Below are 57,124 nucleotides of genomic sequence, written 5' to 3' on the forward strand. Positions count from 1 at the left end.
CACTGATCTTGCGCACCAAGTGGTTCCAGGTATCGGCCACATAGGTGTTGCCTGCCGCATCCACTGCGACGGCATTTGGTTTGTCGAACCTCGCAGAAGATCCGTCGCCGTCGGCGTAATTCGGGGGTTGACGGCCGGGGGCCATGTCGACCCCACTGCCGGCCAGGGTGCTGAGTTGTTCGTGGTTGGCACTGAGTTTTCGGATTCGGTTGTTGCCGCTATCTGTAATGACCACTTCGCCTGCACTGGTCAGTGCCATTCCACCCAAATTGGTGCTCAAGCGCGCCGATGTACTGGTAGGTCCATCCTGATTGCCAGGCCCGTCGGTATTGCCAGCAAGGAGTGAGAGCGTGGTAGTTGGCGCCGGTGCGGGTGGAGGGGGCGCAGGTGTCTCAGCCGAGCCGCCAGAGCCACCTCCGCACGCGGTGACCATCGGTGCAACGAGTGCGGCCAGAAGGCTGATGCGTCGCAGTCGTTCATTGAATGCAGTGTTTGACATGAATCTCCCTCGGAACGGTGTTGGTTGTTGCGCATGGGTTGCGACGCAAAGAGTTTATGTAGGCGGCATGTACTTTTACTGAGTGGTAACTCACTGTTACCGTGCACAAAGACATACGCACCAACATGCTCTGCCTGCATCCCCACAGCCCGCGTGTCGGCGCATTTCGGTACGGTCTGGCAAGGCGGCGGGGTACCTGCCGCAGTGGGTTCACGAAGCGTCGCCGGGCACCATGCCCTGCACAAGCACTCCCAGCACTTCGCGCGCCTGCCGAGTGGCTGCTTCGTCTGGCCACTGTGCAACGGCATTGGTGGAGGCATCCGAATTGACGTCTGCACCGGGGTGCAGGCCCAGCAGGTGTCCGCCTTGCAGCAGCGCCAGGCCGTGGACCATGGCCCAGCATGCGTGGGCCAGTGCGCGGGGGTCGCCTGTGCGGAAGCTGCCGTGCTGCTGGCCCTCGGCCACCAGGGTCTGCAGGTCGTTGAACAGATCGGCCGCTACGGCGCGCAGGCGCGGTGGCGCGGTGGCCCGGGCTGCCGCGCCGAACATATGGGCCAGTTGCCGGGGGTGCTGGCGCCCGAATTGCACATAGGCCAGACCGCTGGCCAGCAGCCGGTCTGGGCTGCCCTGGGCAGCCGCTACCGCCTCGCGGCTGGCCTGGCGCAGGGCCTCAAAGCCTTGTTCGGCCATGGCGTCCAGCAGGGCCTGCTTGTCGGCAAAGTGGCGGTAGGCCGCTGTGTGCGAGACCCCCACCGCCTTGGCCATCTCACGCATCGACAGGCCGTCGAGCCCGGCGCCTTCCAGCTGCTCCAGCGCGTAGGCCAGCAGGGTGCTTTTGAGGTCGCCGTGGTGGTAGGGGCTTGTCATGAATAGGCGTTGGTGGACACAAAAAGTGCAGAAAAAGAAAACGACAAGAAAACACTGAATGTTGACGGTGGAAACTTTAACACCCTAGAATGTTTCCATTGTTAACATCAAGGTGTCTGCCATGAGCTTTCTGCTGTTGATCATGGGTGCCAGTGCGCTGGCGTGGGTGGTGTGTCGGCTGGCGGGGGGGCGCCCCGGCCTGCAGTGGGCCATGCGCTGGGGCATGGGCCTGGGTTTTGTGTTCACGGGGGTGGACCATTTTGTGAACGCGCAACTGCGCTATGTGCCCATGATTCCCGACCTGCTGGCGGCGCAGGCGCTGTTCTGGGTGTATCTGACGGGTGTGGCCGAACTGGCCGGGGGGTTAGGACTGCTGGCGCCCCAGCGTCTCCTGGATCGCCTGGGGATGCCGCGCCTGCACAAGTTGGCTGGACTGGGGCTGGCGGTGCTGCTGGTGTGTGTGGTGGTGGCCAACGTCCATGTGGCGCAGCAGGGCCAGCAGGTACATGGCCTGCCGTTTGGCGCCTGGTACTACTGGGTGCGGCCTTTGCTGCAGCCGGTGTTCGTCGTGTGGGCGCTGTATTGCTCTGGCGTCTGGGCGGGGTTTGCGCGGGAGGCTGTGGCCGCCAGTGGGGGAGGGGGACGTTAGGGCCGTTTCTCCACATCGGGCGAAGATGGATACGGGGCGGTGAACTTAGCCCTTGCGTGATTTTTACGCTATATATTTAATAGCTATCAATGAAATTTGGATGGGCGAAAAAGGCTGTTTTGGCTCCAATTTTTGTCACCATGCGCTTGTGCCCCCGGCCACCGGGCGACCCCACCTGCCTCCCCTAGGGTCGAACACATTGCCCAGCCTGTAACAGCTTCCTAGAATGGGTTGTAACCGAGCAACTGCTGGAGGGCGCCATGGCACATGTCAGCTGGGACAACAACCTGCCTACCACCTGGACTGCGATGGTGGACGGCAAGGCCATCTGCTCCATCAAGCGCAAGGACATCGGGGGGTGGACAGCTGCCTGGGCAGACGATCGCCTGTGGCCGGTGCCCGCCCATTTGCCCAAGGCGATGCCCCAACCCACGCGGTTTTTCAGCGGCCTGGAAGAAGCCCAGGCTGCTGTGGAGCAAGCCCTGTCGGCGTGATAGTTTTTCCATTCGCATGGGCTGGGCAGCCGCCCCTTACCTTCCCACCAAGGCGCAAAACTGCGCCAGGTCCACGTTGCCGCCACTGATGAGCACGCCCACGCGCTGACCCTTGAGGTCGCCCTGCATGGCCCGCGCTGCGGCAAAACCCAGGCAACCGGTGGGCTCCACCACCAGCTTCATGCGCTCGGCAAAAAAACGCATACCGTCCACCAGCTGTTCGTCTGTCACCGTGAGGATGTCATCCACGTCGCGCTGGATGATGGGGAAGGTGATGTTGCCCAGGTGCTGCGTCTGCGCGCCGTCGGCAATGGTGGTGGGGGTGTCGATGTGCACGATGGTGCCACTGCGAAACGACTGCTGACCGTCGTTGCCCGCTGCGGGCTCCACGCCGTAGAGCTTGGTCTGGGGTGAGAGAGCGCGCGTGGCCAGGGCCGAACCCGACAGCAGCCCGCCGCCGCCCAGGCACACAAAGAACGCATCGAGCGGGCCGACTTCCTCGAACAGCTCCTTGGCGGCCGTGCCCTGGCCCGCCAGCACATCGGCATGGTCATAGGGCGGGATCAGCGTGAGGCCATTCTGCTGCGCCAGGTCGCGGGTGATCTGCTCGCGGTCTTGTGTGTAGCGGTCGTAGAACACCACGGTGGCGCCATAGCCCTGCGTGGCCGCCACCTTGGCGGCGGGTGCGTCCTGCGGCATGACGATGGTGGCAGGGATACCCAGCTCACGCGCCGCCAGCGCGATACCTTGCGCGTGGTTGCCCGAGGAGAACGCGACCACCCCGGCCTTGCGCTGCGCAGGGCTGAATTTGGCGAGCGCGTTGTAGGCCCCGCGGAACTTGAATGCGCCCATGCGCTGCAGGTTTTCGCACTTGAAGAACACCTGGGCACCGAATTCTTCGTTGATGGTGCGCGAGGTGAGCACCGGTGTGCGATGCGCCACGCCCGCAATGCGACCAGCGGCGGCCACTACGTCGGCATAGGTGGGGAGGGCGGAGAGGGCTGGGTTCATGGTGAAGTCCGGGCGGGAAGTGGAAAGGTCCGATGTGTCGGGTGCGGAGGGCCGTGTTGTGGGGCCGTGTCATTTCACGTCGCCATACACCGTGGCACGCGACACTCCCAGGTGCTGCGCCACCACCTCCATGGCGCGGCGCACCTCCAGGCTGCCCGATGCCTTGAGCTCGCGCAGCAACGCGCGCCGCTCGGCCGCCTTGAGGGCGCGTGGCGCGGAAGACAGGCGTGCCGCGAACTGGTCGATGCGCTGGCGGATGGCTTCGGCCCCGGCGGGGTCTAGCGATTCCTTGAGCCCCGTGTTGCCGTCCGTGGCGGTGAACTGACCCACCACGCTCTGCAGGCTGCGAAACAGGGTGAGGTCCACGTTCAGGCACAGCGCGGCGATGTAGTGGCCCGATGCGTCCTTGATGCCCACCGAGGTGCTCTTGGCAGGGCGTCCGTCAGCGAACTGATTGGCGTAGTTGGCGACCACCTGCGGATAGTCCGGGTCCGCGATGCGTGTGAGCCCCATCTCGGTGGTGGGGTCGCCCACCATACGCCCTGACAGGTTGTTGTGGATGGTCAGGATGGAGTGCTTGGGGTCCAGCAGGTCGTGCACGACCACCTCGCAAAACGGCGCAAACGTGGCAGCCAGACCTTGGGCGACCTGCTCGATCTGGGTGAGCAGGGCCTTTTGCTCTGCGGTGCGCGTTGGAGTTTGTCGGCGAGTGCGGTGGCGGGCTGGCGCTGAGGCGTGTTCAGGCATGTCGGCAATTTATCCGGAGTTGGATAAATTGTCAAAATATAGATTTTTTGTCTTTTTTGTCATTTCATCCAACGCCCGGGCATGGGGGTTCCGGGGCGCTGCCTGAGATGAGTTTCGCTCGCCCTTTGTGGCAGAGCCCTATCAGCCCGCGTGGGGCGGGCGCTGGAAAAACGCATCCAGCACCGGCATCAGCCCCGGAAGCTCCTGTGCAAACCGCTCGCGGTTCACAAAGTAGGCCTCGCAGGCCACTGCAAAAAACTCGGACTGCGAGGTGGCGCCGTATGCGTCCAGCCAGGGGCGTTCGGCGCCAAAGCGCTCTGCGAGGATGATGCGTTCGCGGAACTGCTCGTAGGCGGGTTCCCATGCTGCCCACCACGCTTCGTATGCGGCGCGGCCGGTGCGTGTGCCCATGAAGCCTGCGGGCAAGGGCGGGCAGCCGTTGGGCTGGCCGTTTTTCATGTCGAGTTTGTGCACAAACTCGTGCACCACTACGTTATGGCCGCGTGCGGTGTTCTCAGTGGCGTTGGCGACATGTTGCCAGCTGAGCATGATGGGGCCGCGCTCCATGGCTTCGCCCAGCAGCACCTGGGCGTGTTCGTGCACCACGCCTGCCTCGTCCGTCGTTTGGCGGCGTGCTACGGCTTCGCCAGGGTGCAGCACGATGCCCACAAAATCGTCGTACCAGTCGAGCGCCTTGGCGGGGTCGCCCCAGTGCAGCAGGGGCAGGCAGGCCTGCGCGGCAATGTCGATGGCCATGGCGTCGGTCACCGTGAGGCCATGGGCGCCGTGGAATTCCTTGTGGTGCAAAAAGAGCGCGCTCAATACGCGCAGCTTGGCCTGGTCGTGCAGCGACAGCGCGGCCAGAAATGGGTAGCGCTGGATGGTCTGAAGCCACAAGGTGGCCGAGATATCGGGCACGGGGGCCACGGTAGCGCGCACACGGCGCCAGAGGCGGTTGAGCAAAGGGGGCATGGCGATCGGGCTGCGGGAGGTGGGCCCGCGCAGTTCATGACCGCTGGTACTTGGGGGCCAGGGGCGGCCGTTCCAAGCCCGCACTGGACAAACGCAGTGTTTCCAGCCGAGGGGGCAATGCGGCGGCGTCCCAGTCGCTCAGCACCACGCGCTGCAACCCTGGCGCCAGCGCATGGTCGGCGGGGCGGTGCGTGTGGCCGTGGATCAGGGTGTGGGCGCCTGCCGCACGCAACCAGGCAATGGCGGCGGGGCTGTCCACGTCGGCGTATGTGGCGCCCGACTGCTTGCGCGCTTCGCTCTCCTGGCGGATGCCACGTGCCTGCGCGCGGCGCGCTGCCAGCGGCTGTGCCAGAAACTGCTGCTGCCAGGCGGCACTGCGAGCTAGTATGCGAAAGCGCTGGTAGTCCACGTCGTCCAGGCACAGCAGATCGCCATGGCTCAGGACATAGCGCTGGCCGCCAAAGACCAGTACCGTGGGGTCTGCCAGCCCGGTGATGCCGCAGTCGGCCAGGAATACAGGGCCGGCCAGAAAATCGCGGTTGCCGTGCATGAAGTAAACCGGCATGCGCCGCGTGGCAGCCCGGATGAGGGCACAGCCCTGGGCCTCGAAGCTGCCAGGTTCGCCCATGGCATCGTCACCCACCCACACCTCGAACAGATCGCCCAGGATGAAGAGGGCGTCGGCCGTGGTGCTGTCCAGATACTGCTGGAATGCAGCCACCGTGGCCGGTTCGCTGGCCTGCAGGTGCAGGTCCGAAATGAATTCGACCGTGCGCCAGTGCGAGGGCGCTACAAGCTCCTCGAACGGGGGCACGGTCGTGGTCACGGGGCGGATGTCAGGTCAGAGGGCAACAGCCTTCTCGATGATCACGTCTTCCTTGGGCACGTCGTCGTGGAAGCCCTTGCGGCCCGTCTTCACGGCCTTGATCTTGTCGACCACGTCGGCGCCGCCAACCACCTTGCCGAACACGGCATAGCCCCAGCCCTGGGCCGAAGGCGCGGTGTGGTTCAGGAAACCGTTGTCGGCCACGTTGATGAAGAACTGGGCGGTGGCCGAGTGAGGGTCGCTGGTGCGGGCCATGGCCACGGTGTAGTTGGCGTTCTTCAGGCCGTTGTTGGCTTCGTTTTCGATGGGCGCATCGGTGCCCTTTTGGGTCATGCCGGGCTCAAAGCCGCCGCCTTGCACCATGAAGCCGGGGATCACGCGGTGGAAGATGGTGTTGTTGTAGTGGCCCTTGTTCACGTAGGCCAGGAAGTTCTCGACCGACTTGGGCGCTTTGGCGCTGTCGAGTTCGAGGGTGATGACACCGTAGCCGGTGATGTGCAGTTCGACTTGGGGGTTGCTCATGGCTGTCTTCTTTCAAAAAAATGGGCTGCTTCACTTCACCACGGTGGCGGAGTTGATGGTGATGGGGGTGGTGGGCACGTTCTGGTGGCCGCCCTTGTTGCCGGTGGCCACAGCCTTGATCTTGTCCACCACGGCGGTGCCTTCGACCACTTTGCCGAACACGGCGTAGCCGTGGCCATCAGGGTTGGGGGCATTGAGCATGGCGTTGTCCTTCACGTTGATGAAGAACTGCGAGGTGGCCGAGTCGGGGTTGCCGGTGCGGGCCATGGCGATGGTGTAGTTGTCGTTCTTGAGGCCGTTCTTGGCTTCGAGCGGGATGGGAGCCTTGGTGGGCTTTTGCTGCATGTCGGGGGTAAAGCCGCCGCCCTGGATCATGAAACCGTCGATCACGCGGTGGAACACGGTGCCGTCGTAGTGCTTGCTGTTCACGTAAGCCAGGAAGTTCTCGACCGTCTTGGGCGCCTTGGCGGCGTCAAGCTGCACGACGATGTCACCCATCGACGTGGCCAGCTTGACCTTGGGGGCATCCTGCGCCTGGGCGGTTGCTACTGAAAACATAGCTGTCAAGGCAATACTTGCCAGCGCTACAGCCGAATTTCTTCTGGAAATCATCCAATTACTCCTTCGAAAAAGATCTGCCATTGTTGGCCCCGGCGCGTCCAGTATTGGCGCTTGACAGGGCCCGTGCGGGCGCCTTCGGCGACTTCGCCGAACGTTACCACCATGGTGTCGGCCGAGTCCGTCCACCGCAGGTAAGACTTGTCCTTGAGCTGGAGTTCCCGGCCTTTGAGGGCGCGGGCCTCGGCTTGCAGCACCTGGGTCCATTCCTCCAGCGGCTTCTTGCGGTAGCTCTGGAAGTCGGGCGCATAAAAACCCAGTAGGCGCTTCATGTCGCCCTCGGTCTTGGCGGTGCGCCAGGCGTTGAGCACAGATTCGAACGACTTGCGGTCGGCCGCCACGCTGTGGGGTTGCACCCATTGCAACTGGCGCGCAATGACCACGGGGGTGGAGCGGGGCTCCACGGTGCGCAGGATGCGTTCGAGGTCGGGGTTGGCCAGCACCAGGCAACCGTCGGTGGCCAGTGGCGCGCGCGCGAACTGGTCGGGCGGGGTGCCATGCAGCCAGATGCCGCTGCCCGTCTTGCCTCGGCTCTGGTCCAGGGGGTTGGGGTAGTTGATGGGCAGGGCACCCGCGCCGTAGAAGTCCTTGAGCTTGGCCGGGTCCAGGCGGCTGGTGATGAAGTACACGCCCAGTGGGGTGCGCTGATCGCCCTCCACCTCTTTTTCGATGCCGAGCTTGCCCACGGAGGCGTAATAGTCGGCCACCAGCCGCAGGCCCTGGGACGTGTTTTCAAACAGGTACAGGCGCGAGCGTGAGGTGTCCACCGCAATCGCGTGGCGCGAGCGCGAGGACAGCTCCAGGAACTGCGCGGGGATGGCATTGGCAGGCGGGCGGCTGCGTTGCGCATCCACACGCTGGCGCGACTCGGTGCGCAATTCGGTCAGTGCCGCTGCTGCCTGGATGCTGCGGGCCGAGTCTGGCTCGGGGGCCACATCGCCCATATGCCGCAGCGGGCGGGTGCGCGACATGAGCAGGTCGCCCACGGCCAGTTGCGCCAGCTGGAAGTTGGGGTAATCGCGCGCCAGGCTTTCGGCTTGGGCCAGGGCCTCGCGGCCACGGCCTTCGGCCACCAGCTTGTAGACCGCCATGAGGCGCGCCTCTGCCTGGCCGTCGTGCAGCTCTGCGGGTGTGGATGCCACCGGGGGCGTGGTAGACGCAGCATGCGCGGCAGCCGCACGGCGTGCCTTGGCACCTTGCGGCATGGCCGGTGTGGCCAGTGACATGCCCGCCAGCAACAGCATCGCCGATGCTGCCCTGCGGCCTGTTGTGGTCAGGGGCACAAACATGCGAACCATCAATCAGCTGGACGTCAGGGCAAAAAAAAAGCCCGCGCGGAAGGCGCAGGCGCCGCATCGGGGGCCATGGTCAACCGCCTGTGGACTCGCGGACGATGGTCCAGCGGCCGTTGTTGTGGACGAGGTCCAGCGTCTTGCGGCTGCTCACATTGAGCGAGTCGGCGCTGTAGGCCTGGCGAAACCGGGCCGTGGCCTTGTCGCCCTGCACCGACACGGTCATGTCAGACAGTTTCACGTTGATCTTGGACTTGCCGACGATGCGCGCCTCGCGCTCTTTCTCCCAAGCCGCGCGGCCCTGGCGGCCAGGTGGGTCGAACGACTTGTCGTAGGCGCCCAGGTAACCCTTCATGTCTTTGGACGACCAGGCGGTAGCCCAGGCCTGCACGGCGGCGGTGACTGCTTGGGTGGATGCGTCGCTGGTAGCCGCGGGAGCCGGTGCAGCGGGAGCCGGGCTGGCCGCTGGGGCGGGGGCTGCGGCAGGTGCTGGCGCCGGAGCGGGGGCTGCAGGGGCCGGTGCTGGAGCTGGTGCCGGGCGCTGGGTCACCACCACGGCGGGCGCGGGCGCTGCGGCGGCAGGGCGACCGGTTTTGCTGCCGGGTTCGTTGGAGAACAGTTCGCGGATCAGCGCCAGCTTGGGCTTGACGGAGTTGGCGTTGTTGGCATCGAGCTGCAGAGCCTTGTTGTAGGCCTGGCTGGCCAGCTTGGCGTAGATGTCGCCCAGGTTCTCTTGCGCGGTGGCATAGCTGGGGTTGGTGCGGATCGCCATTTCCAGCGCAGTGCGGGCCTTGTCCAACTGGTTCTGGTTGGCGTACAGCACGGCGAGGTTGTTGTAGGGCTCGGGCAGCTCTGGGTACTCTTCGGTGAGCTTGGTGAAGGTGACGATGGCATCGGCCTGCTTGCCCGAATCCGTTTGGGCCACGCCGCGCAAAAAGCGCAGTTGCGGGTCACGCGGGTTGGCCGCCAGGCGCTGGTCGGCCTTGGTCAGCGCCTCGGCGGCCTTGCCAGCCTTGAGCAGTTGGGTGATGTCGGCATAGTCGTCCGCGTGGGCCACGCCCGTGCCCATCAGGGCGGTCAGTGCCAGCAGGCGCAGTAGGCGTGGGAGTGTGCGTCGGACTTGCTTCATGGGGGTACAAAGGAGTTGGGCGGCAGCCAGCCCGGGCGGGGGCTTATACTGCGGCGGATTGTAGCTGAGGGGGTTGTCATGACGGTACGCTGTTGCCGCTGGTGATTTTGCTGGACGCCCCTTGCCGGGCCGCCCCCTGCCAAGGGCTGAGGTCCGCTGCTGCCGGGTGAATCTTTATCTCTCACCCACCCCGTCAAGTCTCCCGTTACTGAAATCCCATGAGTTTGCGCATCTACAACACGCTGTCGCGTGCATTGGAGGACTTTTCCCCGCTCGAACCTGGCCATGTGCGCATGTATGTGTGCGGCATGACCATTTACGACCTGTGCCACATCGGCCACGCCCGCATGATGATGGCGTTTGATGTCGTGCAGCGCTGGCTCAAGGCCAGCGGCCTGCGCGTGACCTACGTGCGCAACATCACCGACATCGACGACAAGATCATCAAGCGCGCGCTGGAGCGGGGCATCACCATTCGCCAGCTCACCGACGAGATGATTGCCGCCATGCACCAGGACATCGGCCTGCTGGGCATCGAGCCGCCCTCGGCCGAACCCCGCGCTACCGAATATGTGCCCCAAATGCTGTCGCTCATCGGCCAGCTCGAAGGCAAGGGCCTGGCCTACCGCGCGAGCAACGGCGATGTGAACTACTCGGTGCGCAAGTTCGACGGCTACGGCAAGCTCTCTGGCAAGTCGCTGGACGAACTGCGCGCTGGCGAGCGTGTGGCTGTGCTGGACGGCAAGGACGACCCACTCGACTTTGTGCTGTGGAAGTCCGCCAAGCCCGAGGAGCCGCCAGAAGCAAAATGGGATAGCGCTTTTGGAGCAGGCCGCCCCGGCTGGCACATCGAGTGCTCGGCCATGAGCTGCGCCACGCTGGGTGAGACCTTTGACATCCATGGCGGCGGCGCGGACCTGCAGTTTCCCCACCACGAGAACGAAATTGCCCAGAGCGAAGGTGCCACGGGCAAGCCGCTGGCGAAGTTCTGGGTGCACAACGGCTTTGTGCGTGTGGACAACGAGAAGATGTCCAAAAGCCTGGGCAACTTTTTCACCATCCGCGACGTACTCAAGCAGTACGACGCCGAGACGGTGCGCTTTTTCATCGTGCGCGCCCATTACCGCAGCGCGCTGAACTACAGCGATGCCCACCTGGACGATGCGCGACAGGCGCTCAAGCGTCTGTACACCGCGCTGAGCCTGGTGACCCCGGCAGAAATGGCCTCCATCGATTGGACCAACCCCTATGCCGCCCGCTTCAAGGCCGCCATGGACGAGGACTTCGGTACGCCCGAGGCCGTGGCCGTGCTGTTCGACTTGGCGAGCGAGGTCAACAAGACCCGCTCGGCCGCGCTGGCAGGGCTGCTCAAGGCGCTGGGGGGATGCCTGGGCATTCTTCAGGGCGACCCCACGGCTTTCCTGCAGGCGGGTGCCGGTGTGAACGAGGCAGACATCGAGGCGCAAATTGCCGCCCGCGCTGCCGCCAAGGCTGCCAAGAACTTCGCTGAGGCCGACCGCATCCGCCAGGCGCTGCTCGCCCAGGGCATCGTGCTCAAGGATTCGGCCGCAGGTACGACATGGGAAGCCGCGCAGTGAAGCTGTTTTTTATGTCAAATATGCCTCTAGCGCAGGTGGGGTAAGCGGTGGCAGCTCTTAAAAAAATAGCAAGCGATGCCGCAACGCCGCCGCTGGTGCTGGCCACGCCCGACTACTGGGCCGAGGCCTGCAAGCATCTGGTAAAGAAGGATCGGGTGATGAAGCGCCTGATCCCGCAGTTTGGCGATGCCGCATTGCAGACACGTGGCGACGCGTTCACCACGTTGGCGCGCTCCATCGTGGGCCAGCAGATTTCGGTGAAGTCCGCGCAAACGGTGTGGGAGCGTTTTGTTGCGCTGCCCCGCAGCATGAAGCCCGCCAGCGTGCTCAAGCTCAAGATCGACGACATGCGGGCCGCAGGCCTGTCGGCGCGCAAGGTGGATTACCTGGTGGACCTGGCCATCCACTTTGAAGAGGGCAAGCTGCATGTGAAAGACTGGGCATCGATGGACGACGAGGCCATCATTGCCGAGCTGGTGGCCATCCGGGGCATTGGCCGCTGGACGGCCGAGATGTTCCTGATCTTCTACCTGATGCGCCCCAACGTATTGCCCCTGGACGACCCAGGGTTGATCGCCGGAATCAGTCACAACTATTTCTCGGGCGACCCCGTCAGCCGCAGCGACGCACGCGAGGTGGCCGAGGCCTGGAAGCCATGGTGCAGCGTGGCAACTTGGTATATTTGGCGATCGCTCGACCCCCTGCCGGTGGCTTACTGAAAACGGCTGACCCAGCCTGACGCGCTTTACAAAAATCGTTAACCGTCGGTTACAGTGCGTGCCATTCGTGGCGGCCGCAACCGGCGCGATCCCCTAGGAGAAAAACGTTGGCGAAAAAGACCTTTCTGGATTTCGAACAGCCCATCGCCGAACTCGAATCCAAAATTGAAGAACTGCGCTACGTGCAGACCGAGAGTGCCGTCGATATCTCGGAAGAGATCGACCAGCTGAGCAAGAAGAGTCAGCAGCTCACCAAGGACATCTACAGCGAACTGTCCCCCTGGCAGATCACCAAGATCGCCCGCCACCCAGAGCGCCCGTACACGCTCGACTACGTGCGCGACATTTTCACCGACTTTGTCGAGCTGCACGGCGACCGCCACTACTCTGACGACCTGTCCATCGTGGGCGGCCTGGCACGCTTCAATGGCCACGCCTGCATGGTGCTGGGCCACCAGAAGGGGCGAGACACCAAAGAGCGCGCCATGCGCAACTTCGGCATGAGCAAGCCCGAAGGCTATCGCAAGGCCCTGCGCCTGATGAAGACGGCCGAGAAGTTCAAGCTGCCCGTGTTCACCTTTGTGGACACGCCCGGCGCCTACCCCGGCATCGACGCTGAGGAGCGCGGCCAGTCTGAAGCCATCGGCCGCAACATCTTCGAGATGGCGCAGCTCGAAGTGCCCATCATCACCACCATCATTGGTGAAGGCGGCTCCGGCGGGGCCCTGGCCATCAGCGTGGGCGACCAGGTCGTCATGCTGCAGTACGCCATCTATTCGGTGATCAGCCCGGAAGGCTGCGCCTCCATCCTGTGGAAGACCAGCGACAAGGCCCAGGAGGCTGCCGACGCCCTGGGCATCACCGCCCACCGCCTGAAGGCTCTGGGCCTGGTGGACAAGATCGTGAGCGAGCCCGTGGGCGGCGCACACCGCGACCACAAGCAGATGGCAGCCTTCCTCAAGCGCGCTTTGGGCGACGCCTTCCGTCAGGTGGCAGACCTCAAGACCAAAGACTTGCTGGACCGCCGCTACGAGCGCCTGCAGAGCTACGGCCGCTTCAGCGACACCAAGGCGGACGCCCGCTGACCGGAGTCCTTGCTGAATCTTGTTGGCGCCGCATGCACTACATGCTTGGCGCCCCTCCAACGGCCCTTCGGGGCCGTTGTTGTTTTTCCGGCCGAATCGTTGCAGGGGCGCACAAACCCTCACTGGCGCACGGACTGCTACCGGATGTAACATGCCTGAACACCACCTGCGCAGGTGGTTCAAGGGGGCTCCATGTCGCTTCTGAAGACACTCAAGGGCCAGATCCTGGTCCTCTCTGCTACCTGCATGGTGGCTGCCCTGCTGGTGTTGACGCTGGTCAACTACTTTTCGGCGCGTGCACAGGCGCAGATATCGTTGGCCGAAGAGGGCCAGGCAACGGCCAAAAGCCATGCAGAAACCATCGAGGAGTGGGGCCGAGCCAAGGCGGCCATCATCGCGGCCTCCGTCACCGCCTTTGAAGACCCTGAACCTGCCAAGTCTTTGGCCATGTTGCGCGACGCGGGCAAATTCAGCACGGCGTACTTTGGCTACGCGGACAAGAAGTACGTTTTTTCAGAGACTCGCAGCCTGCCCGCCGACTATGACCCCACGGCGCGTCCCTGGTACAAGCAAGCGGCGCAAGCAGGCACGTCGGTGGTTACGCCGCCCTATATCTCGGCATCCGACCAAAAACTGGTGGTGACTTTTGCGACTCCGGTGGGCGCGGGCGCGGCCCTCAAAGGCGTGGCCGCTGGCGATGTCTACATGGAGTCGGTGGTTGCCAACGTGGCGTCCATCCAGCCCACGCCGCAGAGCTTTGGGTTTCTGGTGTCTGCCGACGGCAAGATCATTGCCCACCGCGACCAGGCGCTGACCCTCAAGCCCATTGCAGAGTTGTCCAAAGACCTTGCGATCGACAAACTGCTCGCGGCATCCAAGGACAAGAGCCTGCTGCAGGCGGACATCGCGTCGCGCAGCCGGTTGCTGAGTGTGGTGCCGATCGCGGGCACCTCGTGGATGCTGGTGGTGGCCCTGGACGAAAGCGAGGCCATGGCACCTATCCGGGCCATGCTGGCCACATCGCTGGTATCCAGCGTGGTGGTCCTGGTGGTGGCTGTGGCGCTGCTGGGCGTGGTCCTCACCCGGCGCCTGCGCCAGCTCACGCTGGTGCGTGACGCGATGCACGAAATCGGCGCGGGCGATGGCGACCTGTCGCGCCGCATCGACGCCCACGGCGAGGACGAACTGGCCCAGATCGCCGGCAGCTTCAACAGCTTTGCGGGCAAGCTCTCGGGCGTGCTTGCGCAGATCCGTGACGCCAGCAGCTCGGTGCGCGTGGCCGCCGAAGAGATCGCCACGGGCAACCACGACCTGAGCGGGCGTACCGAACTCACGGCATCCAGCCTGCAGCAGACTTCGGCCTCCATGCAGCAGCTGACCGAGACGGTGCGGCACAACGCAGACTCGGCACGCCAAGCCAACCAACTGGTGGCCCAGGCGTCCAACGTAGCCCAGCACGGCGGCCAGGTGGTGGGCAATGTGGTCACTACCATGGAGCAGATCAACGCGGCTTCGCGCAAGATCAACGACATCATTGGCGTCATCGACGGCATCGCCTTCCAGACCAACATCCTGGCGCTCAACGCTGCGGTAGAAGCAGCGCGTGCGGGCGAGCAGGGCCGGGGCTTTGCGGTGGTGGCGGGTGAGGTGCGCAGCCTGGCGCAGCGCAGTGCCGAGGCCGCGCGCGAGATCAAGACGCTGATCAATACCTCGGTGGAGCAGGTGGAAAACGGCTCGCGCCTGGTGCATGACGCGGGCACCACCATGACCGACATCGTGACCTCGGTGCAGCGTGTGACGGACATCATGGCCGAGATCACGGCGTCCACCAATGAGCAGAGCACGAGCATCAACGAGGTAGGGCAGGCTGTGGCCCAGCTCGACCAGATGACGCAGCAGAATGCAGCGCTGGTGGAGGAGAGTGCTGCAGCGGCGCAGAGTCTCAAGGACCAGTCCGTGCGGCTGTCGGAGGTGGTGGGCACCTTCCGCCTGTCGTCTACCGACTCTGCCCACGCTGCGCCACGGCTGTCTTCGCAGGTCGGCTGAGCCGTAGGGGGCGTGGCGCCAGGGTGCCCTCAAAGCGCCTCGCTGTTGAAGCCCGGGGCGCCGTGATAATCGGCGCCTATGTGCCGTCATATCCCCATTGTCTCTTGCGGCTTTCAGAAGCGTCGGGCGGTTGTGACCGAGCCGCATCGCGTGTTTGAAGGGCAGATTCCATGACCCAATCGATGGATGCTGCCCTGCAGGCCTTTGCGCCCGCGCTGCCCCTGGCGGTGGCTTTGAGTGGGGGGGCAGACTCGACTGCATTGCTGTTGGCCTGTGCACGCCGCTGGCCTGGACAGGTGCTGGCCATCCACGTGCACCATGGGTTGCAGGCGGCCGCCGATGGTTTTGAGCAGCATTGCGCGGCCTTGTGCAACCAACTGGGCGTGCCCTTGCGTGTGCATCGGCTGGACGCGCGCCCCGAGCATGGCCAGAGCCCCGAGGATGCCGCCCGGCAAGCCAGATACCAGGCTTTGACGGCTGTGGCGCTAGAGGATCATGCCTTGGGTGCTATTCAATCTATAGCAATTGCCCAGCATGCCGACGATCAGGCCGAAACCCTGTTGCTCGCCTTGTCGCGTGGAGCGGGCGTGGCCGGCCTGGCCGCCATGCCCGCCCGATGGGAACGTGCAGGCCTGGTCTGGCACCGCCCCCTGCTGCAGGTGGCAGCGGCAGACGTGCGCCACTGGTTGAAGGCGCAGGGCCAGGCCTGGGTGGAAGACCCCACCAACACCGACGAGCGCTTTACGCGCAACCGCATTCGGGCGCAATTGCTGCCTGCGCTGGATGCCGCGTTCCCGTCCTTTCGCGATACCTTTGCACGGTCGGCCGCCAATGCCGCCCAGGCCGCAGAACTGCTGCACGAGATGGCACAGCAAGACCTGTCCCTGGTGGGCGTCCCCCCGGTGATCAAGGCTTTGCAGGGGCTCACCCGCGCCCGCCAGGCCAACGTACTGCGCCACTGGCTGCGCCATACCCACCACACTACCCCGGCGGCGGCGCAGCTGGGTGAGCTGCTGGATCAGATCCGAGCATGCACCACGCGGGGCCACCACATTCGCATCAAGGTGGGGAGTGGCTTTGTGGTGCGGGTGGGCCCCGCGCTTGATTGGCTCAGACCCTGAATCTAGGCGCAGTTTTGTTCGCGTTTCGAGAAGACGAATATTGGAGTCAACCGCCGTATCCAACTTGGAAGCCAATCCAATCGCGAAGAGGCCAAGATCTCGGTGGTGATCGGTGAAAAGTATCTTGAGCGGGCCGGGCACAGCTTGCACAAGGCCTCGGGGCCAGACCCGCAAGCTGCCCAGGCTGCCGAAACTGCCCCTGAAATGAGGCATAATAGCGGGATTGGAAACGTGACCGAGTGGCCGAAGGTGCTCCCCTGCTAAGGGAGTATGGGGTGTAGAGCCTCATCGAGGGTTCGAATCCCTCCGTTTCCGCCAGCATAGAACCCCAAGTGATTGATTCACTTGGGGTTTTTTGTTTTCTTAATCAATCGGTATGCCATTTGGTATGCCATGGCATGTTGGCTTTCGTTGAACGTCGCTGGATAAGCGTGTAGCTAGACTGAGCGCTTTCGCGTCAAGTAGTCTCAAATTTCCAGGCGGGCTGTGTGGACGATTGTGAACAGGCGCTGCGCGTTGCGGGTGCATAGCTGGCTCGTAGCTCTTGAAGGCCTTGTAGGCCACCGCAGGTTCCTGGGGTTTGAGTACGTTGAGTTTGCCCGCTCCATGGCGGCGCAGGCACGGGTCCAGTCACGAGCGTGAGACATGAGGCGAATGAACTCGCGCGTAACAGCCAACAGGTCATTCAAGGGCAGTAGCAAGGTACGCCTCAGGTGAGCCACCACGGTCTCTTGCGCAGGCGTGAGTACCGTTTGCAGGTGGTAGGCCGTGTGCGAGCGGCCCCCAAAGACAGAGCGCTTTTTCCACTTGTAGACCGTCTGCTTGGTGGCGCCAAAGCGCTGGGCCAAGACCCTGACTGTCTCTTCGCTGGCCGTGATCTCTCCACACACGGCAGGCGTGGTGCGGGCGTTTTTGTGCAGGACAATCAACATGGCCTCGCTCCCTGGGCGGATTGCAAGGACTCTGTCAATTTCTTGCGGAACCGCTCTGGCCATGAAGAGTTGATAGCATTTTGGATCGATGCAATCATCCGGGATGCGACACTTAAAGGAGGAGCGGGGATGGTTTGTGGCAAGCTCAGAACCAAAAAGAGCGGGTGTGGAACCATAAGGAAATTCGCTACGCTCGCAGCTATGGTCAGCTACTTTATTGAAGAGTACCGACCTGGAGAGCTGGGTGAACTTCGAAGTTTCCAGACTGATGAAAAGGGGTTGACAAAGGCACTTCTTGAGCGTGCCGCATTGGCGCGGGACTCGCATGGAAAGCGCTATGCGCATCAACGACGACTGACGCGCGACAGCCTGATTAGTGCGCACGAAGCTCTGCGGGCGAAGCTGGGGCGCCTCCAGAAGGCGGGGTCTTTCGACGAAGTGTGGGATTTGGTGCGGGACGCTACGTCGGAGGTTGCCGGCATCGGTGAGCTGTACCACTACGACACCGCATTGCGGATAGCTGCTGCATGTCGTCATGCTCCCGAGGATGTTTGTCTTCATGCGGGAACAAGGATTGGGGCAAAGCGGCTGGGCATCCGCACGGATCGTGAACGTGTGCTGATGTCTGAGTTACCCACTGAACTGCACAGATTGCAGGCGCATGAGGTGGAGAGCTTCTTATGCATCTTCAAGAATCAGCTGGGGGCAGCTACCCAACGTCGAGCCTGACATTCCCCTTGGTTGCCAGACAGGTACAGATTGACCCTCAGTCACTTGCCTGTCAGCGAAGATTTCTCGACGGAGTAGGTCGCGGCATCCAGGGTTGCGGATGCGCAACCTACGAGGCCTCTTGGATCAGGTGAGAAGAATTTCTGCCGATTGAAGGTCAATTAATTTTGAAAATCAACAAAAATCTGTTGATTTTTTCATTTTATGATCTAATTTCGCATGCTTCATCACTACTCGTTCGCCAATTTTCAGTCTTACCGGGAATGGACCGAGGTGTCCATGCTGGTGGATGGCAAAGTGCCACAGTCGGTCTGGGCCCGGAACGTTCCTACTGGCGAGCGTGTCAGCAGTGTGATGTCGGTCATCGGTGCCAATGCCAGTGGCAAGACGGCGTTGCTCAAGCCGCTTTTGTTTGTAGACTGGTTCATCAGCCAGTCCTTCGCGATGGACCCTCAGGCTGCCATTCCCGTGCAACCTCATCTGTCATCGCCCAATGAACCGTCACAGTTTGAGGTAGAAGCCGACTTCGAAGGTCGCCTGTGGCGCTACTCTTTGCGATGCACCCCGGAGCGCGTGCTGCATGAGTCACTCTATGTCAAACACGACCGCATGCGTTACGTGTTCACGAGAGACTGGAATGAAGACGATCAGGTGTATGTGGTCAAGCAGAAGGATTTTGGCTTGTTGCCTGCGGAGGCGAAGAAGGTCCGGCCAAACGCCTCGCTGATTGCGACCGCCGCACAGTACGGAGTGCCGTTGGCCCAACGACTAGCGATAAGTACTGTGCGGACAAACATCCATCAGTATGGTCGGCAGCCCTATGACCCGAATCAGTTGCTAACGGCTGCCGCCCACTTTGTCCAAAGTGACACCCAGCGGTTGCAGTTGGTCTCGATGCTGCGTCGATGGGATCTCGGCCTCAAAGACGTGGATATCCGGCAGATGGAAAGCGTTCAGCCCGACGGCAGCAAACAGCCATTTTGGGTGCCCTTTGGCATACATTCGACGAGCGAAACAGCGGGCTTTGAGTTGCCCTTCATGCTCGAGTCCAACGGCACGCAGAGCTTGTTCGTGCTGCTGTCTCGCCTTCTTCCTGCTTTGGAAAGAGGTGGGGTGGTGGTGATCGATGAACTGGAAAACGATCTTCATCCGCACATGCTTGAACCGATCCTGGAGTTGTTTGCCAGTTCCAAGACCAACCCGGGAGGCGCCCAGCTGCTCTTTACCTGCCACGCAGTGGAGGTCCTCAATGTTCTTCATAAGTCGCAGGTCATGCTTGTCGAAAAAGATGAGCAGAACCAAAGTACCGCCTGGCGACTGGACAGCGTGGGCGGTGTGCGCAATGACGACAATTTATACGCCAAGTACATGGCCGGTGCGTATGGAGCGGTACCACAGCTATGAACCGCAGAAGATTGCCTCGGGTTGCTGCTCGCACTGTCCTGATCGTTGGCGAAGGTGACGCCGAGGAGGTGTTCTTGCGCTATCTGAAAGGGTTGTATGTGGAGCGGGGCTCAGGGGTGGCTGTCACGATCAAGAATGCCCGGGGCAAAGGTGCGGGCCATGTGGTGGACTATGCACGCCGCCAGGCAATGAATGCGCAATACGATGTGGTGGCTGCGCTCCTTGATACTGATACCGGCTGGACAGACGCTGCAAGAAAAATGGCTAAACAAGCAAGCATTCAGGTTTTGCCTTGTGATCCCTGTCTAGAAGCACTTCTGCTTGCTGTGAAGGACGAAGCCATTGATGGAAAGACCACTGACCAATTGAAGAGGGCGTTTGAGCGGCGCTTCGGATGCAGTGCCTCTGAAATGGATTGGACTCGGCACTTGGACATAGCGCTTGTAGACCGTAAGGCTGGCGAACACCCTGTGCTTGGGCAACTGATTCAGACGTTCATTCGCGTGGATGTCGCTCGCTAGATGTGGCTGCATTGCACGAGAGTGCAGGAGGTACACCCGAGACACCTTGCTCAGACAATCTTGCGTATGCGTCTTGACGTGCCCCTCGGGTGAAGGTAACTAGAGTTCGTTTTCAGCGGGTGAGCGGGGCGCGGCGGTCTGACTTGACTTTCAAGACCATAGGCGAATTTTGTGGGAGGGGAGGCTTGTGAAGATTGGAATCTGTCGACTTTGCCACCGAGAGGCCCAGCTTTCGAGGAGCCACATTGTTCCGAAGGCGGTGGTCAACCCTTTGAAAGCCGAAAAAGGGTTTTTGCTTCAGGTAAATGGTCGAGGTCCTTATGGCCTGAAGAAGCACCAAGATGGCTTCGTCGATTTCTTGCTATGTAGACAGTGCGAAGGGTTTTGTAGCAAGGAGTATGAAGAGCCCTTCGTTGAATCGTGGCGAACCAGAGCAGCAAGCTCGCCTTGGCCACGGAATCACGTAGTGAGCTTGCAGGTCGACTATCGGCAGTTCAAGCTATTCCATCTATTGAACTTGTTCAGGGCTAGTGTTTGCACGTTGCCATATTTTCGTCATGTCGATCTCAAGTCAAACGAAGAGATCATCCGGAAAATGTTGCTCAATGGTGACCCAGGCGGAATTGGAGAGTACTGCGTTGCCGCACGGGTCATTTACAGCAAGACCAATGGGATGATCTCGGAGGCTATTAGTACTCCCGAACCACGATCCGATGGCGGGAAGGGGGTGTTCTACAGCACCCTTTACTACGGCATTGAATGGACAGTTTTTATGACCCCCCGCGGATCGAAGAACTTGCGGAAAAATGCTCTCCAACCCGACGGCTCAATCACGATATCGGGCTCTCCGTGGGGAAAACACTGGTTTCTTCGTCAAGCGGCCATGAACCTGGCAGGGAAGCAGGATTGGGTATCGTCATAGCCCATTGCAGGCTAGTCAATTGTTGAGTCCGTTTTCCCATCTTGGTAAATTGTCCTTAGGTGCAGGTATCTTCGCTTCACGGAAGTTCAAAGTCGTCCAGCTCTGGGCCGCCTCAATGTCTAGGTTGAGACTCGCATACGCCTTCTTGAGCAGCTCAGGAGGCAGTGCCCAGTCCCATTTCTCTCGTTCCGGGAATTCTTGCCAATGTGGACGTTCCCGTACTAACCAGCGGTCGTACAACGCTGGCTTTTTATCCAGATCGCGTGCTTGCGTTTCAGGGAAAGTCCGTCGGCGCCATCAGCTATGCGAGTCTCAACATTGAAAGCTTCCCGTCTCGGTTCATTGAGCACGAATCAGTGCCTCGTGATGCGACAGTGGTTGACCATACTTGGCAGTTCGTAAACAAGAAGGGCGGGCCCGACCGGCGCTTCAAGAACAATCGACAGCTCCCTGTCTGCCGCTACAACAGGCTGCATCTCTCTTCCGGCCGCGGCCTCAATGTCCGCCTTTTGGGCTCCCTTGATGGCGGGTTTAACGAGTTTGCCCTGGCAGTTCAACAGTTCTCGCGGATGCACTGACACGACTATGGCAGGCATGACCTGATGGCAGTCCGAGGGCAAGTGATTTGTTAGGGAGTTAACTTTGAGGCACCAGAGACCACTTGGCTAAGTCCCGCATAAAACGCACTCGGTACACATGGATCGTCACTTCATTTTTCGTAACTACTGGTGGATCGCTCTGATTGCCGGAGGCGCGGCAGTTTTTCTGTCAATTCTTTTCGGAGGGAGTGAGCGAATGGGGCTGGTTGGCTCAGCTGTGGCAGGTACTCTGGGCTTTTGTTACTTCGTCCAGCAGCAAAAGCTGGCGGAGATGCTACTGTTCCACCAACTTTTCACCACCTTCAATGCGCGCTACGACGCTCTCAATGGCAAGCTCGCCTTGCTAAGCCCTATAACCCTGCTGCCGCCCCGAATAGTCCACAGGATTCGCTTACCATAGCGAAGATTCGATATTGAACCCTCCCCCCAAAAAATGAGCCTCGGGCGATCTAACCTACAAACTCAGCTGACGGCGTGGTTCATGCGCCGCACGCCGTCCGGCGGCGTGAGACGAGTGGTTCCCATCGCTGCTGCGCTCGCTACGGATGTGGGCGAAATTCGCCGGGAAAATCAGGATCGAGTAGCCATCGCACGCGGCCGGGATAGGCTGGGCAGGCCTTTCGCGATTGCGGCGCTGGCCGATGGAATTGGCGGGATGCAGCAAGGCGCCGAGTGCGCAGCATTAGCTCTCGGGAGTTTGTTCGCCACCATCGCAAGCGAAGCGAGGGCCTCAATCGATTCAAGGCAGTGGTTACTTCGCGGCATACATCAAGCCAACAACGACGTGCATGCGCGGGTGCATGGCGAAGGTGGGGCCACGATCTCGGTCGCGCTGATTTCGGGCAACGGCCCCATCCATTGGGCCAGCGTTGGCGACAGTCGCGTCTATGTTAGCGACGCCTCCTCGTTGAAACAGGTCTCTGTCGACGACACCATCGCGGGCCAATTGGGCCGCGTTGGCGAAGCGGGTTTCAATCAATCTAAGTTGATCCAGTTCATCGGCATCGGCGAACCGCTCGAAGCTAGCGTTTCAGACTTGGCCCCGCAGGAGAGCACGGCCATTTTCCTGACGACCGACGGAGTTCATTTTCTTGATTCAACGCCTTGGTTCGGCCAACTGGTAAAGCACGCTCCCGATCCTGGGGTTTGCGTTCGCCGCTTAGTTGAGCTTTCTCGTTGGTGTGGCGGTCCAGACAATGCGACGGCCGCTATGCTCTCGCTTGGAGCCGCCATTGATGACGGCATGCCGAATATCGATGGGTGTCTTGAAGTGTGGGACCCGTTTGGCGAGTTGCAGGTGATCGTTGCCCCTCTGAGGCCTTCAACATCTCCCTCGCAGCCCCTAGCCCCGGTAGCGGCGAAGCCCGCTCCCGCTCCTGATGTGCTGCCGCCAGAGGCCGTGGCCGAAGCATCTGTGGAGGTCGAGGCTCCGCAAGAAGCCACAGCGGCCGGCGCGACGAAGAAAGGACGATCGGTTCGCAAAGGGAAGTCTGCCGCGAAAGGTCAGCCAGCCGAAAAGAGCCAAGAAAGGACGACCGTGCCTCAGCTCCTGATCGAATTCCCCAACAAAACTAACTAATAGATGCCGTTGCCAGATCGCTATCAAATCTCTGGCGCAGCGCTTGCTGGTGGCATGGGATCAGTCCACCCATGCCAAGACGCCGTTCTCGAGCGCAAGGTCGCGATTAAAGTCATTCGAGACACGGCCAATCGTCGGCGCATGCTTGACGAATTAAAGGCTCTGCTCAAGATGCGCTCAAAGCATGTTGTCCAGGTCTACGACGTGCTTCAACTCAGCGGCTCCGACTTAGGTATCGTTCAAGAATTCATCGAAGGATCAGATCTCTTCGATGACGCATTGGCCCCGACGACGACCACAGCCTTCTACAAGCAGCTATGGCAAATCGCGTCAGGAATCAGCGACATCCACGCAGTCGGAGTCATCCACCGCGACATCAAGCTCAACAACATGAAGCTCGATCCAGAAGGGGTCGTGAAGATTTTCGACTTCGGCCTAGCGCGCGATGATGGGCCGGCGGCCTCCACTGTGGGTTTCGTGGGAACGCGCGGCTTTGCGGCACCCGAGCTCTACCTTGCAAACGCCAAGTTCACGGTTGCCGTAGACACTTATGCATTCGGTGCATCCGCGCTTTTCCTGGCGATGCGCGGTCTGCCTGGCGACCTCATGGCCCAGCCGCCGACTCCGACTGCCGCGAACTACTTCACGGGCCTCCCTTTCGCAGTCGCTCCGGAGATCATTCAAGTTCTTGACCAGTGCCTCGTGGCGAAGCCCCAAGATAGGCCGGCAATGTCTCATGTTCGAGACCTACTGGCTCGGCATGTGCTTTTCGACAGACATCAGGCTCTGCTTGTTTTTCAGGGGCGCGCGTTGCACTTGAACGCCGGAAGCCGCTCGGTGAATCTCAGCCTGCCGAACATGGGGCAAATTCAGATTCGCTACGACGGCTTGGATTTCCGTGTTCAAAGCCTCGGCGGCGATGTGCTCGTCAACAACCGCCAGCTCAATGTTGGCGATGGTCTTCCGGGCTCCTGCGTCATAGCCTTGGGAGCGCAAGATCAAGGCAACCGCCGCCGCTACATCACGTTCGACCTATCGCACCCGGAGATCGTCTTATGAGTGGTCCATTGTCGCCAGGTGACGTGATCGGCAGTCGTTATCAGGTCATTCGCTACGTCGACGCCGGCGGCATGCAATTCGTCTACGCCGCCAATGACAATTTGACCGATCGGATCGTGGCTTTGAAAACGCCAAAGAATTCTTCCGCCACCAAGCGGTTTAAGCGAAGTGCGATCGTGGCTGCGAAAGTGAACCACCCGAACGTCGCAAAGACGCTCGATTACGTCAAAGACGGCGACGCTCGTTTTCTGATCGAGGAGTTCATCGACGGCGCGGACATGGATAAAGCGTTATTACGCCAAACCAAGTTCCTTGATCCCTACCTCTGCGCTAAGGTTTTTCACCATCTGGCGAAGGGCGTTGCCGCCGCGCATCATGCTGGCGTGGTCCACCGCGACTTGAAGCCGACGAACGTAATGGTCATCGGCGGCTATTCGCTCACGGAGGTGAAGGTCACCGATTTCGGAATCGCCAAGATGGCAGGCGAAGAGCTGGAGGAGGCGGCCGCTGGTGGATCGGCCACTATGACCACCTCGCAAACGGCGGTCGGGGCTCTTCCCTATATGGCGCCCGAAGCAATCGACACTCCTACCGAGGTGGGCGCGAAGGCCGATGTGTGGTCGCTTGGCGCAATGATGTTCCATCTGATGTGCGGAGAGGCCCCCTATGGCGTCGGCTTACGAGCCGTCCGTGCAATTCTTGAGGCGGAAAGACCGGCTGTGCCGGCGTTCCTCAGTGCTAATCCCCAATTCGCGCCGCTCTCGAACCAAGTCATGGAGCTAGTTTTTTCCTGTTTGAAGCGCGATCCTGCGGAACGGCCAACCGCTGACGAGCTCGTCGCGCGCTGCGGTAACCTTTGCTACACGCCGGCGCCTCGAAGAGAAGGCCGGGTCAAACGAATAGATTACAACGCATACGGCTTCATTCGCACGGACAGCGGGGACGTTTTCTTCCACACCGAAAGCGTCTACGGACCCGAGAAACTGCAGGTGCATGACCAGGTCCTCTTTTCCAGCTTCAACGGCGGCGGGGCGGACCGAGCTCATCCGGTGATGAAGCTCACACAACGGGTTTAAGGCCAATCGTATTCACGTGCGTTCTCTCATTCCGCGCACTGAGCCGGCACGTTGAAGCCGTGACCGGCAGCTCAAGGCTGTTAGCGGTCGCCCACTGGGGCTCGACTTGGTGACGGCGATCAGCCTGAACAAGTCGGACATAACTTGGCGGCCAACAACAGCTCAGTACCGATGAACTTAGTCAAAGCGAACCGCCATCAGTCCACCATGCTGATGGTCATCGAGGATCTCACCTGCGCCGATCCTGCCAGTTGTTCACCAACCGGCTCCATGCCGCCATGCGATCACCTGCCGGCGTGCCGGCTGTCCCGGAGTTGCTGACCGCCAGCCGATCGATCATGGCCTCCTGCTCCTGGCTTAACTCCTGTGGAAACATCGGTACGACGGTGACAATGCAGTCCCCAGCCTCTGCCTCGTTCGCCCAGGGCAGGCCCGCGTTTTTGATGCGGTAGTTCAGATGGCCCCGGCGCAGCTTCATCTGTTGCAGCCCGCGGGGGGTTGGAACCTCAATCCAGCGATTGGCCATCCATGCAAACCCATCGACTGGCAGCTCGCACTTCAAGGTCCCATCGGCTTCAGCCGTGAAGAATTCGTGCGGCTGCAGCTCCACACGCACGCGCAGCGCCAGCTTGTGCTGGCGTCGATTGCCTTTCACTCGGGCGGTGACATCGAGCAGGTCGCCAGCGCGCGCGCCAGGCGCGACCGGCACCCGGCAGCGGTACTTGCTCGGCGGCGCCTTACCGCTCGCCGCGCAGGCCGTGCAGCTGTGGCGCGTCTTCCCCTGTCCCTGGCAGGCTGCGCATTTGTCCGTGGACGAGATCCAAACGAACCAGAGATGCTGCCGGATGTGGCCGGCGCCACCGCATTCACTGCACTCGGTAGCCTGCAGTTGCAGGCCACTGCCGATGCACTCGGCGCAGTCTTCGATCACCTCGCCTCGAACTTCCCTGACGCAACCGGTCACCACCTCCTCGAGCGTGAGGCTGATGGTGTGCTCGACGGTGGATTGTTCCGCACCGGGGGTGGGATCTTCGGTTTCAGCCTCTGGTTCGGCCCGGGCGTTGCGGATCATTTCCAGCGCCCGATTGATACGCTGAATCTTTCGCAGGGCATGCGGGCTGTTGTTGCGATCCGGGTGCCAGCGTGCGGACAGGCGGCGCCACGCAACCTTCACCTCGGCATCGCTGGAGCCTGGTGCCAAGCCAAGTTCGTGGTAAGGGTCGTCAAGGTCCATGATCTCATTGGCGCAAACTATGCTGCAGTGCAACATGGTAGCAGGCCAGCAGGATCCTCGGGCTGGGCGGGCCGGTCTGGCGTCCTCTGCGCACGGCCGACCTGTCCCGATCTCAGGGATATCTGCTTTCGGGTCTATTCTGTTGAAGAACTCGGAAGCTCCCGAAATGCCCAACGCCGGCAGAGAAATCGACTCGTCCTAGGATCGAAGAACTCACATGCTGGCAGGGGTGGAGGTACCCCTGAAAGCACGGCTTAAGGCAACGGTTGGGAGTTTTTGACAGAGTAGAGGCAACAACTGCCGACTGTTAGGTCTATCGCGAACGACTCGGTTCAGCCTCGCTCTGTCCTCGCTGTATCCACGGCAGGTCCGCAGCGCGAGCAGTCGGTCGCCTTCCCTGCTTGGGCGTCCGGTGCCGGCTAGATAGCAGTCATCAATCTGGCGCTAATTTCTCATTCTGAATTCGATTGTAGATATGGAGTCAATCTAGTGCTCGTTTCTATGCCCACGTTTGGCCTTGACTTCGCCGTCGCAGGCGGCCTTTGACCTAGCGCAGTGTCCGCTGTGACGCACGCGATTCAAGTCAGCAGCTCGACCTCCCACCCCTTCTCAACAAGGCGAGCGCAGGTCTCGTCGTCTACGCGTGCAGCGTTCGCCGCCAAGCATAGAAATTTTGTCGGCCTCGACATCGCCACGTAAAGGTTGCGCATCTGGCCCTCGTGTGTGACGCCGAGCTTGCCAAGGCCTTTGACACCGGCAATGGCAGGGAGGGCCATCGCTAGGTCGAACCGCTTGCTCTTGCCGCCATACGACTCCAGCACCAGTGACGCCAGGTGCGTCTCGCCCTTCATGATGGCGACGGTCCCCAGTGTGAATGACAGCTCGCGGCCGGCATGGACCACCGTGCAGATAGTAGGAGACTCCTGCGCGGCGACGCTGGCCGGGGCTTGGGCGAACACAGGCAACGCTGCGAACACCGCGGCGGTCATGCTGACTGGCAGCAATGTCTGCAGGCGCTGGTACAGGATGCCGGGCAATGCTTGCCGGGCACTTGCCGAGCCGGTGAGAGCCGCATCCAGGACCAGGTCCCGGATCAGCGCCTGCATCGACTCGTCACTGCCATGCAGCTCAGCGACGGCCCGCAAGAGGCCGCGTGCGTCACGCAGCTCGGTCACGACCGAAGCGCCTGCCTCGCGCAGCACGTGCAGGAGGGCCTTGCGCACTTCCCCGGCGCGCTCAGCGAGCGTTTCGGCGGTGGGGCGGCTGCTCGACTGATCGATGAGCGTCCAGAACGCGCCAGCCGTCGTTGCCGCTCCGCTGTTCATCTGCTGCGCATACGCCGGCCAGTAGTCGACGAGGTGCCGGCCCGCATCGACGGCGCCATCGACCGTCTTGCGCGTGCACATGGCTCGCACCGACCCATCCCGCAGGGCATCGGCATTGACCCGGTCCATCACCAGCTTCCCGAAATGACGCAACACCCGGCCAACATCTTCGGTCTTGTAGAGCAGCAGCACCGGCTTGACGTCATCGGGCGCTTCGCCCGTGACGGGCTGCTTGCTGATCCTCACGCTGGCGACCGCGGCGGCGATGCGCGGCCCGAAGCGCTTGCTGGTGCTGATGGTGCCGTGACCCGTTCGCGGAAAGGTAAGCAGCTTCGCATCGTCGTCGTCTAGGATGATCTTCTGGTCAACGTCGCCGAAGCGCTGCATCACCGCCTTGCCATCGAACAGGCGGTTCAGCACGTCCTCTTGCTCCCACGACGTATCCTGCATCTCGTCGACGAACACCATCGGGAAGCGGCGATGGATGACGTCGAGCAGGTCGGGATGGCTTTGAAGCGCAACCAGCGCGAAGGCGAACATGTCCCGGTGGCGGAAGATACCGGCCCGGCTCAGAGCGCGCTTGATGTCGTCGAGCTGCTTGCCGGACTTGGACTCAGGGCCGGGCAGGTCCCCGCCTCCAGACATCACCGTGAGATCGGCTCCCTTGAAGAAGAGCTGGCTGACCAGCGCATCGCCGTTAGCCTGTCGCGCGAGCCAGGCGCGGAGCGTGAAGTACTGGTTGCCCTTGAGCCGGGCCAGCGCCCGCGTCCCGAAGACATCGTCATCGATCACATCGACAGGCAGGTTCAGGGCGCGCAGCACTGGCATGGCCAGGAACTGGTTCACGAAGGCGTGGATGGTGCCGATGAAATGCGGGTACCCCAGCAGCATTGCGCCTTCATGCGTGCCGGCCAGACGCCGCACGATCTCGTCGCGGGCGACATTGGTGTGGCTCAGCACACAAATGCCCTTGGTCGCATGCGGCCACTTGCGCGCAAGCAGCAGGAGCTTGGCTGCCAACAGGGAGGTCTTGCCGCTGCCGGGTACGGCATTGAAATCCCGCGAGCCGCCCTCCAGCAGCGCGGCCCGCCGCTCCGCGTCCGAGAAACTAAGGTCCGAAGCCAGCCGCGCCAGCAGCGTGAGATCGGTCGCCTCAAGGCTGACCGCGGTCATGGCTTGGCTGCGCCACCCGGCGCCGGCGAAGGAACGGGTACCTTGATGGCCAGGGCCGATGTCGGCGCTGGCGTCACTGCCGATGGCGCCAGTGGCACGATCGCTGGGCCGGGCTTGGGCGGCATCACGGGCGCCGTCGTCAGGTGGATCAGTGCCCGCTGGAGGTAGGGTGGCAAGCGCTTGAAGAGATCATCGCCGGTGCCGTAGTCCCCGGTCGACAGCAGCTGCGCAGCGTACTGCGCCGTGATGGCCTTGGAGGCTTCGCTTTTGTACAGCGGCTGGTATATGAGTGCAGCGAGCTTGTCCGGTGGATGGCCGGCGGCCTCAAGCACCTTCCAGGTGCCCAGAGCGGCCTCAGTGGTCAACTTCTCGTCAGCGTCGCTGAGCCGCTCTCCCTTTTCTGCCGCGATGACGCCGAGCGCGATTGCGACATGCATCAGCTTGGCGCAGCCATACCGGGCCAAGTCGTACTCCAGCGTCCAGTGATCCGACACGCAGACGATCGTGTTGCCGCCCGCCGCACGAGCCACCTTGCGGTCGACGACTCCCTGCCTGCCCTTGGCGTCATAGTCCGACTCGAACCGCTTGCCCGTCTTGGGCTTGGACACATAGGTGGCGGCGACGTCCGGGACGATATCGCGGTCGGTCAAGCAGACGGCGGGCACCGGGTACTGTGGTCCGGCGCCTTCGCGCTGCAGGATGCGGGCATAGTGGTAGAGGCCCGTGTGCCCGACGTTGACGATGGAGACGCCGTGCTTCGAGAAGGAGCGTCCGCAGGCTTCCGCCAGCGTCGGTAGAAGGATAGCCTCAGCGGGGCCCTCGACCATCAACACGCCACGCGCGAAGAACAGGTTGGCCTTGGTGGCGTCGATGAAGCGTCTCAGGAACGAATAGTCGGTCTTCTTGAGCTTGGTCTGGCCGGCACGTAGTGGATAAGTCGACGCCTTATGCACCAGCGTCATAGTCTCGATATCAGCGCTGGAAACAAGAGATGGGCTGTGAGTTGTCATGATGACCTGCACGCGTCGCTCCTCCTTGCCGGTCGGCTTGGCATGGAGCTGGAGCAGATCCATCACGCGGTCCTGCAGTTGCGGATGCAGATGGGCCTCAGGCTCCTCCACCAGCAGCAGCGCCAAGTCATCGCCATCGCGCAGCAGGACCAGTTCGGTAGCCATGAAGAGCGCATTGTTATAGCCCAGCCCTCGCGCGCAGCGCTCGTCCGGGTGGACCGCGCCATGGGGCACCAGGCCGAGCTCGAATCGCTCAAGAATCGGCGTCAGCGATAGGTCGGGCGCGATTCGGATGCGCGACTCCAATGTGTCGCCGCTAAAGGCGAATTCGCTAAGGTAGTTGTCATTGATGTCCGCCTCGACGCCTTTGATGACCTTGTGCTCACCGAGGTGGTGCTGTGCGAAGGCCATCAGGCCCACCAGGTTCTTAGGCTTGGTGTCCGGCGCATCCTTGTTGAAATCGTTGACCTCCTGGCCGGCAATGCCATTGTGGGCGGCTAGGATCTGCGACAGGCGCGACTGCCGACCCGGCCGCAACTCTGCTTCGGCGTCCCGCAGCGGCCTCAGGTAGGTCGCTCGGATGAGTTCGCGCACCGCGTAACCAATCTCGGGACCGGCACCATCCTTGCCGGCCCGGACCTGCATGTCCACGCGGGCGCGCTTGGCTGCTTGGACGGGGAAGAACTTCGCCTGTACGTGGACGACCAGGGAGCATGTGCCGTCGGTTTCCAGTGTTAGCCACTCGAGAACCGAAGCCTGCTGTTCCTTTGACAGCTCGCATAAGGTTGCTTCAATCCATAGCGCCGTGGCGCGCTCAGTGCCGCGGATATGGAAGTCCTGCTCGAAGAGACGGATGCTCTCGTAGCTGGTCGTGAGCAGCACTTGGCGGACTGCATCAATGATGCCGGTCTTTCCCGCGTCGTTCTCGCCGACCAGGATGTTCAAGCCCGGGTTAAGTTCCAGGTCCAGTTCAGGCGCGATCGTGCTGTCCCCGAAGGCGCGGAAATTCCGCGCTCGGATTCGCTTCAGGTACATGGTCTCTCCCTCGCAGCTGTGCTCGTTACCGCATGGATGCGGACGGTGCTTCCCCAGCGACTTTTATTGTTGGTTATGGTAGCGTGGGTCTGATGCCCAAGCACTGCGCAAGTGCACTGGAACGCCTGTCGACACGGCGGCGGCAAATCCACCACCGTGCCGTGCGCCCGCTGGCCGACGCAGTGGCCAGCGTGGCCACCCTTGCTGCCTTATCCTAGCAACTACTGTATTAGTGGCGAATACCCCGAAACCTGCTCGGCCTTTTTGAACCAATCATTCCTGGAGGACGGCACAGTTGGCGGTTGAGCGATCTTGCTGCTTGAATTCGTTCGGGGTCTAGTACGCAGTCGTCGAGCTGCCAACGGTCCTTTGCTGAATTAAGCTCGACATCACAACAAAACACTGTTCCCGGCAATTGAGCACACGACTGTTGCGGAAGCGATTGACCAAGTTCCGTTTCTCAATTTGCAGTGGCTCTTCTTGAACGTCGCAGACCTCCAGCAGCGCGCGGATGCGATGAAGCCGATCGTTCCTCTCGGTCAATCGCCCTTCCAGCAAATCCGACACATACTGGATACTTTGAACCGACACAGCGTTTCCTTCGTTTATGGCCAGGTTCTTTCCAGCACTCGATCACGCGGAACTCCGCAGTAAAGGCGAATTCACCCTCTTTCAGGAATTGGCAGCCCTAGACGATGGGTTCATCGTCATCCACTCGCTGCCTTGGCTGCGAGGCAGAACCAAGCGGGTGTACTCGCAGGAACTGCAGGAGTACCTGCGGGTTCCCTTGGCTAGAAAGCACCTGTCAGGTGAGGTGGACTTCGTGATCCTGCATGCGGAGCTGGGCATGCTCTGCATCGAGACGAAATCAGGGCTGTATACGCCTTCGGGGGTTCGCTTCATTCACGAACGTGAGGGATACGAAATCGATCCCCTGAATCAGGTCAAGGACAACACCTTCGTCCTCGTTGAGATGTTGCAGTCGTGGCAGATGGCATGCCCGGTTGGCTACGCGGTGCATTTCCCAGACTTCGATCTTGATAGCTCGCAGATCGCCAGCGCGTACATGCCACTTCACTCGCCACTCTCCGACGGCGTCCTGATCCTACAGAAACATAGTCGGGATATGCCTTCACGCATCACTCAGCTGATGGCGCACTGGAAAGTCGCGCTGAACTACGGCAACCAGAACGACTTCAGCCGTGAGATCAATCGATTCCTCAATGCCGTCTGGCCTCGGGAAGCTCGGCGCGAGCATCTGGGACGCAAGATCGTCGCGGACGGCAAGTTGTGGCTTCGACTCGACGAGAAGCAGGCGAATCAGGTGGCCTTGTGCCTTGACTCCGATCGGAGGCTGGTCGCGGGGTTTTCCGGCAGCGGCAAGACACTCATTGCACGCTCCCTCGCCGAGCAATTCGTGAACAGAGGCCTCAAGGTGATCTTCCTTCTGAAGAATCGCCAGATCACACAGAAGGTGGCCGCTCAATTGAGCCATCTCGGCCGGGCGGTCATGGTTCAGACCTTCCATTCCTACTGCGAATCCGTGGGAGCGCGGAACAGGGACGGCAACTCTGGCGAGCCCAACTATGACAAACACTACCTAACGTTGCTTGGTAAGAAGGACCACCGGTACAAGGTGCTGATCGTCGACGAAGCCCAAGCGCTCAACGAGGCAGATCACCTGGCGTTGCGTGACCATTTCGCCAACGCGCGAAAGTTTGTCTTTGCTGACGAGCTTCAGGTGCTTCCCGGTATCGAGAAGGGCAGTTCCTATCGGTTCCTGGAGGACACCTACGGCGAGCGATTCTTCTATCTTGCCACGGTCTACCGGAATCCTGGAGGCATCACCCAGACGATGATGGAAATGCGACCGCCAAGACATGAAGTCAATTGCCCTCGACCGATCTCCCAGGGGGACTTGTCCAAAAGCATCACTAGGGATGTTTCCTTGAGTATCCAAGCCTTGATGGCGGAGCTCTCGGAGGCCGGCGTCACAGCGAAGGACATAATCGTGCTCAGCCAGTTCTCCTGGTTGGTTGGAGGGCTTGATGTCTCGCGATCCACGGTCTCGGCATATCGAGGCATGGAGAAACCTGTAGTCATCATCGTGGCGGGCTTCGACATGGACGACACGACCTTGGCTTGCGCACTCGGGCGGGCCACTACGCGAGCTCACATCATCGTACCTATCGAGTTGCTTGTCGGTCTGAGCAGCGTGAAGTCGGACTTCCTGCGCAAAGGCTTGGAAAAAATTGATCGCACACAGGTGCTCAATCAGGATGCCTGCAATCCGGACCCGCGATTCATCGCTAACAAGGTGCCGAAATTTGCGGGTCCAATTGGAAGGCACGAAATCCTTGGCGAAGGGTTCTTCTACGCAAGTCGGTGGAGACGATGGGTCTACGAAGGCGGACCGAGGTGGAGCAACCGCGGAGCTCAGCTCTGGGGCTGGTGGCTTTCGCTCTCGACGAGCCTTCCCATATCCGGGATTGATCCCGTACGCAACGAACTGACTAACTGCTATTTGCTCCCTTGCACCACATGCGGCACCACGACACCGCATGACGCGCGCGATTCATGTCTTACTTGCCTAGTCTCTCCATTAGACGAGTCCGAGATTTCCGCAATCGCCATGAAGGCGGCAGAATTTGGCGTTCTACGATCGAAAACGCGAGGGCAATCGCTGATCAAAGTGGCAGCATTGGTCGGCGATTTCCAATTCCCGCAACCTAGTGACCCTGTGCGGGAGATTATCGAAGTGCCTGCTTTGACCCTCGCTACCACAATCGTCGAGTTTCGGATGCGTTGCGGGGCGAAAGTTGCTACCAAATCCCAGATGGGGCAATGGCTGAGAGAGGTGTTGGTGGCGAGCGATTTGGATGACTCCATTGAGGGTCTTGCAGGCCGCACGATCAGTAGCCTTTGCGCGCAGAAGCTACTGGTGAAGATCGGCACTGGTCGATACCGACTGACGGATTTTGAATAGCCCCGACTGAATCGCCCCTGTTTTGAACTGACCCCCAGAAGTTGGACAAACTTCAAGGGGTTTCATGAAGAAGTATCAGACAGAGTTCAAGCTCAAAGTGGTCAAGAGTTTTATGGCTGGGGACGGTGGGGCGAAGCTGCTGGTGCGCCAATGGTCTGTGCCTGAGGAGAAGATCCGCACTTGGGTGAGCCACTACCGCCTGCACGGCATAGACGGGTTGCGCCCCAAGCGCTGCACGTACAGTGCACAGTTCAAACTGCAGGTACTGTCCCATCAGGATCGCGAACAGCTCTCCAGCCGCCAGGTCGCTGCGATCTATGACATCCGCAATCCCAACCAAGTCGTGGTCTGGCGACGCAATCTCGATCAAGGTCGCCTGCAGGCTATCGAGAACGAGAAAGAAGAGCGTCCCAAGATGAAGCTGGAAAGCCGCTGCGCAGTGCCGTCGAAAAACGTTGCCGCCGACGCAGCGCAAACCCTACGAGAAGAGAACGAACGACTGCGCGCCGAGGTCGCGTACCTAAAAAAATTGCAGGCCATGATTCGGTCGAAGAGATCAGCTGCGCCGACAAAGCGCGTCTGATTGCCGGGTTGAGGCATCGTCATAAATTGGCATACCTGTTGCAGGTCGCAGACCTGCCACGCAGCACGTTCTACTACCAATGCCAAGCGAGCCAGCGCGCCGACCAGCAAAGCGCCTTGGAGGCCAGGATTCGTACTGTCTATGACGAGCATAAAGGACGCTACGGCTACAGACGGATCACGGCCGCGCTATGCAATGCTGTGGTGGAACCGATCAACCACAAGTGCGTGCAGCGTCTGATGCGCAAGATGGGGCTGCGCGCGTTGATTCGGGTTAAGAAGCGATCCCGGCATGTTCTAGGCGTCAGCGATGCGCACGTGCCGAACGTTCTACAGCGCGACTTCCGTGCGACCGCACCAAACCAGAAGTGGGCAACCGATGTCACCGAATTCAATGTGAATGGCCACAAGCTCTACCTGTCAGCTTGCATGGACCTCTACAACGGCGAGATCGTCGCGTACCGCATGGCAAGGCGTCCGGTCTTCGAGATGGTTTCCAGCATGCTCGAGGCAGCGCTGGCACGGACCGCTTGCACGGGGGAACTGATCGTCCACTCGGACCAAGGTTGGCACTACAAGATGCAGCCCTATCGAGCGATGCTTGTGCAACGGGGAGTCAAGCAAAGCATGAGCCGAAAGGGCAACTGCTTTGACAATGCGGCAATTGAGAGCTTCTTCGGCACCCTCAAGGCCGAGTACTTCCGGCTTGCTGCGCCCGACAGCCTTGATACGCTCGAAGCGGGCGTGCATGAATACATTCACTACTACAACCATGAGCGCATCAAGCTCAGATTGAGCGGACTCAGCCCGGTGGGATACCGACTGTGAAACAGCGACTGATTGGCGGCAAGGTAACCGTCCAACTTCTGGGGGGCAGTTCAAAACCGGGGCGATTCACTGCGCCGACGCGGCGTTTGAGGCAACTCGTTCCCATGTGGCCTTGCCGCGGACAAGTCCGAAAAACATGTAGCCTAGAAGTTGTGCCTTTCCGTCAACTAACTCTATCTCGCACTGGGCAACGGTTCCTTGACCGATTCCGGGGCGTAGATCGACAACTTCCCCGCCAACCCACCTTTCATCGTGACGCCTCAATTTTCGAATGAACCTATAGCCAATGAGTGACTTGTTCTTGAGGTCGCCGCTGCACTTCTCGCATATTGGGTTCAACTGACGCCCGGTAGCATCGGTAATTGAAACGATTCTGCCGTTTAGCGTTGCCTCATCGAGATAAAGTTCAATGATTGATATAAGCTTGTTTCCATCGTCAACCGCGCGCCAAAATCCTATTAATGATTCTGTGGCAAGGCAATTTCCGGTGAAAAGAAGGGCAAAGGCACTGACTACCATCTTCGCAATCACAGGAGACATGTCTTGCTCCGTAGGAAGTCATACTTGTAGAAAATTACTGTCAGTATTCCGACTAACATCGTGTACTGTCCGAATAGTCCGCACCACAGCATTGACTTGGTCACTCTAAACCTAGAGTATAGGTCTTCTGCATGTCCGTTGTTTCGGAGTGATTTGATGGTGGCCTTGCTGCGATCGAAGATGTTTTTGAACAGGTGGTAGAGTCCCCCGAAGCCTATCAAAGTAAAGGATAGTGCGACGTATACCAAGTACTGTGAGTAGCAAAGCATGCTGAGTGGGTTGTCTTTGCCAGCAAACCATCCCAACACAATGAGAAGAATACCGGCGATTCTCAGATTCCCATCGACAAGTTCCTTGTATGCGTCCTTCAGGGCTTCAAGGTGGACCTCAAACACCTTCTTGGCATCCAGTGCTGGGGGCTGTGGCGTTGGCGACGGGCGGGGTTTGAATACGCGTGGCATGAGTCGGTTATGTTTGGTGACACCTAACGAATGGAATGGACTTCCACGTCCCAAGTGAACCGCACCGTTGCGGCATAAGGCATGCAGGCGCAACGAGGGGAGGTTCGATCTCTCATCAACTCACTCGTTTGTCGGAAGGGGAATTCCATGACTGCCATTGTCACCATCGGAATCGATCTGGCAAAGAATGTCTTTGCGCTACATGGCGTTGATGCCACAGGCAAGCCGGTACTTTGACGTCCTAGCGTGGCGCGTGCCAAGCTGCTCGAATTCATCGCTGCGCTGCCGCCGTGTCTCATCGGCATGGAAGCCTGCCCCGGCGCTCACCACTGTGTTAAACCGGTGCAAAACTGACCAGCTGAGGGGTCAAGATTGGGGCAGCCCTAACACGCGGTGGTGTGCTATTGGATCGCGCACGATCTCGATCCTTTGCTTGTGCGCACCACCGGCAAACAGGCTCAGCTCTAACAGGCTGCTGAAATACTTCCGGAAGAAGAATGTTGTTTCAAGAGGGTATACCTCTCACCCAATGCAAAAATGATCGCTTGTAGCCCGTTCTGAGCGGTCGATGTTTTGGGTGGCAGAGACGCAAATCAGTATTTCAGCAGCCTGCTAAGGCGCTGCGCTCTCGGGGCTTGTTCGTTAAGTAATTTTCGCTTGTGAGAGCTGTGCCGGGCAGGTATCTCACAACCCTAGACAAGAATGGTCGGTGAGGGGCGCTGAAAGAGGTCGCTCAACATCTTAAATTGCCGGCGCTGCGCGGCTAAATCGCACAGCGTCCGGTGGATTTATGAGCTGTGCCTATTTCCCAGTAGTGTGCGCGGCTGTCGTAGAAGCGTTGGCAACGGTAGGCAGTGAAGGGTTGTTTTGAGATGCGCCAAAATAGAAGCCAATAATGAGCGTCACAAGTGGTGGAATTACTTTAACGCACGCATCGAAAATAGTCTTTCCGGATGATTCAGTTGATGGCTGACTCGGTTCAGGTCCGAGTGCATAAAAGATCATCGCCAATAAAAAAATGAAAGCAAGGAATGCAAGTACTGAAGCAGCAAAGTACATCTTGCTCTTCTCGAATTCCGACATCGTACCTACCGCAAACATGCCATAGGCAACGCCACCGGCTAAAACCGAAACCACTAATAGGGTGATGACGAAGAGCATATTGCGTGACATTAATTTCTCCTTAGGAAATAAAAAACCAAAAAACGCCGACGATGCGATGACGCCCTATGCCAAACGTAAGGGGCCGACCGCAGGTCAGTTCTCTAAACGGGGCATAGACCACGGCCTCACGGTTGCCGACAGATTGCTACTCTTACATGCTTGGCTTAGGACTCTCTCGAGCCCCCGTGTCGAGGACGGCGATCTTGGGACGCGCCCATACATTCGATTGCATCGCATAGGGCTGACCGCCTCTACTCTGATACTTACGACCAATGTCTGCGTTCGGTGTGAACCATCTTTCGCTGACGACAGAGTTATATGAATGGGTTTTGGCTTGGATTCAAACGAAAATTCCTCCATCTCATAATAGTTTTCAATGTAACCTATGAGATTAAAACAGAGAGACTTTAAGCTGCGGATGGAGTCCCATTCGTCCGAAGAATATTGATTGATATCCTTGAAAAGACCTGCGTAGTTCGATTTGAAAGGAAATATATCTCCCATGATTGGTATCTAGATTTGGAAACTCCTAAGCATCTGGCACCTAATTTGAGATCAAAAAAATCCGGGGCGGTTCATGGCGGCGGTCTTCTTCAATCTGTGCGAGGGTCGCCCGATAGGTAATGACCAAACACGAGCCTATACGCGTCCGAGGTGCGCGGTCCAAGCTTGCCATCCTCTCTCAGAAAAATGCCAGGGAACGTGTTCAGGAATGCCTGCAGCGCAATCCCTCCGGGGGTCACCACATCGGGCGCGTAGCGCAACGCGCCAGATTCAGCGTCTGCAAGCGCACCCGCCAAGTCAGGCTCTGTTGTGTCGAACTCCACCCCGTCTAACTCTCCCAACTCCGCCAACCGACGCAGCACGCAGGCGGCGCCAACCTGTTTGGAAACGGCATCCGGATCCCAGATGCCATCTTTCACATACTTGCCCCGGCTATATTGATTTGTGAAGCTCCACAGATAGGGACTTTTCACTTCTGGATGGAAATTACGGTAGCCCCACCCGTTGTAGCGCTCCCATTTGAAGAGCATGCCTGGAATAGACCAGTCGGCCCAGGAGTCATAGCCCTGTAGAGTTAGCGCATCCACAGCACTGACTTCCCATGTGAATGGTGGACTGCCCTTGTGAGGTCTGCCCGCGGGCACCTGCACGGTGCGTGCAGACAAGGGATCGCCATTGTGAAGGTGAGTAGCGAAATTTAGACTTCCCTCCATGTTGTGGATGACGCCAACCACGTACCAGGGCACGTTAAGCTCCTCGGCAACGTTGACGTATCGAGCGCGAGCACTGATGATTCCGTCAACTGCCTTCTGAACGATGGCACGCTTTTCGGGTCGGATCTGGCAAGTATCAAAGAGTGATTGATACTCATTGCGTAGGGCAGGAGTAAGGGTAGGCTTAGCGACAGGCATAGACGATCCTTTCGACTGGTTCACGGGTTGAACAAACTTATCGCCCCTGACGGCATGCTGCCGTCCACGGAGGCATAGCGCGCTGGATCAAACAGTTCCCAGGCCGGAATGACCCATGCTGTGCATGCTTCTATGTTTCCAGCGATGTGCATACCTACGAAGACGTAGCCGTCATTGACAGGCACAACCACCGGGCTACCGCTATCGCCGCCCAATGTGGCATGACCAAGTTCTAGCTGCAGTTCCAATACGGAGTGCAGAACCAGCTTCGACTTGCCTGGCGATTCGAAAACGTAGGTGAGGGGGCAGTTTTCGCAGTAGGTCGAGACGTCCGCAAATAACACGACAGGTTCCGCATCGCTCAAGCGGTCTTTGTGGTTCGACGGCACCATGATTTCCAGCAGTACACCGTTCTGCATCAACGCAAAGAGGTCCGGCAGGTCGACGGCAAACGGATGTTGAACCGACCAACGAATGCCGGAGAACGCCTCACTAACGCGTTGCAAGTCGGTCACTTTGGCGAACTGCACATCAAAGCTGGTAGCAGGGTAAGGCGCCAAACGGCCACCGTGGACGGTGCCTTCTAGACAGGGAACTGTGTCGGTAGGAATCTCCGCTCGGACTACGCGAAACTGCTTCGCGTTCTCTTCCGCAATGCCCCGGCCATTCAGCGGTGGATAGGGACTAAGCACATGTGCGGGCGCGATAGCAAAAGCGTCCCCATCATCTCCCTGCACCACGCAAGCCAATGCTCCCCAGTCAGCTACACCTTTGGTAGACACGCTGTGTATCGCCGTCGCGGCCTGCGCACGTGCATCCAAGAATCGAGATTCTTGCTGTACATCCGTAGGCACGGCGCAAATCAGCAACCGACCACCCACCATCGCTGGTGTGAGCAGTTCACGCGGCAGGCACTGCGATGGTCCAAGATCCTCTTCAGCTTGTTTGCGCCGTACCACGAAAACGACGCAAGGCTCGCTTCGCTGCAACCGATCGCCATCGGCCATTGTCCGCCTACGCACACCACCCACCACGTGCACTACCGAGCGGTAGCGCTGCGTCATCTCCGCGCGGCGACACGCTGCGAGCTGAAGCGCTAGCGCGAATTGCTCGCCTGAGTCGAGTTGCTGGTAGTGGGTCCGGGCATCGTCGATAAGTGTCTGATCCCGTGCGGCTGAGCGCCTCTCAAGCAGCTTGGATGCGGCGCTGCGTGCCATTGCTCGCTTACGCCGCGCAAGCGGCGACACCCTTGGGGCTGATGCGCTGCTGTAGGCGCATTTCAGTGCTAGTGACAAGCGCCGAATTGGCTTCGGCGAACGCAACTATCGCTTTCTGTATTGCAGCGCGCGTGTCCTTCGGACCAGTGCCGGGTACGCAGGTCATCGTCACGTTTAGCGTGGCGCCAATGACCTGAGCCGAAATGAATCGGAACTTGTGAGTGCTGTTGACTGGGGCGAAGTCTTGGTCTTTCGGCAGTTTGGCGAGAGCTGTTGCCATCTTGCTAAGCTCCGCCGCCAGAGCAACTGCATCGGCCTTAGCCTTCTCGGCTGCAACCTTGGCCGACTCATCCGAGGAGGGTTGATCCGCCTTCTTCTGCGTTGGCGCTTCTACACGGACCTTGACGATCTTGCTCTGTCCGCCAGATGAGGCATCCATAACCAGCACCGAGAGGTCGAATGATGCAGCGATATTCTTGGACGCGCGAATCTCGACAGTGCTATCGCCCGGCAGAGGCGAAATAACTTCCAACCCGCGAGTGGGGGATTCCAAGAACCTCGCCACATAAGGCTTGGCTCCACCCTGAACGCGGATAACGCGAGACTGCACCTCATCGATGCCCGTAGAAAAAATCACTTCTTCGGGCTCAACTCGAATTGCAATGACTGCGTCACTGACACCGCAGGCCTTGAGCGTTTCGGTGCTGGTGTGTCCCTTGAAGGGCGCGAGCCGGGCCGCGAGGGGTAGGTAGCTTGCTTGCAACTCGGCTCTGGCGATCGATAGGTCATTCAACGCCATAGACAGAGCCGTAGAAACGCCCACAGACCCGGTCGCGGTGGATTGGGCGCTCCCTCTCGCTGCTAGACGTGTAGACACAAGCTTGTCTACTCCCAGCCCCGGTGCGAACTTTCCAGCGATCTGCGCCAAGTCTGCGATTGCGCGTGTTGTCGCAGCGGGATCCGCAACTGTGCTGCTTACAAGACGGTTCACCTGAGCGTCTATGGTTTCCAGAGTCCCTTTCAATTGGCCAGCTGCTAGTGCCACCTGCGAGGGCAGCAAAGCAGCATCAGAAAGGGCTGCTAGGGCCGCAGCGTAAGCATCACTGGCCGATTGCAGCTGATCGCGCACCTCATTACTCAGCGCTTCGGATAACACGGCTTCCACTGCGTAAACCCGCTTGGCCGCAGCCAGCTTTGAGGCCAAAGTAGGCAATGTGCGTTCGACATTGCGTGCGGCGGCGATGATCTCACGTAACTCGGCGCTACCGACCTGCAAGGGAAGAACAGCTTGCACAGCGCAGTTCACCGCACCAATGCCCGACTGATATGCGTCCAACCTTGACTTAGGCACGTTTTGCACGCTGTACAAATAGCCCGTTCCACCAGCCAACGCCAGACCTGTGTAGACGTCACGGTGGGCACTGCTGACGCCAGCCACCACTGCGAGTGCACCCAGGCCCAGCAGCGCATCGTTCAACGCCACCTGGGTGCCCACTTGCTCGCGCGCTTTCTCATGTAAAGCGCGCTTGAGTGTGTCAGCACGGGCGCGCGCCACTTCCATGCTGTCCAAGTTACCGGCCGGTTCAGGTAGTCGGTCCCAGGTGACTATGGGATTTACGCCACACGCTGCGACGGTCAGCAGAGCGAACGCCGCACACGGTGCTCGCCAAAGGTGCGCTTTGTTCATTTGCATCCCTCGCCATGTCTTCTTGGAAATGAGGCCACACACCATGAGTCGGTGAGTTCGTTGGCCTGTGATGGATGCTAGTTGGCGGCCATGACGTGTCAAGCATTGAATGCGCGGAGGAGTTACTCAACGAACTGTTGGCCGATTCTGAGGGCAATGGCGGGAGCAGGAACGTCTGTGGAAAGGAAAACTAAGACTTGCAGTTGTTTCTGCAAGATAGAGGCGCACTGTGCGCTCTTGTTGAACAGCAAATCTTATTGATTCGTATCTTTTATCTGTTCCTTGTGCTCTTCGGCTATTCGATAGGCGCCCATCAAGTGGGCTCGAGTTTCTTTATAGGCACTCCAATCGAACTTGGTTAAAAAATCGAGAGCCGCTTCAGCCCCAAGTACGAACAGATCAGTCATCTCTTTCTCGGCCATTTCGAACTTGAGCCAATGATGCTCTTTGGTGTCGATGTAGCCGACCAGTTGCTGGAAATCAGGATTCTTGCGTATGAATTCGTAGTCGAGACAATGTCTGGAAGCATTAAACGTTTGTCCGATCAGCTCCAGTACGTTGTTGATTTCATGGCTGCGCTCGTCATATTCGAGCTTTACGCCAAACGTAGGTCGTGACGGGACCTTGTGGGTGGAGTGGAAGACATCGATCGGAAAATTGGACATCACCCCGCCATCCACGAAACACGCTTGTTTTGGAGGAAATCTGGGATTCTTTGCAGAATCCAACCCCGCGTGCTCTTTCCAGTGGTCTTTGTTGGGAGCCGGTAGCGGCACACGATAGGGACTGAAAAAAACGGGAATCGACATAGACGCCCGAACATAATCGGCTGGGTGTACGGCGTCTGGATTTTGCCAATATAACTCGGCCATCCGTGGGAATTCCACCTTGGTTTCGGTAGAAATATCGGCCGCCACCAAGCAAAGATGGTGTTTTAGAGGATCAAGTGGTGGTAGCGATACGTTGCGATCAAGCTGTGAGGTTTGGTGCGGGTTGGGGCGCAGGGTCCAGCCCACAGGTGTGGTGGCCATTCGGGCCCGTAACGCTGCAGTGCTCGTGATGCCCTGTTTTTCCAACACGGATTTGAGCCATTGGTGGAATTTCTCGCCTCTATTGAGGCCTTTGATTTCCTTTAGGTTATCGACGACTTGTAGGCCCTTGGCCATGCCCTTCAAAAAGCTTGGCTCGGACAGCATGGTGTTGACGAAGTCCGCCGCGTCCTCATCATCGTCGTCCTTGCCATCCATGAAGCTGGCCATGGGGACGTTCGCCAGTATCTCCATAAGGCGACCGCTTTTACTTTGCGATGGGGGCCCTGAAGCACCTAATATCAACGCTGCGATTGACCCTGCCGACGCGCCTCCGATACCGACAAAACGCAACTGGACCTGTTCAAGAATGTAGACATAGCCTGCCAGCGCTATGCCTAGAACTCCGCCACCCTCCATCACCAGGTCGACGTATTGATTTCCTGCAGCGTCAATGACATCGCTGTAAATCTTGTCTTTGAGCCCTTGCGGCTCCAGCATATTCACCACATGGCTTGCGGCCGAGTAGAAATCACCTGCTGTCAGCGTCATGCTCCCTCCCTTTCATAGATTGATGAACCCTGGGCACTCTAGTTTTCAGTAGTGGCGGGTGCAAGCGGCCGCCCCAGGCCAGGCCATGTGGGCAGTGGCAGCTCGCGCGCCTTCTGTATACGGCACACCCCTGCTGGGCTCGGGTAACGCGGTTTTAACCCTTGAAGCTTGTTTAGGGCAAGCCCGGAATGCGCAATAGGTCGCAGCTTTCATCTCAGTGCCCTGGCAGCAGATATGCAGCAGAAAAAAGCGAAGCGCTATCAAAAATCTGGGCAATTTTCTGTCGCAACTCCACACCAATGTGCGCGCAGTTCCTCCTGGTGGACGTCGAGCAGAGGTTGCGCTGGCTTCTAGTGATCAATGCGGGACGGCATGCGAACACGAACATCGGGGTCTGCATTCGCATTGCCTCTTCATAGGAGAGGGAAGCAAATTTCGAGCGGGTTAGCAGGATGTTTGAAGGATCATGAGCAGGCGGCTTGGAGCGGCGTGAATGCAGCACCAAAAATCGCTCCCTGTCAAGGACAGCTCTTGCTGGCGCGGTCTGATCCCAAGCAGGTTAGTTCTTTCCAACAACTGTTTTCTCTTTAATTGCGGTTCTGACAAACCAATACGGAGAAAACCCTTGGCCCTCAAAGCAATTCCCATTCAACCCGATGGCGCAGTTACAGATGCGCCTCTCAAGCTGATTCGCCGCGCGGAGTTGGCCAATATGCTGGGTATCTCGCGCTCCATGACCTACCTGAAGGGGAAACCTGATTCTCGTTATTTCGACCCGCTGTTCCCGGTGCCAATCCGGATCGGCGTGCGCATGCGCTGTTTTTTCTTGTCTGATGTTAAGAAGTATCTGGACGCTCTGGCCCAGCAGCGTCTTGCTACTTAAGAGGGGGTATTAAATATCTTTTGAATAACAAAGGGTCTTGCTATCGCTGAAGTTTCTTCTCCCAAGGAGATTCTGGGAGATGCTTGATGAGTTTTTCATATTGTTGATCTGGTCTAAAACTAGGTATTTAGATACTACATATAGGAGTGAGTGTATAGGTGTAGATGGATGTGATTCAGTAGTCGATGTAGAACATGTGCATGCTCAATCAGTTGAGCATGTCTATAGAGCCTAGGATGACCACTAGTTCATCCTGGCGAACTTCTAGCAGTGTGAATTTGATTGAAGGGTGTATATGGATAAAGAGCAATACTACTTTGCCAAGAAGTATGTTGATGTGCAGCAGTTTCTTGAACCGGAAGAATGCCATTCCAGTAAGTTGATGATCGGATGCGAAGAACGTGTGTGGTTTGAGCACAAGCAGGCTGCCCGTATGTGCCAGGACTTGATTGCGCACAATTACAAACCACCTTTCTGGGCAGGGTTCAATGCGGACGTTTTGATTCCTAAGAATAGTGTGGGACGGCGAATGTTGCGCTTTTTGGGCTTGCTGTGGAATGAGTTGGAGGCACGATATCACTCTGAGGTGCCGGCGTATGAATACCGCGTCTTTTGTCCTGAGGTTGATTTGATTCGTCGAGCGGCGACTGCGGCATTGACTGTCGGTGGTGGTGAAGTAGATGGCGTAGGCTACGTCTCCCCCCTTTCCTTTGAACCATGGGAGTTCAGTTTGTTGACAGGGAGTAAATTCATAGAAGCAAGCAGCGAGTTGAATGCGCTGGCGGATCTGATTCGACGTGGGCTCCTTACGAAAGATTTGCGCAATGCCATCAAGGGCTTCCGTCGAAATGCTACTGAGCGCTACAAGCACTTGATGCACGTTGCACAGGCTGGATGGCTCAAGAACGCGCGCAATCTGCTGATCAGGCTGGATTGGGGTTACCGAACTACCAGTCCTTCTGTGCCTGTGGAGTTCAAAAGCCAGCAGGAATTTTTGAAGGGTTGTGAGGAGATCAATCAGTACCGAGAAAAGATGCTGGAGATTTTGCGAAAGATGTTTGGGAGCGAATTGACATTTTTCGCTTGGAAGATTGAATGTTCTGATTTCCGTGGCTTACACGTACACTGGCTTATTGCGGTTGACGGTGCTAAGCACCAGGATCGTATTAACCTGCCACGTCAGATCGCAGCGGCTTGGGACGCTGAGATTGATAGAGATAAAGGGTATACATTCAATGTCAATGCCCTGCCTAAAACAGAAAAAACCGGCCTCCGTGTGTTGAGCTACAGCGATCCGGACCTCCTCGATGTATTGGGATTTTATTGTGACTATCTGACCAAGGTGGATTACACCCTGAAACTTCGGATGCCAAAGCACATGCGCTCTTTTGGTTGTTCGAAGCTGAAAAAAATCAAAACCAAAAAACCTGGCCCGGCACGCTCGTACCAGATGCAGGTGAAGGATATTCATGCCGTTCGGGGCCCGAAAGGAAACCGCTTTTTTAAAGCGAGAACACGCCGTGTTTGATCCTTATCGTCAAATCTATAGCTATCCTGTCGAAGCATTGCCCAAAAGAATGGGGGATGCCCTTTATGCCGTCACGGGCAGCACCAAGGCCTCTGAAGCCTTGGTGGTCCCGATCATTCTGTCGGCCGCAGCTGCTGCTGTGCAGGGCGTGGCGGATGTGCAAAAGCCGTACTCTTGTCACGAAGACCGCATGCCTACAAGCATGTTCTTTGCCGGGATTGCGAGCTCCGGATGCCGCAAGTCTTCTGCCCTGAAGCAGGTTCAGGGGCCCTTTGAAGAGTTTGAGCAGGGGTTGTTGCAAGCCCCCCTGGACGATGCGTGCGAAGCTGCCGAAGCCTCCCACCATTTTTTGCTGGAAGAGGCGACGGAGCAGGGTGTGGTGGATCTGTTTCGCAGTGGTGCCAAGTCGCTTTTCTATGCTTTGGACGAAGGAGCGCTGCTGTTCGATAAGCGCCTCGATGTGGCTGCCCTGTGTAAGCGTTTTGATGGTGCCACCATTCGCCATACCAGCCGTAAAGAGGGCGCAATCTTCGTGACAGACACCCGGGCCTCAATGTGCATGCTGACCCAAGGCGTGACGTTCGATCGAGTCATGAAGAAGAAGGGTGACGTGTTGGTGGAGGCGGGGCTGTTGCCTCGAATGCTCATGTCCTTCTGTTCAGACGCTTCTGCTCCTGCAGGACGGTTTTTTACACCAGCTGCGGTGCCCGGCCAGTACGAGGCACTGATCGCGCCGTTCCATGAGCGTCTTCGCTCACTACTACGTCAATATGCCCGGAGCCTGGCGACTCCTTCCGGCAAGCGGCAGCTTCTGATCTTGAGCCCGCAGGCGGCGAATCTGTGGACCGCATTTGCGAGAGAGATGGAGTACGAGTACGCGAGTAGTTCTCTGTGGCGGGATGTGGAGGTGTTCGTGAGACGTGCACCAGAGCACGCTTTGCGTCTTGCCGCCGTGCTTCATTATTTTTCTTCTGGCGATACACAGGTCTCGGAGACTGCTGTGCAAGCTGCTTGTCGTGTCGTTATGTGGCACCTTGGCCAGGCCAAGAGAGCCTTTGGTGAGCCCCCCGTTGAGATTCGGGCGCAGCAGTTGGCGGGCATGCTCTACGACTACCTTGTTCGAGCATTGCCTGTCGCTGGTCCAAGCCGCATCAGTCGTAGTCAAGTGTTGCGTTGCGGCCCCCCAGAACTGCGCAAAGCTGCACATCTCAATTTAGCCCTTCACTCCCTGCGCAATGCAGGACAAATCTCGGTTGTTTACCAGAAAGGGAAGGAGGAGATTGTCTTGATCAATCCCCCCCCTTCGATGCTCTCGTACGGCATACCCGGAGCGCAGAGGCTGTGGCCCTGATGAGCTCAAAGCGGCTGCTTAAGCCTTCAGCTTGCACAGCTTGGCCAGACGTGCGCGGAGTTGAGGGTTTTCTTTGGCCCAGCGGGGAAGTTTTTTTATGATGCCTTCCACCGTCAGGTCCCGGGCATATTGGGAGACTGTCTCTCCCTTCCCCTGACGTTGCCTAAGTTCGTCTTTGTGCGTTTCCAGGGTTGCTTCTATTTCCACGGAGTACTCATTGCCCAAGGCGGTAAGGCTGCGGTGCATCTTCCCCTCGCTTGCGGACTCAAGGCACTGGATGATGACTTCCTGAACGGCTTCCATGCCACGATTAGCGCCCTGACCACCCTTGGAGGAACGGTCTTGGCGGGCTGCTGGTAGCAGGGGAACACCCTTGGGTACCTCAAGGTGCGTTCGCAGGAAGGCAGCCTCCAACTGCAGGGCGAAGAATGGTGAGACAACCTGGTCCAGGAAGGCTTTTTCCTTGAGGTTGTCTGCGGCAAGCAGCCGTTTCATCAACGCCTCATCGGGCTTCTCGTTGTGCAGTGGGGTGGTCAGAGGATGCAAATCGTAGAACGCATCATGGATTCGCTGGACCAGAGTCAATGTGCGAAAGTACGCGTATTCGAGGACTTGATTGGCTTCAACGCTCAGCGACTCTTTACCTTTTGCCAGCGCAGCACGCTTCAGCACAGAAAATTCATCGCCTGCCAGGCTTGTTTCTCCCCAGATTTTTTGCAGTCGGGGAGCGTGTTTTTCTTCAGTGCGCTTCAGCTGGTCAACAGCCTCATCCCAAATTGCCCTCAATGTTGGGAGCAGTGCGGGAGGAGGACTCGTAAACGCCATGGAGGTTTGTACTGCCTTGAGGTCGAAAGGAGGTTTTTGGTTGGTATCTGCACTCATGGTGAGGTAAAAATTCGGTTGATGTCTATGCCTGCATACGCGGGCGGCCAGCGATCATGAGAACCTGATGGCACGAATGCCATCAGACTCTTGAGCATTCCCAAGGATTGCTCGGTTGTGATTGCCGGAGACTCCCAGTGAGCGACGACAGCATCTCTGGGTTCAACCGGCGTCGAGGGTTGGCGTAAACAGCCTACTCGAGCGGGTGTGCACCGTTTTCTTAGCTACGCAGCCTCGGGCTGCCGTAGTAGGTAGTGCTGTATGTTCAATGGAGCTGCGAAGCGTGTCGCAATTCCACCCCCAAGTGTGCATTCTTGGAGTTAAGGCCAGTTTTGCCTTGAGGAAACCCCGTCCATGTTTTTAATGGACACATGGCTTGCGTTGGGGCCACTTTGCCGTTGCAAGGCGACCGTAGGCTCCAACTATTTTGACCATGTTTGTACTTGAAGGTACGGAGAATAGCAGTGTTGAAGAAAGGCGTCTGGATCGGGAAAATGATCAGCGCTACACAAACGGGACATAGACCTCGTGCCCGCGTACCTGTGCTGGGGCGCTGTTGGCCACCATTACAATGCATGCAGGCGCCCGCCCTACCTGCACGCGAGTAGAAACAGGCATTCTTTTCAAGTCATCGATTTCCCACCTGGGCCTTGCCGTCGGGGATTTAAACGCGTGCATCTGACCCGATCCGGCATGGTTGACCCGAAGGAAAATCCATGACTTTGAAAGAATTGGCATACGCAGCACATGCCGCCCTCCAAGACCGCGCCGGTTGCGTCATCAAACGCAGTCATGTTCACGAGCTTTTAGCTGCCACCTTTGGCAGTCGTTCATGGGCATCGTTTCACGCCAGATTTCTGCTTGCGGATGCTGGGGTGGGTAACGTCCCCGTCGATGCATTGCCCAAAGTGACGGGGCGTGCGCTTCAGCTCGGATACGACCAGCGCACAGCGATTTCTGTCGTCCACACACTCCTGGAATTTGTTGAAACCCATCGACTGTCTTGTGTTTCTCGGGCCGAGTTGCAGGCTGTGTTGCTGCCACCAGCGCAGTATGCGAAAGACGATCAGGAGGATGAGGACGAGGATGCTGATTGGCATGAGGATCCACCCAGTGCGGATTTCGCTGCAGCCCGGCTGACGAGAGAACTGATCGAAAAATCGCCCCTCTTGATCCACGGATTGAAGCAGTATGCTGATGAATCCGATCCACAAGGTCATTTCTTGTTGGCGGCACTGTATCGCTGCAAGCGCCCCAATCCGTACCTCCATGAGGAATCGCTCAAAGGACGCGTGCTCAACGCGGTGGAGCAGGGCTGGGTGGCGGAGTACCTGCGTCAAGTGCCGAGACACCGGCTGTACGAGTTCCATCTCAAAGAAGCTGCATTGGGCGGTGTAAGGGCTGCAGCACTTGAGTACGGTATGAGCTTCGACAGTAGTGAGTTTCTCGCTTTGGCTGAGCGGCTGGAAGGCGCCGTGGATGCACGCCAGATGGCCCAGATCGCCTCGACGCCCAATGCAAGGGGGCAGTGGCTTCGCGAGGCTGCACAGAAGGGCGACGAAGCGGCGTTGGAGGATCTGGCGGCCCAAGGAGATGATTGGGCAGAGGAGCAGTTGGCCCAACGCGGGGACGTCTACTGGATACGCCGAGCCGCCGAGCGTGCAATCGAAAACCGTGAAGCGGGACGTGCGTGGATGTGGCAGCACCTCGCATTGAAATTCGGAGCTGATTTAACGAAGTCGACCATGAGGGCCTACCACGATGGCGGAAGTCACAATGGAGAGTTCTACGACAGTGACTTTGGCGGCCCACTGTTTGTCGATGGCGACGAAGGCCTTCTATTGCCACCCCTCAGTCGGGCAGATCAGTCCGCAGCAAAGGGCAAAGCGCAGACGATCTTCGCAATGGCGAAGCAGCGTGGTTGATCCAACTGCCGATCCGGACGGGAGGTACTTTCGACGGGATGAACGCCTCGTGCGACCGCACGGCGAAGTGATTTTCCCTGCGGGACTGGATAGGGCCTGAAAGCTCTGAGGGGGCGAAAAAAACAAGCACGGATAGATCGATCCACACGCCTTCGGGGCGTGGGATCGATCATCTGGCCGGTCGTCTTGGTTTGTTCCCCGTAGAGCCAATCGCGATGTGAATTGATATCGCAGCCGCAAGGTGGCCTACAGATTCCCGGCCACTCTCCATCCGTTGTCCGTCTTGATCATCTGCCGCTCGCCTTCGATGGAAGTCTCCACCCCGGCGTAGTAGTCATCGGACGAGCCTTTGCCATCCATCACCGCCCTGTAGAGGATCCCTAGGGGCTTTCGAGTGTCCCGATAGCCAAAACATGCCAGCGGGACCTCCGGTTTGGAGGGCTGGGCATACGTCTGGACCTTGCCCGAGCTGGTCGCGTACAGCAGGTTCGTGGCCCGGTTTTTGTACTTGTCAAAGACTCCGTTGGATGCTGAAAGCCACTCCTTGCCGAGAGCCTCTTTCTGGCTGTACAACTCGCGCATTTCCGCACTGTGCTTTTGCCTGTCGCCTATGAGGTAGCCCCGCTCATCCTCCTGTGCCAAGTACTTGTCCTGTGCAGCTTTGCGCACCGCATCGACGGCGTCTATCTGCTCTTTGTAGCTGCGATCGAGCTCCACCATTTCCTTCTCGTATTCAGAAAACAGTGCTGAAGCAGTGCGGAACTTCTGCAAATCCTGAGCCAACTTGCCCTCAATCTTCACCTTGACGGTGGCGGTGAATTTCACGTTGGCAATATTCTTGTTGTCCGAGTTCGGAAAAAACGTGTTCGTGATCGTCGCGCTGTCCACGCTGGCGTATTCGCAGGACTTTTGCAGCTCACTGGTCATCGAGCTTGCAAGCTCAGACCCCGATGGGCTGTTGGAGCATGCCGCCAGCAAGCAGGCCAGACCACAGAGAGATAGTTTTGTTTTCATGGTGATTGGATGGGGTAAAAGTGAAGTGGGCGGTTTTATGAATGAAAGGGAAGGGCGGGGCAGGCATCACAGCCCGTTTTCCTTGATGCACTGAATCACAGCGGCTGCGAACGCCACCTGGATCTTTCGGTGCTGCTCCGTACCCAGGATTTCTCCAAAATCGATGCCATCGATCTTGTGGGTCGCGTTCACCTTTTTGTAGGCACAAGAGCAGTTCTCGCGGCTGGCGCCCATGCTCACGCAGCCCCCCACAAACGCCCGCTCGTTCTTGGAGCTGCAGGCTGACAGCGATGCCGCGAGCAGGACTGCCACGGCGGTGGTCCTGGCCATTGCTTCAAATCTCATAAGACACTTTCTTAAAGAGTGGGCAGGGCAGGGGAAGGCTTGCAGGGCCACTCCGTCCTTCCCCTGCACCTACGGTGCGATCTACCCCTTGCCGCTGGCCAGGCGCACCACAATCCACAGCACCAGGAAACCGACCATTTCCCAGGAGCTGAAGATCAAGAAAAACAGATAGATCCCGAACAGCGTCAGGATCACGCGGGCGATGAAAGCCATTGGCAGTCTTCGGTAGGCTGGCAAGTACGCCAGGCACTACGAGCTCATCAGCACCGCCACAAAGATCAAAACCACGATCCCCGCGATCACAGGGCCCAGACTCGGAAACAAGGCAACCGGCCACAACACGCCTTGCCCCAGATGGAACGCAAAGCTGCGAAACGGCTCCGGACCCCAGAAATGCGCATAGACCGCGTACAGCAGTCCGATTAAGAAATACCCCGCGATCAAGATACGACCGAGCTTCATTGCAACAACTCCCTCAAAGTGGAACGCCGCGCGTCCCGTGGTTAAAAACAAAAACACCCACAGAGTCGTTTGCAATTGAGAAGCAAACTCCGTAGATGCAAATAAAGCAGAACCGCATCCTTGCGCGGTGCCTGCCAAACCCACCCCACCCACACGGCTGCCTGATCCGACCAACCTGCGCGAAGTCCTCGCTTACTGGGTGCGGCTCTTGCGTGTGCAGAAAGAGTGGTCCCAGGAGCGCCTGGCCCACGAGTGCGACCTCGACCGCACCTATGTGTCGGCCATCGAGCGCTGCAAGTGGAACGTCTCGCTGTCCAACATCGAGCGCCTGGCCCATGTTCTGGGTGTCGCTCCGTGGGCTCTGCTTAAGCCGCCCGAGGTGCCAGCACCGACCAAGCGCCGGGCGAGCCAGGCACAGTAAAAGCCTGGATCCAGTAGCTCCTCGCTGCCCAGCCGCCCTAAGGCTCAAATCGCCATCTATCCTCCTGTTAGGTTTGTGACATTATGTGATGCAAACTCATCAGATCAACGCAGCCACAGGGCAGCGGTTGACGTCACTGTGGCAAAGTTGGCAGGAGTGCAGCGCAGTTGCAGTGATGCCCTTCGGTGAGCCGAGTGGTCACCAGATTGCTACCATCGTGCTACCCACCGACAACACCCCGCGACAAGCCCTTTCCGAGACATGCCCACGAATCCACCTGCCACTGTCAACCGCTGCGGCTACTGCGGCGCCAGCAGCTACCACCGGGTGGTCGCGCGCGACGAGGCGGGCGCCATGCGCTACACCTCGACCCTCCAGTGCACAGGCTGCGGCCGTGAATTCACCGATCTGCAGGACTGGCGGCAGGGCGGACAGGCGGCACAATCCGCTGCTGCGGCCCCATAGCAGTGCCTGGGCCGGAGCATTGAGGCTGACCACCACACCCCTCTGACTCGTTGCCATCGTCGCAGTCTTCTTCTTCTTCTTCTTCTTCTTCTTCTTCTTCTTCTTCTTCTTCTTCTTCTTCGTTCCCCCGCAATTCCATGCCCAGCTACTCCGAACTCCTGGCCCAGAAAAAATCCCTCGACGCGCAAATTGCCCAAGCCCACAAGGCGGAATCCGTGCAGGCGCTGGCCACTGTCCATGAACTGATCGCGGAGTTCGGCTTCACTGCCCAGCAGGTGTTCCCTTGGAAGCCGCAGCCCAAGAAAGTCGCCGCCAAATACCGCGATCCCGATACCGGCGCGACCTGGTCCGGCCGGGGCAAGCCGCCCCAGTGGATTGCGGGCAAGGACCGCGCGCCCTTTGTGATTGCCTGAGCTGCACTGAAAAAGAGCCAGACAGCGTGGATGCACTGTCTGAGCGCCCGCCAGATCACGTGGCGCCCTGGGCCTTGCCGGTAGACAGTGTGATCGCCGAGAGGACCAGCCCACAGTCCAGTCCCCCCTCCACCGTACGCGCCGACCACACCGCCCGAAACTCCGCCACTCGTACGGCTGCCTCATGGTGTGGATAGGCCCCAGGGACCAGACGCTGGTTGTGCCCCAACCCCCATCCAGGATGCACTTGTGTATCCAGGACCAGGAGTCCTGAAGCCTCTTTGCACACGGCGTTGCCTGATCCATCCCCCACCGGTCTCCAAGGCCCCTCCACCCCGACCACCAGCATCCATTGAGGCGCAGGGCTGGGTCGTCTGGTAGCTCCCCGCACCTCCCTGGCTATCGAATGCCAGAGCAGCAGCACCAGACCTCCGTGGTGAATTGCGTCGTGGCACAGCGCCAGCAAGTCCGAAGGTGCTTGCTCCCAGACCCGCTGAGCATGGAATCCAGGAAGTAAGCGCTGCGCATGGTGCAACACCCCGGCCGCACTGGTCACTGAGGGCACTGCCACCCGCTCGCCAGTGAGCAAGGTCACTGCCTGCTGAAGTGCCACCGCCCCCGTGCGATGTGGCGGCGCTCGATGCCTCACCAGAATCCCCGGAAGCACCTTGGCACCAGGTTCTGAATCCGGACCACATCTGTAGCACGGCACCGTCTCCATCACCAGGCCCACGGCATAGCGCCGAACCAGCCCTTCAGGCCCCCGCATGGGAAGCCCCCGGATCACCTGTTGCAGTGACTCGCACTCCCAGCGCCTCCTTCTTGCGATGCAGCTTGCCCCGTAGCGAAATCGGAGGAGATGGCGCTCTGGCCCTGTGTGTACCCAGGTCGTCCCCATCCCCCGGATGCGCGCCCTCAGTTCCAGGCTCCGGATAGAACTCCTCGACAACCTCCACACCTTCCTCTTCCGATTCCTCGAACTCCCCCAGCGCCAAGCCTTGCCGTGCTGCTTCATCCAGCGCCGCCTGATCCAGCCCCAGCGCAGCCTGCTGCACTCGCTCCTGCCGTGCCAACGCCACGACCTGGCCCAGACTACTACCGGCTCTGAGAGTCAGATCCACGTAGTAGATCGGCGTGCGGTGCGACAGCGTGGTGGACTTCCCCCGCAGCCGAAGCTCCAGTGGCAATCCAGCCAGCAACCCACCCGACACCGCAAAAAGATACCGCAGGCGTGCCGACAACGTCCGAATGCTGTTGAACCCCGTGGTTCGGAACACAAAGCTGCCCAACTCATCACCAGCCGTGCCCGTTTCGGTACTGCCATCCGCCTCCACCCGCACGTACAGCCTTCCATACGGCTTGCAGTTCCCGTCCTGCGCGAGCGCACAGACAGCGGGCGAAGGGCAGGGCAGGGACTGCATCCCCGACAGGGTCACCCGCTTGCAGCTCTCCCCGTCCCCCACACACAGGGGTCTCCCCGTGGCCCGGTCAAACATCGTGTAGTTCGCCCTGAGGCTCAGATCCGGGTCATCAAACAGCAGCCGCACCGGAATGCTGCGCAGCTTGGCCCCCGGCTCCTTGCGCAACTGCGCATCCACCGGATGCGGAACCCACCCTTCCTTGTTCTGTACCTGGCTGGTCAGGGTGAACTCATCGTCCTTCTCCGGAAGACGGCGTCCTGCCTTCTCCACCACCCGCCCAATCGCAATGCGCCCGATCACGGGCGGTGTCAAAGCCAAACCTTTGAGCATGTGAATCTCCTCGTTGAATGTGAAAACACCCCCCCAAAAACACAACGGGCCTCACCGTCACCGATGAAGCCCGCTGCTGGGGAATGCGTTGAATAAAGATGAACCCGCCTCAGGTCTGCACCAGGAACCTCCTGCTCCCAGGTTTGGGCACCGTGTAGGCCTTGACGATCTCCGGCTGCTCCTTGGCCAGCCGCGCTGTATCGAGCTGTGTCCCATCCCGGCTGCGCTTGAAGCTGACCTCACCGTTCTCAAACACAGCCCGGCTGGAATCCCCCATGCGCTGCTGAATGGCTTGTTTGAACTGGGCTTCCAGCGCTGTGTTGGTTGCCAAAACTTCCCGCACTGCCAGAAGGTCAGAGAACACCGCCCCCATGACCAGGTCATGTTTGAGGTTGAGGGTGAAACCCGTGTCCCGGGGATACAGCGCCCGCAAAGCCCGGTCTGCCGAATCCGACCCGTCGGCCGGCGGCGCCTGGCCCCGCTCCACATAGCCCCAGAACTCCCGCTCCAGGGTGATGAGCTGGGCGATCAACTCATCATCCCGCTCGATCCGGAAGATCTGCAGCTCCTGGCCCCCGAGCAGCACCGCCACATCGGCTGCAGCCTTGCCCGTCACAGCCAGCTGGTGTTGCACCTGCAACTGCACATACTCCGGCACCCCATCACGCCAGAGCCAAGCCCCTTGAATACCGGCTGTCTTACATTCCAGCAGCTGTACATCCGAAGCCCCCATGACCTCCCGGTCGATGTTGGCCAGCATCCAGGGAAACTCGGGATGCTGCAGCACCGCATTGATGCGTCGCACCCGGTTGCCCGTACGGCGCGTGTAGTGCGCTGCCACGATGGGCTCCAGCAGCGAACCCCAGTACATCGGACTCAGATCGTCCGCACCCCCATCGCCCGGTGGGGCGGTGGGGGCACGCCCGGTCTTCTCCATCCACAACTCCAGCTGCGACTGGTAGGGATTGAGCCCGACCGCCGCAGCCGCATCCGAACTGCCAATGCCACCCTTGCGCACCTGCAACCACTGATCGCGATCCAGGTCCTGGGTCTTGACCAGCCGAAGGGCAGGGCGGGGACGCGGTGACGCCTCAGACCCTGGTGAAACAACAGGACGAACCATGCTGACTCCTTGAAGTGAAAACAACAAAAGCAACAACAACGACAACCACGACGCCACACCGCCCCCCAAAGCAAAAGACCCCGGTCCACTGAAGGAGCCGGGGTCTATGCCGTGAAGGGCGATGAAGGCGGATGGATAAAACGCAAAGAACGGCAGACGCCGTCATGACGCCAACTGCAAAGCCTGCTCCAGTGCCCGCTGCTTGAGCGCAGCGCCCTGGCCAAACCACGCACTGTCCAGGCGGTACTCCTGACTGCGCGCCCGGCGCTCGTGGTCCACGAACTCGGTGACGGCGCACAGCAGGCCCCAGGCTGTGCCCTTGGCGGCAGCCAACTCGGCACCTCGGCCCTGGCCCTCGTACATGGCCTGCACCTTCTTGAGCGCACGCTCATTGGTGAGGCCTGCAGACGCATCCGCATGACCATCCGTCTGGCAGAGCACCTTGAGGAAGTAGTTCATGGACTCATGGCTCTTGACCTTGCGCTCGGACAGGGTCTTCATCCTGTACATGAAACCGTCCCATTGCGAGACGGCAATGCCCAACTGCTTCTTGACTGCTTGCGCATCAAAGCTGGTGCTGTGGGGCACTTTGATCGCACTCGATGTTCCGGACAGGGCAATGGAGAGGGTGTTGTTGCAGACCACCCGCACGGTGGTCGGGGTGGCCGTAGTCGCCAGTGTCCCGTCACAGGAAGTAGCCAACAGCAGATAGCCGTTAACCACATCGTTGCCCTTGAGGGCCGAGGACTTGCCGGTACGGGCCAGGGCCCAGAACTTGCGCCCGGCTTTGAGGATCCCTGCAGTCTCCAGCTCATATCCAGAAACTTCGGTGAGGTCCCGGTAGAACTCCAGCACCTGCTTGGGCTGCACGACCTGGTAGCGGGCGCTGACCACCGACAGAGGGGCCTTGGTATCACTGCGGTATAGCACCTTCTGGTCGGGAAACTCCATGGGTTCGGCATACAGCGCGGAGACGGAAGAGGCGGCGCTACTGCCCGTGCCAGGCTCCGTCGCCATGTAGCGCACGGGCGCCTCGCGGATGGTCCAGTCCATGCCCGCTTCACGGGCCCAGACATCGATGGGTTGCTTGGCGGGCAGTTGCTGACCCAGGTTGTGCCAGGGGGTCTCGCCGACATAGGCCATGGTTTGAACGAGATGTGCCATTGGAATGCTCCTAGATAAATGAATGAAAAGAGAACGAGGGGAGGGAAGTAAGACGCGTTAAAAGGGCGAGCTCTCAGGCGTACGGATCGCGAAAGCGGTGCCCGCATTCCAGGCAGTGGTGGTTCTTGAGGCAGTTTTGATCGA

The 57,124-nt window shown here is 59.3% G+C and carries 53 protein-coding genes, 1 tRNA gene and 2 pseudogenes (2 of these 56 cut by a window edge); 26 read left to right on the top strand and 30 right to left on the bottom strand.

Features of this window, described 5'->3' with window-relative positions; all coding sequences use genetic code 11:
* Positions 1-259: the beginning of an NHL repeat-containing protein gene (locus OIN59_RS21070; RefSeq protein ID WP_274113553.1), read on the bottom strand. Its footprint begins 1,742 nt before the window's first position; 259 of the gene's 2,001 nt are visible here — the first part of the coding sequence; it begins with the start codon at positions 257-259; the stop codon falls past the left edge of the window.
* A 450-nt stretch (positions 260-709) separates the two neighbouring features.
* The gene (locus OIN59_RS21075; RefSeq protein ID WP_274113555.1) at positions 710-1,366 is read right to left on the bottom strand and encodes a TetR/AcrR family transcriptional regulator; all 657 of its coding nucleotides are present in this window, start codon (positions 1,364-1,366) and stop codon (positions 710-712) included.
* Positions 1,367-1,487: 121 nt separating this feature from the next.
* Between OIN59_RS21075 and OIN59_RS21080 the strand changes: the two genes are divergently transcribed.
* Together OIN59_RS21080 and OIN59_RS21085 are read left to right on the top strand one after the other, a co-directional pair.
* The gene (locus tag OIN59_RS21080) at positions 1,488-2,015 is read left to right on the top strand and encodes a DoxX family protein (protein WP_274113557.1); all 528 of its coding nucleotides are present in this window, start codon (positions 1,488-1,490) and stop codon (positions 2,013-2,015) included.
* Between the two features lie 260 nt (positions 2,016-2,275).
* Positions 2,276-2,509 carry a hypothetical protein gene (locus tag OIN59_RS21085; RefSeq protein ID WP_274113559.1) on the top strand — a complete coding sequence of 78 codons (234 nt, stop codon included), beginning with the start codon at positions 2,276-2,278 and terminating at the stop codon, positions 2,507-2,509.
* Between the two features lie 36 nt (positions 2,510-2,545).
* Here OIN59_RS21085 and OIN59_RS21090 read toward each other — a convergent pair whose 3' ends face one another.
* From OIN59_RS21090 to OIN59_RS21125, 8 genes are all read right to left on the bottom strand, one after another.
* A complete protein-coding gene (locus OIN59_RS21090; RefSeq protein WP_274113561.1) occupies positions 2,546-3,520 on the bottom strand; it encodes a threo-3-hydroxy-L-aspartate ammonia-lyase in 975 nt (324 codons plus the stop codon).
* A gap of 69 nt (positions 3,521-3,589) precedes the next feature.
* Complete coding sequence (locus OIN59_RS21095; RefSeq protein ID WP_274113563.1) at positions 3,590-4,267, bottom strand: helix-turn-helix transcriptional regulator; 678 nt, start codon at positions 4,265-4,267, stop codon at positions 3,590-3,592.
* A 141-nt stretch (positions 4,268-4,408) separates the two neighbouring features.
* Positions 4,409-5,239: a M90 family metallopeptidase gene (locus tag OIN59_RS21100; protein ID WP_274113565.1), complete on the bottom strand. Its 831-nt coding sequence runs from the start codon at positions 5,237-5,239 to the stop codon at positions 4,409-4,411.
* Positions 5,240-5,273: 34 nt separating this feature from the next.
* Positions 5,274-6,065: a UDP-2,3-diacylglucosamine diphosphatase gene (locus tag OIN59_RS21105; protein WP_274113567.1), complete on the bottom strand. Its 792-nt coding sequence runs from the start codon at positions 6,063-6,065 to the stop codon at positions 5,274-5,276.
* Positions 6,066-6,080: 15 nt separating this feature from the next.
* On the bottom strand, positions 6,081-6,587 hold the full coding sequence (locus tag OIN59_RS21110) for a peptidylprolyl isomerase (RefSeq protein ID WP_274113569.1): 507 nt from the start codon (positions 6,585-6,587) through the stop codon (positions 6,081-6,083).
* 30 nt (positions 6,588-6,617) lie between these two features.
* Entirely contained in the window at positions 6,618-7,199 is a 582-nt protein-coding gene (locus OIN59_RS21115; protein WP_274113571.1) for a peptidylprolyl isomerase, read from the bottom strand.
* On the bottom strand, positions 7,196-8,494 hold the full coding sequence (locus tag OIN59_RS21120; RefSeq protein ID WP_274113573.1) for a L,D-transpeptidase family protein: 1,299 nt from the start codon (positions 8,492-8,494) through the stop codon (positions 7,196-7,198). The genes OIN59_RS21115 and OIN59_RS21120 overlap by 4 nt, the downstream gene beginning before the upstream one ends.
* A gap of 79 nt (positions 8,495-8,573) precedes the next feature.
* The gene (locus tag OIN59_RS21125) at positions 8,574-9,626 is read right to left on the bottom strand and encodes a nuclear transport factor 2 family protein (RefSeq protein WP_274113575.1); all 1,053 of its coding nucleotides are present in this window, start codon (positions 9,624-9,626) and stop codon (positions 8,574-8,576) included.
* A 218-nt stretch (positions 9,627-9,844) separates the two neighbouring features.
* Here OIN59_RS21125 and cysS point away from each other — a divergent pair, with 218 nt between their 5' ends.
* The 6 genes from cysS to OIN59_RS21155 all read left to right on the top strand — a co-directional run bounded on the left by cysS (position 9,845) and on the right by OIN59_RS21155 (position 16,513).
* Entirely contained in the window at positions 9,845-11,224 is a 1,380-nt protein-coding gene (gene cysS / locus OIN59_RS21130) for a cysteine--tRNA ligase (protein WP_274113577.1), read from the top strand.
* 47 nt (positions 11,225-11,271) lie between these two features.
* The gene (locus OIN59_RS21135) at positions 11,272-11,943 is read left to right on the top strand and encodes a DNA-3-methyladenine glycosylase family protein (protein ID WP_407655128.1); all 672 of its coding nucleotides are present in this window, start codon (positions 11,272-11,274) and stop codon (positions 11,941-11,943) included.
* 107 nt (positions 11,944-12,050) lie between these two features.
* Positions 12,051-13,028 carry an acetyl-CoA carboxylase carboxyltransferase subunit alpha gene (locus OIN59_RS21140; RefSeq protein WP_274113579.1) on the top strand — a complete coding sequence of 326 codons (978 nt, stop codon included), beginning with the start codon at positions 12,051-12,053 and terminating at the stop codon, positions 13,026-13,028.
* Positions 13,029-13,220: 192 nt separating this feature from the next.
* Positions 13,221-15,074, top strand: a complete 1,854-nt coding sequence (locus OIN59_RS21145; RefSeq protein ID WP_274113581.1) for a methyl-accepting chemotaxis protein — start codon at positions 13,221-13,223, stop codon at positions 15,072-15,074.
* Positions 15,075-15,244: 170 nt separating this feature from the next.
* The gene (gene tilS, locus OIN59_RS21150) at positions 15,245-16,195 is read left to right on the top strand and encodes a tRNA lysidine(34) synthetase TilS (RefSeq protein ID WP_274113583.1); all 951 of its coding nucleotides are present in this window, start codon (positions 15,245-15,247) and stop codon (positions 16,193-16,195) included.
* Between the two features lie 225 nt (positions 16,196-16,420).
* Positions 16,421-16,513 (top strand) — tRNA-Ser (locus tag OIN59_RS21155).
* Positions 16,514-16,726: 213 nt separating this feature from the next.
* Here OIN59_RS21155 and OIN59_RS21160 read toward each other — a convergent pair.
* Positions 16,727-17,127, bottom strand: a pseudogene (locus tag OIN59_RS21160) (IS481 family transposase); the annotation flags it as partial.
* A gap of 42 nt (positions 17,128-17,169) precedes the next feature.
* Here OIN59_RS21160 and OIN59_RS21165 point away from each other — a divergent pair.
* The 8 genes from OIN59_RS21165 (at position 17,170) to OIN59_RS21200 (ending at position 25,016) form a co-directional block, all read left to right on the top strand.
* Positions 17,170-17,856: a hypothetical protein gene (locus tag OIN59_RS21165; protein WP_274113585.1), complete on the top strand. Its 687-nt coding sequence runs from the start codon at positions 17,170-17,172 to the stop codon at positions 17,854-17,856.
* Between the two features lie 219 nt (positions 17,857-18,075).
* Complete coding sequence (locus OIN59_RS21170; RefSeq protein ID WP_274113587.1) at positions 18,076-19,260, top strand: AAA family ATPase; 1,185 nt, start codon at positions 18,076-18,078, stop codon at positions 19,258-19,260.
* Positions 19,257-19,781: a hypothetical protein gene (locus OIN59_RS21175; protein WP_055400710.1), complete on the top strand. Its 525-nt coding sequence runs from the start codon at positions 19,257-19,259 to the stop codon at positions 19,779-19,781. The genes OIN59_RS21170 and OIN59_RS21175 overlap by 4 nt, the downstream gene beginning before the upstream one ends.
* Positions 19,782-20,909: 1,128 nt before the next feature.
* The gene (locus OIN59_RS21180; RefSeq protein ID WP_274113590.1) at positions 20,910-21,281 is read left to right on the top strand and encodes a hypothetical protein; all 372 of its coding nucleotides are present in this window, start codon (positions 20,910-20,912) and stop codon (positions 21,279-21,281) included.
* Positions 21,282-21,399: 118 nt separating this feature from the next.
* Positions 21,400-21,702 carry a hypothetical protein gene (locus OIN59_RS21185; protein ID WP_274113592.1) on the top strand — a complete coding sequence of 101 codons (303 nt, stop codon included), beginning with the start codon at positions 21,400-21,402 and terminating at the stop codon, positions 21,700-21,702.
* Positions 21,703-21,735: 33 nt separating this feature from the next.
* Positions 21,736-22,881 (top strand): PP2C family protein-serine/threonine phosphatase, encoded by a 1,146-nt coding sequence (locus OIN59_RS21190; protein ID WP_274113594.1) that lies wholly within the window; start codon positions 21,736-21,738, stop codon positions 22,879-22,881.
* A gap of 3 nt (positions 22,882-22,884) precedes the next feature.
* On the top strand, positions 22,885-23,940 hold the full coding sequence (locus tag OIN59_RS21195) for a serine/threonine-protein kinase (RefSeq protein ID WP_274113596.1): 1,056 nt from the start codon (positions 22,885-22,887) through the stop codon (positions 23,938-23,940).
* Complete coding sequence (locus tag OIN59_RS21200; protein WP_274113598.1) at positions 23,937-25,016, top strand: serine/threonine-protein kinase; 1,080 nt, start codon at positions 23,937-23,939, stop codon at positions 25,014-25,016. The genes OIN59_RS21195 and OIN59_RS21200 overlap by 4 nt, the downstream gene beginning before the upstream one ends.
* A gap of 229 nt (positions 25,017-25,245) precedes the next feature.
* Here the strand turns inward: OIN59_RS21200 and OIN59_RS21205 are convergent, their stop codons facing one another.
* The 3 genes from OIN59_RS21205 to OIN59_RS21215 all read right to left on the bottom strand — a co-directional run bounded on the left by OIN59_RS21205 (position 25,246) and on the right by OIN59_RS21215 (position 30,793).
* A complete protein-coding gene (locus OIN59_RS21205; RefSeq protein ID WP_274113600.1) occupies positions 25,246-26,250 on the bottom strand; it encodes a DnaJ C-terminal domain-containing protein in 1,005 nt (334 codons plus the stop codon).
* 578 nt (positions 26,251-26,828) lie between these two features.
* On the bottom strand, positions 26,829-28,748 hold the full coding sequence (locus OIN59_RS21210) for a UvrD-helicase domain-containing protein (RefSeq protein WP_274113602.1): 1,920 nt from the start codon (positions 28,746-28,748) through the stop codon (positions 26,829-26,831).
* A complete protein-coding gene (locus OIN59_RS21215; protein ID WP_274113605.1) occupies positions 28,745-30,793 on the bottom strand; it encodes an ATP-dependent nuclease in 2,049 nt (682 codons plus the stop codon). Before OIN59_RS21215 ends, OIN59_RS21210 begins: the two co-directional genes overlap by 4 nt.
* Before the next feature lie 607 nt (positions 30,794-31,400).
* On the opposite strand from OIN59_RS21215, the gene OIN59_RS21220 reads away from it, so the two are divergent.
* A complete protein-coding gene (locus OIN59_RS21220) occupies positions 31,401-33,779 on the top strand; it encodes an NERD domain-containing protein/DEAD/DEAH box helicase (protein WP_274113607.1) in 2,379 nt (792 codons plus the stop codon).
* Positions 33,780-33,843: 64 nt separating this feature from the next.
* Positions 33,844-35,189 (top strand): IS3 family transposase gene (locus OIN59_RS21225; protein ID WP_274113609.1). Its coding sequence is split into 2 segments (ribosomal slippage): positions 33,844-34,321 and positions 34,321-35,189, totalling 1,347 coding nucleotides; the frame shifts between segments, so codons are not numbered across the junction.
* Positions 35,190-35,255: 66 nt separating this feature from the next.
* Here OIN59_RS21225 and OIN59_RS21230 read toward each other — a convergent pair.
* Both OIN59_RS21230 and OIN59_RS21235 read right to left on the bottom strand, forming a co-directional pair.
* Positions 35,256-35,729 carry a DUF2147 domain-containing protein gene (locus OIN59_RS21230; RefSeq protein ID WP_274113611.1) on the bottom strand — a complete coding sequence of 158 codons (474 nt, stop codon included), beginning with the start codon at positions 35,727-35,729 and terminating at the stop codon, positions 35,256-35,258.
* The gene (locus tag OIN59_RS21235; protein ID WP_274113613.1) at positions 35,717-36,190 is read right to left on the bottom strand and encodes a hypothetical protein; all 474 of its coding nucleotides are present in this window, start codon (positions 36,188-36,190) and stop codon (positions 35,717-35,719) included. Before OIN59_RS21235 ends, OIN59_RS21230 begins: the two co-directional genes overlap by 13 nt.
* Positions 36,191-36,337: 147 nt before the next feature.
* On the opposite strand from OIN59_RS21235, the pseudogene OIN59_RS21240 reads away from it, so the two are divergent.
* Positions 36,338-36,520, top strand: a pseudogene (locus OIN59_RS21240) (IS110 family transposase); the annotation flags it as partial.
* Between the two features lie 471 nt (positions 36,521-36,991).
* Here OIN59_RS21240 and OIN59_RS21245 read toward each other — a convergent pair.
* The 5 genes from OIN59_RS21245 to OIN59_RS21265 form a co-directional block, all read right to left on the bottom strand.
* Positions 36,992-37,363 carry a hypothetical protein gene (locus OIN59_RS21245; RefSeq protein WP_274113615.1) on the bottom strand — a complete coding sequence of 124 codons (372 nt, stop codon included), beginning with the start codon at positions 37,361-37,363 and terminating at the stop codon, positions 36,992-36,994.
* A gap of 584 nt (positions 37,364-37,947) precedes the next feature.
* A complete protein-coding gene (locus tag OIN59_RS21250; RefSeq protein WP_274113617.1) occupies positions 37,948-38,769 on the bottom strand; it encodes a hypothetical protein in 822 nt (273 codons plus the stop codon).
* Between the two features lie 20 nt (positions 38,770-38,789).
* Positions 38,790-39,986, bottom strand: a complete 1,197-nt coding sequence (locus OIN59_RS21255; protein ID WP_274113619.1) for a hypothetical protein — start codon at positions 39,984-39,986, stop codon at positions 38,790-38,792.
* Between the two features lie 7 nt (positions 39,987-39,993).
* Complete coding sequence (locus tag OIN59_RS21260) at positions 39,994-41,556, bottom strand: hypothetical protein (protein WP_274113621.1); 1,563 nt, start codon at positions 41,554-41,556, stop codon at positions 39,994-39,996.
* A gap of 371 nt (positions 41,557-41,927) precedes the next feature.
* A complete protein-coding gene (locus OIN59_RS21265; protein ID WP_274113623.1) occupies positions 41,928-43,253 on the bottom strand; it encodes a patatin-like phospholipase family protein in 1,326 nt (441 codons plus the stop codon).
* A 625-nt stretch (positions 43,254-43,878) separates the two neighbouring features.
* On the opposite strand from OIN59_RS21265, the gene OIN59_RS21270 reads away from it, so the two are divergent.
* The 3 genes from OIN59_RS21270 to OIN59_RS21280 all read left to right on the top strand — a co-directional run bounded on the left by OIN59_RS21270 (position 43,879) and on the right by OIN59_RS21280 (position 47,015).
* Entirely contained in the window at positions 43,879-44,136 is a 258-nt protein-coding gene (locus OIN59_RS21270) for a helix-turn-helix transcriptional regulator (protein WP_274113625.1), read from the top strand.
* Between the two features lie 295 nt (positions 44,137-44,431).
* A complete protein-coding gene (locus tag OIN59_RS21275; RefSeq protein WP_274113627.1) occupies positions 44,432-45,664 on the top strand; it encodes a YagK/YfjJ domain-containing protein in 1,233 nt (410 codons plus the stop codon).
* Entirely contained in the window at positions 45,657-47,015 is a 1,359-nt protein-coding gene (locus OIN59_RS21280) for a DUF3987 domain-containing protein (protein WP_274113629.1), read from the top strand. Before OIN59_RS21275 ends, OIN59_RS21280 begins: the two co-directional genes overlap by 8 nt.
* 18 nt (positions 47,016-47,033) lie before the next feature.
* On the opposite strand, the gene OIN59_RS21285 is transcribed toward OIN59_RS21280, so the two are convergent.
* A complete protein-coding gene (locus tag OIN59_RS21285; protein WP_274113631.1) occupies positions 47,034-47,897 on the bottom strand; it encodes a hypothetical protein in 864 nt (287 codons plus the stop codon).
* A 716-nt stretch (positions 47,898-48,613) separates the two neighbouring features.
* On the opposite strand from OIN59_RS21285, the gene OIN59_RS21290 reads away from it, so the two are divergent.
* Positions 48,614-49,822 carry a hypothetical protein gene (locus OIN59_RS21290; protein ID WP_274113632.1) on the top strand — a complete coding sequence of 403 codons (1,209 nt, stop codon included), beginning with the start codon at positions 48,614-48,616 and terminating at the stop codon, positions 49,820-49,822.
* A 246-nt stretch (positions 49,823-50,068) separates the two neighbouring features.
* On the opposite strand, the gene OIN59_RS21295 is transcribed toward OIN59_RS21290, so the two are convergent.
* From OIN59_RS21295 to OIN59_RS21310, 4 genes are all read right to left on the bottom strand, one after another.
* Positions 50,069-50,836, bottom strand: coding sequence for a hypothetical protein (locus OIN59_RS21295; RefSeq protein ID WP_274113634.1), 768 nt, complete (start codon positions 50,834-50,836; stop codon positions 50,069-50,071).
* Positions 50,837-50,902: 66 nt separating this feature from the next.
* Positions 50,903-51,166 (bottom strand): hypothetical protein, encoded by a 264-nt coding sequence (locus tag OIN59_RS21300; RefSeq protein WP_274113636.1) that lies wholly within the window; start codon positions 51,164-51,166, stop codon positions 50,903-50,905.
* Between the two features lie 96 nt (positions 51,167-51,262).
* On the bottom strand, positions 51,263-51,394 hold the full coding sequence (locus OIN59_RS21305) for a hypothetical protein (protein WP_274113638.1): 132 nt from the start codon (positions 51,392-51,394) through the stop codon (positions 51,263-51,265).
* A 36-nt stretch (positions 51,395-51,430) separates the two neighbouring features.
* Positions 51,431-51,643 (bottom strand): hypothetical protein, encoded by a 213-nt coding sequence (locus tag OIN59_RS21310; RefSeq protein WP_228895882.1) that lies wholly within the window; start codon positions 51,641-51,643, stop codon positions 51,431-51,433.
* Between the two features lie 127 nt (positions 51,644-51,770).
* On the opposite strand from OIN59_RS21310, the gene OIN59_RS21315 reads away from it, so the two are divergent.
* The 3 genes from OIN59_RS21315 to OIN59_RS21325 all read left to right on the top strand — a co-directional run bounded on the left by OIN59_RS21315 (position 51,771) and on the right by OIN59_RS21325 (position 52,942).
* A complete protein-coding gene (locus OIN59_RS21315; protein ID WP_228895881.1) occupies positions 51,771-52,064 on the top strand; it encodes a helix-turn-helix domain-containing protein in 294 nt (97 codons plus the stop codon).
* Positions 52,065-52,325: 261 nt separating this feature from the next.
* On the top strand, positions 52,326-52,529 hold the full coding sequence (locus OIN59_RS21320; protein ID WP_274113642.1) for a hypothetical protein: 204 nt from the start codon (positions 52,326-52,328) through the stop codon (positions 52,527-52,529).
* 50 nt (positions 52,530-52,579) lie between these two features.
* Positions 52,580-52,942, top strand: a complete 363-nt coding sequence (locus tag OIN59_RS21325; RefSeq protein WP_274113644.1) for an H-NS histone family protein — start codon at positions 52,580-52,582, stop codon at positions 52,940-52,942.
* A gap of 755 nt (positions 52,943-53,697) precedes the next feature.
* Here OIN59_RS21325 and OIN59_RS21330 read toward each other — a convergent pair.
* The 4 genes from OIN59_RS21330 to OIN59_RS21345 all read right to left on the bottom strand — a co-directional run.
* On the bottom strand, positions 53,698-54,693 hold the full coding sequence (locus OIN59_RS21330; protein ID WP_274113645.1) for a recombination directionality factor: 996 nt from the start codon (positions 54,691-54,693) through the stop codon (positions 53,698-53,700).
* Between the two features lie 109 nt (positions 54,694-54,802).
* Entirely contained in the window at positions 54,803-55,816 is a 1,014-nt protein-coding gene (locus OIN59_RS21335; RefSeq protein ID WP_274113647.1) for a YqaJ viral recombinase family nuclease, read from the bottom strand.
* Between the two features lie 162 nt (positions 55,817-55,978).
* A complete protein-coding gene (locus tag OIN59_RS21340; RefSeq protein ID WP_274113649.1) occupies positions 55,979-56,980 on the bottom strand; it encodes a DUF932 domain-containing protein in 1,002 nt (333 codons plus the stop codon).
* A gap of 73 nt (positions 56,981-57,053) precedes the next feature.
* Positions 57,054-57,124 carry the 3' portion of a hypothetical protein gene (locus tag OIN59_RS21345; protein ID WP_055402990.1) on the bottom strand. Its footprint extends 259 nt past the window's final position, so the window shows 71 of its 330 coding nt (coding positions 260-330); its start codon lies off the right edge, out of view — the gene reads right to left on this strand; it ends in the stop codon at positions 57,054-57,056.

It is taken from the genome of Acidovorax benzenivorans (assembly GCF_028680575.1).
GTDB classification, from domain to species: Bacteria; Pseudomonadota; Gammaproteobacteria; order Burkholderiales; family Burkholderiaceae_C; genus Acidovorax; species Acidovorax benzenivorans.

Bases quoted from the DNA above. Each gene is read 5' to 3' on its own strand.
- OIN59_RS21075 (WP_274113555.1), bottom strand. From the start codon at position 1,366: ATGACAAGCCCCTACCACCACGGCGACCTCAAAAGCACCCTGCTGGCC.
- OIN59_RS21080 (WP_274113557.1), top strand. From the start codon at position 1,488: ATGAGCTTTCTGCTGTTGATCATGGGTGCCAGTGCGCTGGCGTGGGTG.
- OIN59_RS21085 (WP_274113559.1), top strand. From the start codon at position 2,276: ATGGCACATGTCAGCTGGGACAACAACCTGCCTACCACCTGGACTGCG.
- OIN59_RS21090 (WP_274113561.1), bottom strand. From the start codon at position 3,520: ATGAACCCAGCCCTCTCCGCCCTCCCCACCTATGCCGACGTAGTGGCC.
- OIN59_RS21095 (WP_274113563.1), bottom strand. From the start codon at position 4,267: ATGCCTGAACACGCCTCAGCGCCAGCCCGCCACCGCACTCGCCGACAA.
- OIN59_RS21100 (WP_274113565.1), bottom strand. From the start codon at position 5,239: ATGCCCCCTTTGCTCAACCGCCTCTGGCGCCGTGTGCGCGCTACCGTG.
- OIN59_RS21110 (WP_274113569.1), bottom strand. From the start codon at position 6,587: ATGAGCAACCCCCAAGTCGAACTGCACATCACCGGCTACGGTGTCATC.
- OIN59_RS21115 (WP_274113571.1), bottom strand. From the start codon at position 7,199: ATGATTTCCAGAAGAAATTCGGCTGTAGCGCTGGCAAGTATTGCCTTG.
- OIN59_RS21120 (WP_274113573.1), bottom strand. From the start codon at position 8,494: ATGTTTGTGCCCCTGACCACAACAGGCCGCAGGGCAGCATCGGCGATG.
- OIN59_RS21125 (WP_274113575.1), bottom strand. From the start codon at position 9,626: ATGAAGCAAGTCCGACGCACACTCCCACGCCTACTGCGCCTGCTGGCA.
- cysS (WP_274113577.1), top strand. From the start codon at position 9,845: ATGAGTTTGCGCATCTACAACACGCTGTCGCGTGCATTGGAGGACTTT.
- OIN59_RS21145 (WP_274113581.1), top strand. From the start codon at position 13,221: ATGTCGCTTCTGAAGACACTCAAGGGCCAGATCCTGGTCCTCTCTGCT.
- tilS (WP_274113583.1), top strand. From the start codon at position 15,245: ATGACCCAATCGATGGATGCTGCCCTGCAGGCCTTTGCGCCCGCGCTG.
- OIN59_RS21170 (WP_274113587.1), top strand. From the start codon at position 18,076: ATGCTTCATCACTACTCGTTCGCCAATTTTCAGTCTTACCGGGAATGG.
- OIN59_RS21175 (WP_055400710.1), top strand. From the start codon at position 19,257: ATGAACCGCAGAAGATTGCCTCGGGTTGCTGCTCGCACTGTCCTGATC.
- OIN59_RS21185 (WP_274113592.1), top strand. From the start codon at position 21,400: ATGGATCGTCACTTCATTTTTCGTAACTACTGGTGGATCGCTCTGATT.
- OIN59_RS21190 (WP_274113594.1), top strand. From the start codon at position 21,736: ATGAGCCTCGGGCGATCTAACCTACAAACTCAGCTGACGGCGTGGTTC.
- OIN59_RS21195 (WP_274113596.1), top strand. From the start codon at position 22,885: ATGCCGTTGCCAGATCGCTATCAAATCTCTGGCGCAGCGCTTGCTGGT.
- OIN59_RS21200 (WP_274113598.1), top strand. From the start codon at position 23,937: ATGAGTGGTCCATTGTCGCCAGGTGACGTGATCGGCAGTCGTTATCAG.
- OIN59_RS21205 (WP_274113600.1), bottom strand. From the start codon at position 26,250: ATGGACCTTGACGACCCTTACCACGAACTTGGCTTGGCACCAGGCTCC.
- OIN59_RS21210 (WP_274113602.1), bottom strand. From the start codon at position 28,748: ATGACCGCGGTCAGCCTTGAGGCGACCGATCTCACGCTGCTGGCGCGG.
- OIN59_RS21215 (WP_274113605.1), bottom strand. From the start codon at position 30,793: ATGTACCTGAAGCGAATCCGAGCGCGGAATTTCCGCGCCTTCGGGGAC.
- OIN59_RS21220 (WP_274113607.1), top strand. From the start codon at position 31,401: ATGGCCAGGTTCTTTCCAGCACTCGATCACGCGGAACTCCGCAGTAAA.
- OIN59_RS21230 (WP_274113611.1), bottom strand. From the start codon at position 35,729: ATGTCTCCTGTGATTGCGAAGATGGTAGTCAGTGCCTTTGCCCTTCTT.
- OIN59_RS21235 (WP_274113613.1), bottom strand. From the start codon at position 36,190: ATGCCACGCGTATTCAAACCCCGCCCGTCGCCAACGCCACAGCCCCCA.
- OIN59_RS21245 (WP_274113615.1), bottom strand. From the start codon at position 37,363: ATGTCACGCAATATGCTCTTCGTCATCACCCTATTAGTGGTTTCGGTT.
- OIN59_RS21250 (WP_274113617.1), bottom strand. From the start codon at position 38,769: ATGCCTGTCGCTAAGCCTACCCTTACTCCTGCCCTACGCAATGAGTAT.
- OIN59_RS21255 (WP_274113619.1), bottom strand. From the start codon at position 39,986: ATGGCACGCAGCGCCGCATCCAAGCTGCTTGAGAGGCGCTCAGCCGCA.
- OIN59_RS21265 (WP_274113623.1), bottom strand. From the start codon at position 43,253: ATGACGCTGACAGCAGGTGATTTCTACTCGGCCGCAAGCCATGTGGTG.
- OIN59_RS21275 (WP_274113627.1), top strand. From the start codon at position 44,432: ATGGATAAAGAGCAATACTACTTTGCCAAGAAGTATGTTGATGTGCAG.
- OIN59_RS21285 (WP_274113631.1), bottom strand. From the start codon at position 47,897: ATGAGTGCAGATACCAACCAAAAACCTCCTTTCGACCTCAAGGCAGTA.
- OIN59_RS21290 (WP_274113632.1), top strand. From the start codon at position 48,614: ATGACTTTGAAAGAATTGGCATACGCAGCACATGCCGCCCTCCAAGAC.
- OIN59_RS21295 (WP_274113634.1), bottom strand. From the start codon at position 50,836: ATGAAAACAAAACTATCTCTCTGTGGTCTGGCCTGCTTGCTGGCGGCA.
- OIN59_RS21300 (WP_274113636.1), bottom strand. From the start codon at position 51,166: ATGGCCAGGACCACCGCCGTGGCAGTCCTGCTCGCGGCATCGCTGTCA.
- OIN59_RS21305 (WP_274113638.1), bottom strand. From the start codon at position 51,394: ATGGCTTTCATCGCCCGCGTGATCCTGACGCTGTTCGGGATCTATCTG.
- OIN59_RS21310 (WP_228895882.1), bottom strand. From the start codon at position 51,643: ATGAAGCTCGGTCGTATCTTGATCGCGGGGTATTTCTTAATCGGACTG.
- OIN59_RS21320 (WP_274113642.1), top strand. From the start codon at position 52,326: ATGCCCACGAATCCACCTGCCACTGTCAACCGCTGCGGCTACTGCGGC.
- OIN59_RS21330 (WP_274113645.1), bottom strand. From the start codon at position 54,693: ATGCTCAAAGGTTTGGCTTTGACACCGCCCGTGATCGGGCGCATTGCG.
- OIN59_RS21335 (WP_274113647.1), bottom strand. From the start codon at position 55,816: ATGGTTCGTCCTGTTGTTTCACCAGGGTCTGAGGCGTCACCGCGTCCC.
- OIN59_RS21340 (WP_274113649.1), bottom strand. From the start codon at position 56,980: ATGGCACATCTCGTTCAAACCATGGCCTATGTCGGCGAGACCCCCTGG.